The sequence below is a fragment of the Bacillus sp. CCNWLW194 genome, from assembly GCF_037120585.1.
Classification (GTDB): Bacteria; Bacillota; Bacilli; order Bacillales; family Bacillaceae_G; genus Bacillus_A; species Bacillus_A basilensis.
The window spans coordinates 57,672-115,342 of the sequence record NZ_JBBBBL010000012.1 but is presented as its reverse complement, the minus strand read 5'-3'; the positions used below and the strand labels follow the sequence as shown (position 1 = coordinate 115,342).

The following is a 57,671-nucleotide window of genomic DNA, read 5'->3' as shown; positions in this document are numbered from 1 at the left end:
TTCTTTCTTATCTTTTCCGTATTCATGCTCCCAGAAATCAGCATTTTTAATGCCTAATGGTCCTGGATCGAATACTGGATCTTTTCCTTCTTTTTTCTGCTTTTCATAATCCTTTAATGCGACTAATGCAGGTTTTTGTAATAGTAAAATCGCAATGATATTTACCCATGCCATAATTCCTACACCGATATCACCTAAAGCCCACGCCGTTGCTGCTGTTTTGATACAGCCGTAGAATACAGCTCCTAAAAAGACAAATTTTAGTACCATAGACAACCAAGGACGGTCTTTATCTCGATTTAAGTACGCGATATTCGTTTCTGCAATGTAGTAATATGCCATAATTGTTGTAAACGCGAAGAATAATAACGAGATTGCAACGAAACCGTTTCCAAATCCAGGGAAAACAGATTCTACCGCCGCCTGTGTATACCCTGGTCCTGGCTGAGCACCATTTAATTTATTAACGATAAAGTTTTTTCCGCTTGCATCAAATACGTTATACATGCCTGTAATAATCATCATAAATGCTGTTGCTGAACAAACAAATAATGTATCAATGTAAACGGAAAATGCTTGCACTAAACCTTGTTTAGCTGGATGTGATACTTCAGCTGCTGCTGCTGCATGTGGTCCAGTTCCTTGCCCTGCTTCATTGGAATAAATACCACGCTTTACTCCCCAAGAGATTGCCAAACCGATAATACCACCGAAAGCAGCTTCTAATGCAAACGCGCTTCTTATAATTAACATAAATGCTTCTGGTAATTTTTCAATATTCATAGCAACAATGACGCAAGCTACTAAAATATAGCCAACAGCCATAAACGGTACGACAACTTGCGCCACATTAACAATTCGCTTTACCCCACCAAAGATAATAAGAGCTAATACAACAACTAATAAAGCCCCTGATACAGTAGTGTTAATCCCAAAAGCCGTTTCTAAACTTACAGCAATACTATTAGCCTGCACACCTGGTAGTAAAAGCCCCGTTGCAAGAATTGTAGCTGCAACGAATACTAAAGCATACCATTTCACACCTAAACCTTTTTCAATGTAATAAGCAGGTCCACCGCGAAACTGTCCTTGGTGTTTCGTCTTATATATTTGCGCGAGTGTTGATTCTACATAAGCTGATCCTGCTCCTAAAAAGGCTACTGCCCACATCCAAAATACAGCTCCTGGTCCACCGAAGGCAACCGCTGTTGCTACCCCGGCGATATTCCCTGTCCCAACGCGCCCTGATAACGAAAGTGCTAACGCTTGGAATGAAGAAACACCAGCCTCTGATTTTTCTCCTTGAAATGTCAGCTTCACCATTTCTCCTACGTGCCTTACTTGTAAAAACCTCGTTCGAATAGAAAAATATAAACCTACTCCTAAACATAAATAAACAAGTGCTGGACTCCAAACAATATTATTTAACCAATTTACGAAAGCTTCCAATATTCCCCCTCCTTTTTATCAAGAATATTCAGAATATATAAAAATTATAAATGTATACCGAATCTATGACAATATTATTTTAATAAAACAAACATATTTTTGTATAAAAAAACAAAGTATACATTTATTTTGTATACTTTGTTTTGAACAAAATGTATTATATATTCACAATTGCTTCTTCGCTTATAATTCTTTCATATAACTCTTCAGATAATTTTCGGAAGTTATCTGGCATATCTTTCCCCTTGAACTTCTTTTGGAGTGTGCCGTATAGACCTATGTCACGCAAACGTAAAAATAGCGGTAATGATTCATACCAACTATCCGCCAGCCTGTGCTCATACTCATATCCTTTTCGTAAAACTTGTAATTGTTTACGAGCAAAATCTGTCTTCTCTTCCGCTGTCCACGGTGTAAATAGAACAGAGTAATAGAGAACCATCGCTAAATCATGTATAAAGTAATTATAAGCCGCATCATCAAAATCAAAGATTGTTAGCTCTTTTCCATCATAATGAAAATTACCGGGATGGATATCACCGTGCATAAGGCCGAATGTTTCTCTTTCAATTGGAAGAGCCTTTATTTCATCCATTAATACCGCAGCAATCTTTTTCACTTGATCATCTTCTAATTCATTAACAATCCCGCTCTCATCTTCTTCCCACGTATCACGATAATCTGTTTTAGGATAGTTCATTGTTAGGCGATGCAGTTGGCCAATCGCTTTTCCCCACGCTTCAAAGTAAGCATCTCCCCAATAATGCGATCCTTCTCCTTTTACTTGCTCACCTTTTGCATATGTAAATAAGGAAGCGAAAAAGAAAGTTCCATCCTCTGCTCTGATTTCTTCTACAAGGTTTTGAGACGTTGAATAAAGAGGTCCTGCTACCTTTGCTCCGTTCTCCGCAACATATCGTAAAAAATCTAGTTCAGCCTCGACTTCTTTTTTAGAGCGATGCGACGAATGCGTTAAACGTAATACATAGTCTTCGCCATTATCACCCTTCGCCTTAAAAATATAATTCTCAAAATCTCCAAGCGGCTTGTCTTCCACTGTTACATGAAATGCCTTTGCTGCGCTTGCTAAAATCTCTTTTGTAAAAACTCGTTCTACAGCTATTTCCATATGTATCCCTCCTATATATCTTCTTAATTCGACACAAATGTTAGAAGTACTGCTATGAAATTGAATAATGTACAAAAGACAATATAACGTAACTTTCAATCCTCTTTTTAAAAAAATAATTCAAGCATAAATTTCTCACAAACGACAAAAATTAACAGAAGTGACTTTATTCTAAAAGAGGTGGAAATTATGGAAAATTACAAGGACCAACAAGAAAGTAAGAATCAAAAGCATATGTTTCCATCCCTTCCGGAGAACATTAATTACATTGAAAATAAACTTTCCCATTCTGATGATATAAAAAAATTAGATCTCCCATTTCAAAACGGCAAAGGAACAATCTTATATATCGAATCTTTAGCAGATCCAAATCTAATTCATCAATTAGCTCTTGAGCCATTATTAACACGGTCGGATTTATCTTTAGATAAAGTTTTTTCTACGTTAAATATGAAAAAAGAAACGAATTTAAATTATGGGATACAACTTTTATTACAAGGTAAATCCTTATATTTTCATGAACAAGTCGACAGTTTTTGTATTTTTGAAACAGCTCTTTCTTTAAAGCGAGATATAACAGAACCTGATAATGAAGGGGTTGTCCGTGGACCGCATTCTGGTTTTGTAGAAGATTTAGCAACTAATTTAGCTTCGATTCGTAAACTCATAAAAAGTCCAAATGTCGTCGTTAAATATTTCACACTTGGTGAAGAAATGCATACAAAAGTGGCAATTGCTTATATGCAAAACATAGCGAATGACGATCTCGTTACAGAAGTGAAAAGAAGGTTAGAAACGATTAAAACGGACGCACTCATATCTCCAGGATACATACAAGAATTTATAGAAGATACGTCTTTCTCACCCTTCCCGCAGCAATTAAATACAGAGCGTCCAGATAGAGTCGCAGCAAATTTAATGGAAGGACGAGTTGCTATTTTATCTGACGGAGATCCAACAGCGCTCATCGTACCTGTTACGTTATTCGCTTTTTATCAATCACCAGATGATTATAATAACCGCTGGATCGTTGGATCTTTCGTCCGAATGATTCGCTTAGTTAGTTTCTTGATTGCTTTTCTCTTACCAGCTATATATATCGCAACCGTAGCCTTTCATCCTGATGTATTGCCGCTCGAACTTGTGTATACAATTAAAGCCTCATTAGAGAAAGTACCACTTCCTCCTATTTTCGAAGCTCTCTTAATGGAGCTAATTTTCGAGTTATTGCGGGAAGCTGGCATTCGCTTGCCGAGCCGAGTTGGACAAACAATCGGTATTGTAGGTGGTTTAGTAATTGGTGATGCAATTGTAAAAGCCGGACTCGTTTCTTACACAATGATTATCGTTGTAGCTTTAACTGCAATCTCATCTTTTCTTGTTCCATCGAACGATATGAGTTCAGCAGTTCGAATTCTTCGTTTTCCATTAATGCTCCTTGCTGCTATATTCGGATATGTAGGAATATCATTCGGTCTCATTATAACTTTTGTTCATTTATGCCAGTTACATTCATTTCATACACCATATCTTTCTCCTGTTGCTCCGATGCGGATTAAAGATATGAAAGATTCTTTTGTAAGACTACCAATTTGGTCTTTTTGGGAACGACCACATGATCCAAAACCGAAAAAAATGCAGCGCCAACATGTAACGAGAGAGGATGAGGACGGTGACAAACACGCAAAGTAAAATTTCGCTTGTTCAATTTACCTTTTTCGTTATTCAATGCCAAATTGGGGTCGGTATACTATCTCTACCTAACCGTCTTCATCCGATAGCAAAAGGTGGTGGATGGATTTCCGCTCTCATCGCTGGGCTTGCAATTCAACTTATTATTTTACTTATGTGGCTTTTCTTAAAACGATTTCCTGATGCAGATATGTATGAAAGTGTTTGTATGCTATTTGGTAATAAGTTTGGAAAACTATTAGGCTTTGCTTATGTTTTTTATTTTACTCTTATCGGTATGACAGTTATGTTAAATGCTTGTAATGTCATTAAAGTATGGGTTTTGCAAGCGACCCCATGGTACGCAATTCTCTTACTATTTACGATAGCTTGTTGCTATATAGCCTATAACACATTCAAAGTTATTGTACGATTTTATGTCATGGCTTCTATTCTCATTTTGCCCATGGCTCTTTTAATTGCACTAGGGTTTTCACGAGCTGATTTTTCTTATATTTTTCCAATTACAGAAGCCGGATGGTGGAATATTATTCAAGCATCAAAAGAAACAATTACAGCTATGTATGGTTTTGAAATTATTCTTATCGCTTTCCCAAAAGTAAACGGGAGTTCTGTAGCAAAACTAAAGGCAATTTCTATCGCTAATGGATTTGTAACCCTTTTTTATACTTTTACTGTTTGGATTTGCTTTATCGTATTTAGTCCCAAACAAATTGAGCTTATTCCAGAACCAGTTGCTTACTTATTACGCTCCTTGCATATCGGGATTATAGACCGAACTGATTTACTATTCATACCAATTTGGATGATAACAGTTGTAGCTTCTATCGCTAGTTATTACTGCGCTGCTTCTATAGGAATTGGACATATATTCAATCTTGCTAACCATAAAAAAGCTGTTCCAATCGTTGGTATTATTGCTTTTAGTGTAGCTTTATTTATCGATACACCTGAAGAATTAAAGGTAATTTCAACTTTCACTGATAAGTTCACCTATATTTTCATCGTTGTCCTCCCTCTTTTATTTCTACTTTATTCAGTAATAAGAAATAAGAAAGGAGAACAGTATGTTCAAAAAAAGAGTTAAATTACTTTTTGTATTATGTACTAGTGCATTCCTTTCTGGCTGCTGGGATCAAGAACCATTAAGGGAAGCAAGGTTAGCTTATAGTATTGGATCTGATATTACGGAAGAGAATAAACTCCAGCAAACAATTGAGCTCGTAAAAAGTTCAAGCGGAGAACAAGCTTCATTCGAGAATGAAATACATTCAGCAACTGGGCATAACATAAGAGATACAAGCGATGCACTGAAAAAAAATGTAACCGGAAATATTCGTTATTTCAAATATGGTGTTCAATTACTAGGAACCAAAATTCTAAAAAAAGGTGTACTACCTTATTTAGATGTCAGCTTTCGGGACCCAACAAACCCAACTGCTTTAGTAAAACTTATTGCAGTAGATGGTGAAACATCCGAGATACTAGAAAAAAAGAAAGTAGGAAATTTACTAATTGGAGATTTTCTAAAGAAAAAAGTGAAAAGCTTAGAAGATATGAGTGTATTTCCAAAAGAAACTTTAGAAACAGCTGCTACAAAAATGTTAGATCCCGGTAAAGACTTTACCCTCCCTTCTATAAAAATAAAAGGAAATGAAGTAATTACAAACGGATTAGCTTTATTTAACAATGATAAATTAACTGGGCATTTACCTTTGAAACAATCTGTTTTATTCGTATTATTAACCGGAAAAATGGGAACAAGTGCCCGTATAACCCAAAAACTTACTAGTGATGAATCTGAGAAGACATCTGATTATTTAACAATGGAAATTAGCAATCGAAAGTTAAAACGAGACTTAAAAATAACAACAGATAAAAAAGGAAATGTTTATGCTCACATTAAGCTTCAATTAAAAGTTATAGCACTTGAGGCTCCAAGAGATAATCTTTATAAAATGAGTGCAAGAAAAAAACTAAATAAAGAATTATCAAAGCAACTTACAAAAGAAGCAAAACAAATAACAAAAAAGCTACAAAAAGCAAACTGTGATGCTTTCGGTATCGGCAGACACCTTATCGCTTATCATCCTGATTTATGGAAGAAAAAAAATTGGAATAAAGATTATGCAAAGGTAAAATTCAAACCAGAGGTAGAAGTAAATATTTTATACAGCGGTGTCTTAAAATAAAAAGGTTGTATGCCATGCGGGCATACAACCTTTTTATTTCGTATATCGATACACAATTGATTCATATGGTCTTAAGTTAAGTTTTGTAATATCCTTGCTGGAATCTTTATAATTCGACAGTAGTACTTCTTGTTTCATTCCATCTACTTGAACATGGACTGGTACAGAATACGTTATTTCTTCTCCATAGAAGTTATTGATAACAAGTAATACCTCTTCATTTACAATACGTGTATATGCCCAAATCTTAGGGTGATTTTCATCTAAAATAGCATATTTTCCTTCTGTAATTACATCATATGTTTTTCTTAGTTCAATTAGTTTTTTGTAATGATAAAATACAGACTCTTTATCTTCTAGTGCCTTCTCTACATTTATCTCTTTAAAGTTTTCAGCAACTGTAATCCAAGGTGTATTTGTTGTAAATCCGCTATTCACCTCTTCATTCCACTGCATTGGAGTACGGGAGTTATCACGAGATTTTTGTTTTAAAATCCCGATAATCTCTTCTTTTGATAATCCTTCTTCTAGCTTTATATCATATATATTTAACGATTCCACATCGCGATATTGCTCGATAGACTCGAATTTAGGATTCGTCATACCGATTTCTTCGCCTTGATAAATGTAAGGTGTGCCTTGCAACATATGCATAGCTGTCGCTAACATTTTTGCAGATTCATTTCTATACTTCTCATCATTACCGAAGCGTGACACAATACGAGGTTGGTCATGATTACACCAGAATAACGCATTCCATCCTCCGCCCTTTTGCATTTCAATTTGCCAATTAGACATAATTTCTTTTAATTTAATGAAATCAAAATCAGCCTTCGTCCACTTATCACCATTCGGATAATCTACTTTTAAATGGTGGAAACTAAATGTCATGCTCAGTTCATTACGATCCGGATTCGAATATTTAATACAATTATCAATTGTCGTAGATGACATTTCTCCAACTGTAATGACATCTTTCCCTTCAAAAACATTTCGGTTCATCTCTTGTAAATATTCATGAACGCGCGGGCCATCTGTATAATATTTACGGCCATCGCTTGTCGCCGTACTTCCGTCATCATTTAAGAACTGTTGATTTTTTGAAATTAAATTAATAACATCTAATCGGAATCCAGTTACCCCTTTATCTAGCCAAAAACGCATCATATCATATACTTCTTCACGAAGCTTTTCATTTTCCCAATTTAAATCAGCTTGTGTCTCATCAAATAGATGTAAAAAATATTGCTCTGTCTTCTCATCGTATTTCCAAGCAGATCCGCCAAACTTAGATTGCCAATTATTTTTTTCATCACGCCAAATATAGTAATTACGATATGGACTATTTTTGTCTTCTTTCGCTTCCTTAAACCACTTATGCTCCGTCGAGCTATGATTTACAACGATATCTAGCATAATTTCAATGTTACGCGCTTTCGCTTCTTCTAAAAGCTCTTCAAACTCTTCCATCGTCCCGTAAGATGGATCAATGCTGTAATAATCACTTACATCGTATCCATTATCATTTTGTGGTGATTGGTATATCGGTGTTAACCAAATATAATCTACTCCGAGTTCTTTTAAGTAATCTAGTTTTTCTGTAACGCCTTTTATATCACCGGTTTCTTTATTGTAATAGCTATTAAAGCTCTTCGGATAAATTTGATAAACTACACTTTTATGCCAATCCTTCATGTTTAACTTCCTCCTACTTCTGTTTAACTCTTTTTGCAAATAACCACGTTAACGTAAACGGGATTACAACTGCGATAACCATTCCTACAATAAACATTGGAATCGATTTCGGAATGATAGAAATAAATGCTGGTAATCCGCCAATTCCAATAGCAGGTGCTAATACACCATTTAACGTAATGAATATCGCTGCCACAGCCGATCCTATAATTGCTGCATAGAACGGGAATTTATTTCGTAAGTTCACACCAAACATAGCTGGCTCTGTAATACCGAAATATGCTGAAATTGCTGATGTGGATGCCATACTTTTATCATTTTGATTTTTAGAAATCCAGAACATCGCAAGTGCTGCACTACCTTGTGCAATGTTAGAAAGAGCAATCATTGGCCAAATGAATGTACCACCGTGCTGTGCAATTAATTGTAAGTCAATTGCAATAAACATATGATGCATACCTGTAATTACGAGCGGTGCATATAATGCTCCAAACAATACTGCTCCAACTACTGGCACAGTTTCATATACACCTACTAATCCAGCTGTTAATAAATCTCCAATATGACGTGTAACTGGACCAATAATCCCTAACGCCAACACACCTGTTACGACAATCGTTGTAATTGGTACAACTAATAATTGTATTGCATTTGGTACATGTTTCTTTAAGAAGATTTCCACTTTACTTAATACAAATGCTGCTACTAAGACAGGTAAGATTTGACCTTGATACCCTACCTTTTCAATTTGAAATAATCCTAAAATATCGAAGTACTCAATCTTTTGTCCATCTAAACCAGTCGCTGCTTTTCCATAATCCCACGCATTTAATAAGGCAGGATGCACAAGCATTAACCCCATAACAATCCCTAATATCGGACTACCACCAAACCGCTTCGTTGCTGACCAACCGACAAGTGCTGGTAAGAATACGAATGCTGTATTCGCCATCATATTAATTAAATCCCAAAGTCCACTTAAGTTTGGATACACATCTAATAAATTTTTACCTTCAAAAAATAAGTCCTTTGCCCCTAATAGATTGTTAATTCCCATTAGTAAACCAGCTGTTACGATTGCTGGTAATATCGGCATAAATACATCTGAAAATACTTTTACAAACTTTTGAGCTGGATTTAACTTTTGGTTTCCGGAATCTTTTACGTCAGCTACTGTCGCTTCCTTCATACCTGCAAGCGTTATCAATTCGGCATATACTCGATCAACATCTCCTGGACCGATTACAATTTGAAATACCCCAGCATTATGAAACGCTCCCTTCACTAATGAAACAGACTGCAATTTATCGTTATCTATTTTACTTTCATCTTTTAAAGCGATACGGAGCCTCGTTACACAGTGCGCAGCTTGTTCAATATTGTCTTTCCCACCAATATACTGCAACACTTCCTCAGCTGTTTTACGATAGTCTTTCCCCATATTCCCGTCCCTCTTTTCTTTTTTTGATACCGTTTACACTTACATATTAACTCGTATATATAAGTTAGTCAACACTCGTATATACGAGTTTGTATTTTTTTTATAAAAAAAGAGATGAAACAATAGTTTGTTCCACCTCTTTACTTTCTCCGCGCCACATCCGAAAAATGAAAAATATCTAAACGGTGGCGGGATTCTGTATATTCGAACTGACTTCCATCATAAAAATGTGTAAAGTTTTTCACAACAACAACATAGTCTGTCCCATTTAAATCTAAATACTTTCTATCGTCTTCTGTACATGGTTGCACTTCAATTACCCTCTGTGAGTAACTAATATGAAGCCCTAGTTCTTTCTCAATGTATTTATAAATGGACTTCGCCGCAATTTCACTCGTTAATCCTGGAATATATTCCGACACAAAATGATTGATATCCAAAATTACTTTTTCTCCATCAATATTTCGTACGCGTTTAATATGATCTATTTCTGTTTTTTCTTTCACGTTTAATAGTTTTGCAACTTCTTTTGTCGCTTTTACTTTTTCTATTTCTACGACTTCTGTAATACAATGACGTCCTAAACGTTCATTTTCTTCTTGGAAACTTACAATACCACCAAAGTTGAATTCAATGTTTTTTCTCTTTAAAACAAAAACACCTTTTCCGTGTATTTTTTGAACATATCCACGCTCTTGCAATAAATCTACTGCTTTTCTTACAGTACCTCGACTTGCTTCATACTGCTTCATTAATTCAGTTTCTGATGGGATTTTGCATCCCTCTTTTAATTGTTTATTATCAATAGACTTACTGATTTCTGTATAAATTTGCTCATACTTACTCATCATCTACAATAGCCCCTTGTCACCTTCTAATTCTATATGTATTATACCATGCTATACTCTTCTGCCAATCTCTCACTTATTTTCCAGTATAGGAAAAATACAGGTAAATATTTAATCTCTAAAGCGTATTTTTATAAAAATTTTTATATTTTTCTTTTCATTCAAAAAAACATGTAGTATACTAACTTCAAAATCAGAGGAGAAAGGGAGCAAAGAACTATGCTTACTTATACAACAATTGTAGTTACATTTGCACAAAAACATCATCATCATACGTAACCCTTGAAACCTAGCGGAAAAATTACGCGTAGGTACAAGGGTTATTCCCGTTGTACCTACGTTAGGCGAAGAGCCATGTAGGTATTTTTTATCTACATGGCTCTTTTTTTATTGCCAAAAAGCTAGTAAAAAATGATGTTTAAGCAAATCTTACTACAAAGGAGTTAACAAAAATGGAAACGAAAAAATGGGGATTATGGATTTTAACAGCTTTTGTTATCGGGAATATGGTTGGCGGTGGCGTATTTATGCTTCCAGCAAATTTAGCACACGTATCAGGTCCAATGGGTTCTACACTTGCATGGAGTATTACAGGCCTTGGCGTATTTATGATTGCACTCGTATTTGGAAATTTAGCAATTCGCAAGCCAGAATTAAAAGCAGGACCACAAAGTTACGCGCAAGCGATGTTTCCTTCAAAAAAAGCGGGTAAAGTTGCTGGATATAGTATGGCATGGGGATATTGGGCTGCGAACTGGGCTGCAACAGCATCTGTTATTATTTCCTTTGCTGGATATTTATCAACATTCTTTCCAGTGTTACAAAGTAAGCAAATTCTCTTTTCAACGAACGGATTTTCACTAGAACTCGGAAAAGGATTAACTTTCCTCGTATGTAGCCTTATGTTATGGGGAATTCAATACATTCTTTCTCAAAATATTGACCGAGCTGGAAATATGAATCTTCTTGCTACCATTGCAAAAATTATCGGATTTACAATGTTTATTGTAATCACATTATTCATTTTCAATGCCTCTAATTTCGGAGACGGTCAAACATTTATGAATGAAGCAGGACAATCAATTTCGTTAGGTGGACAAATCAATTCAGCTGCTATTGCAACGCTTTGGGCATTTATCGGTATTGAATCTGCTGTAATGCTTTCTAACCGTGCAAAATCTCAGCGTGATGTAAAAAAAGCTACTATTTTCGGATTAATTATCGCTCTTCTTATTTACATGTCAATTACGCTACTTACAATGGGAGCTCTTCCACAAGATGCTTTAAAAGAATCTCAAAAACCATTAGTAGACGCATTAAATTTAGCAATTGGCAATAAAGGTGCATATATAATGGCTTTACTTGCACTTGTATCTTTATTTGGATCTACAGTTGGCTGGATCGTTGTTAGTTCAGAAGTACCTTATCAGGCAGCAAAGAATGGACTTTTCCCTAAGTTGTTCGCAAAAACAAATAAAAAAGGTAGTCCTTCAAAATCATTATTTATTACAAATGTGATGACACAAATTTTCTTATTCTCAACGATTTCTGGTACTGTATCAGAAGCTTATAATTTCGCTATCGTTGTAGCAACATTAGCTTATTTAATTCCATACCTTGTTTCGACGCTGTACCAATTTAAATTGGTTATTACAGGGGAAACTTATGATATAATGCCTGGCTCTCGAATAAAGGATGGAATCATTACTACATTAGCATTTGTATACTCTATTTGGGTTATCAAAACGGGAACTGCTGATTTAAAAACGTTCTTCTTAGGAATCGGATTGTTCGTATTAGGTCTTATTCTTTATCCTGTACTAATGAAAGACTCACAAAAAATGAATTAAAAAAGGAGAAGCTTCTGGCTTCTCTTTTTTATTAGAAATCTATAATTAACTTTTCTTTTAACTCTCCTACCGATAAAGGTTTCGCATAATAAAAACCTTGTACATAATCACAGCCCATAGATTGTAATAAGCTTTCTTGCTCTACTGTTTCTACCCCTTCAGCAACTACTGCTAAATTTAAGCTATGGGCAATTTCAATAACAGACTTTACAATCGTTCGCTCTGGCTGTGCGTGATCATAATGAAATTCACGAATAAAATTACGATCAATTTTCACTATATCCAGTGGCAGTTGTTTTAAATAGTATAAGGAAGAATAGCCCGTTCCGAAGTCATCTAAAGCAATTAAAACGCCCATACTTCTTAATTCTTGTAATGTAGCAATAATATAATCAAAATGACGAACAGCAGTGCTTTCCGTTATTTCTAAAATTAAACGATTTGGAGAAAAGCCAGTTCTCTTTAAAATACTACGTACAGATAAAATAAAATGCTTTTGCATTAATTGTTGTATAGATAAATTCACAGATAACTTTAGTCCTTCTTCGTACTCTGGCAATGTTTTAAATAAGCGACATGACTTTTCTAATACCCAGTCCCCTAATTTTATAATAAGTCCAGATTCTTCAGCTATAGGGATAAATTCGCTTGGGGAAATAGGCCCTTCTTCTGTCGTACAACGTACTAAAGCCTCGATACCAGTATATTTCTTCGTTTTCAAATCAATAATAGGCTGCAGTGCCACCTCTAACTCTTCATCACGAATTGCCTTTTGCAAAGTAAATTCAATTTTCATTCTACGATTTATTTTCGCACGTAATTCATCTGTAAAGAAACACGCTGCATTTCTGCCCTGTTCTTTTGCGCTATACATAGCTAAATCCGAATTCTTCAATAACGTTTCTACATCTTGTCCGTCTTGCGGATATGAACAAAGTCCTAGACTAGCTGAAATATATACTTCATGACCTTCAAGCATGAATGGTGCTTGAAAACACGACAACACAGATGTCGCTAGTTGCCTCATCTCATCTTGTGTATGATTTTTTGTTAACAGCACAAATTCGTCGCCACCCAGCCTAGCCAGAACGTCTTTCTCTCCTAGCACATAATGCAACCGTGAAGCAACTTCGCTTAAAAGTAAATCTCCTATCATATGACCTAGCGTATCGTTTACTAATTTAAAACGATCCAAATCAAAATAAATCATACCAAACTCTTTTTTATCTGCAATCAATTCGTTAACAGTCGTTATTAATTGTAAGCGGTTCGGTAAACTTGTTAAAGCATCATGATACGCAAGCTCTCTATAACGACTTTCGCTTAACCGCAACCTCTGTTCTGCTTCTTTCCTACTACTAATATCATTTCGGATCGCAATAAATTGATATGGCTCTCCTTTTTCATTTAAAAATGGAACAATTGTTGTTTTAACCCAATAATATGTACCATCTTTTGCTTGATTTCGAATCTCACCTCTCCATACTTTTCCGCTTAAAATACGCTTCCATAGCATTTGAAAAAATGTTTTTGGGTGATATCCTGAATTTAAAATACGATGATCTTTCCCTATTAACTCTTCTCGTGTATATTTGGAGATTTCACAAAACTTATCATTTACATATGTAATACGACCATTTCGGTCTGTAATCGCAACAATTGAAGACTCATCTAATGCTAACTTTAAATCTCGCAATGAAGAGTCATATAATGCATGACCTCTTTGTTCTAGCATGCGCATCTCTCCTTGCTTCCTATCTGACTAAAACACAACTTGTTTCTTTTCATAGAAATAGAGATATTTCATTTCCTAATAATCGTCCTTTACATAAATCACATTTTGAAATATGTCGATTAAAATAACATAATATTATTTGTAATAAAAAGCAATATAATACCGTTTCAATTATACATAGTAGCTTCTTATCGCTATAATTAGCTGACTTTATTATACCTTATTCATTCTCTTACATTCCTTTATAAAACTAGCTCTATACGACCTCTGTTTCCTACTAATTCTGCTCACATCTAACCTTTTACTAGCGAAATAGAAGTTCGAGCACACTATACAACTATTCACGAATAATAATATAAAATTAGTATATATGTCTTTGAATTACAATAACAAAATATTAACATATTCCCACCTTTATTTTGGAAGTATTTTAGAAATAAATGCTTCATTAAACTAAAAAAAGAGGAAAGCCTCTTTTTTTAGTTTAATAAGGATATGGTATTTGCTGATAACCCGGATATGGTGCTGGGTATGGCGCTGGGTAAGTTACTGGGTACGGCGCTGGATAGTAGCCTCCACTTGCTGCACCCGTTAATGCGCCAGCTGTAAGCCCACCTAACACGCCTCCAGCAAAACTTCCTGGGAAAAATCCACCGCCCCATGAGCCGCCACCCCAGCCCCATCCACCTCCGTGATGGTGATGATGATCATGGTGATTGTGCCCTCCATGGTGGTGATGTCCGCCGTTATGATGGTGCCCTCCATGATGATGATTACGATAATACAATCCGTTATTTTCTATATAATTCATGTTTCCCCGCTCCTTTTCCATTTTCTTATCTTAATAGATATTGTATGAATAGTACGGACCTTGTTGGCAACCTATATAATAGGAAGAATCCACGTAATATGGTTATCCCCTTTCCTATATAAGGGGCAAGGATTTTGTCCCCCTACACTGTTTATTAACCAGCAAATAGCGGGCTAATAACGTAACAATATACTGTATGTAGGACAAATGCGGAAAGCATGGAGAAAATGTCTATATTTTGTAAAAAAAACAAAACACTTTATAATAAGAATGTCGGATTGTACCTTTTTATATAAGAAGTCTATATTTAAGAAAGATTAGAGGAATTTTATAGCAATGAAGAAGCCTATCGTTCAATTATTATTGGTATTTATAATTGTATCTATCGTACTCTTACTTTTAGATACGTCTATCCTCTCACTATATACCTTTTTCGGTGTATTATGGTCTCTTACAATCATAGGAATATCTTTCGTTATTTTTATCGAAAATAGATCTCCACAAAGCACTTTAGCATGGTTTTTAGTATTAGCACTTCTTCCCGTTGTAGGTGTGCTTTTATACTCTATTTTCGGGCGTAGCCGTTGGAGAAGAAAAAAACATCTCCATCGTTCAGAAGAACAAAGAAAATTATTCCGTGAAATATTAGAAGGAAGACGAGTAGAATTATCACTCACAGTCCCCTTACATGAGCGTTCTACACATTTAACAAAAGTTATACAAAAATTTGGAGGCGGACCTGCCGCAGATAGAACAACTACAAAACTTTTAACAAACGGAGATCAAACATTCTCAGAAATTTTGCAAGCTATCGAGCAAGCAAAACATCACATACATATTCAATACTATATTTATAAATCTGATGAGATTGGTACAAAAGTTCGGGATGCGTTAATAAAAAAAGCAAAATCTGGTGTTATTGTACGCTTCCTTTATGATGGATTAGGAAGTAATACGTTAAGAAGACGCTTTTTAAAGCCTATGAAAGAAGCTGGGATTGAAATTGTTGAATTTGACCCTATTTTTTCAGCTTGGTTACTTGAAACAGTTAATTATCGTAACCACCGTAAAATCGTCATTGTAGATGGAGAAATCGGTTTTACTGGTGGACTCAACGTTGGTGATGAATATCTTGGCCGTTCAAAAAAATTTCCCGTTTGGCGTGATAGTCATTTAAAAATAGAAGGAAAAGCGCTATATAAATTACAAGCAATTTTTCTAGAGGATTGGCTCTATGCATCTAGTGGATTGAATACTTATTCTTGGGATCAATTTATGAATAGACAATACTTCCCAGGTAAAGAAATTTCAAGTGCAGAAGGTGCTGTGCAAATTGTAGCGAGCGGACCAAGCTCAGATGATAAAAGCATTCGCAATACATTATTAGCTGTTATGGGATCTGCAAAAAAGTCGATTTGGATTGCTACACCATACTTTATTCCAGATCAAGAAACTTTAACATTATTACGCTTAAGTGCGATTTCTGGCATAGATGTACGCATTTTATATCCCGGTAAAAGTGATAGTATTATTAGTGATCAAGCATCGCAGTCCTACTTCACTCCACTTTTAAAAGCTGGTGCCTCCATTTATAGTTATAAAGATGGTTTTATGCATGCAAAAATTGTACTCGTTGATGATAAAATCGCGACAATCGGAACAGCAAATATGGACGTACGTAGCTTTGAATTAAATTACGAACTTATTAGCGTACTATATGAATCAGAAACCGTTCATGATATTAAACGTGATTTTGAAGATGACTTTAAACATTCCACTGAAATTAAATGGAACGCATTCCAAAAAAGAAGTATCAAAAAACGAATACTAGAGTCTTTCATGCGACTCATTTCTCCTTTACTGTAAGCAATCAATGTAACTTTGATTGCTTTTTCTTTTCCATTACTCCCCTCTCCTTTTCTTTGCATACCATATTAAAACAAGTTATCATAAGATGTATTACTTTATGAAAATAATGTTAGGTGGGAAATACATGTTAGAACAATTTCATATACATGCTGATTTAAAACAGCAGCTTTCTACAATTCACGAAAAGAATAAGCAAGAAGCTGGTGAAAATGCACATTTAATTGGAAAGAAAATATATAAAGCATCTGATAACAGCATTATTGAAGATGCTATTACAGCACTTCTTCTTGGCAAAAACATTCTATTAAAAGGGCCGACTGGTAGTGGTAAAACAGTACTAGCTGAAACTCTTTCTTCTTTATTCCAAAAACCAATGCATAGCATTAACTGTTCTGTCGACCTAGATGTAGAAGGTATTTTAGGATACAACACACTACAAACGAGAGATGGCGCATCTGAAGTTACATTCGTTAACGGTCCTCTTATGAAAGCAATGAAGAACGGTCATTTCCTATATATTGATGAAATCAATATGGCAAAGCCTGAAACATTACCACTTCTTCACGGTGCATTAGATTACCGTAAAATGATTACAAATCCATTTACACAAGAAGTTGTATACGGTGATGACGAATATCGCGTAATTGCAGCAATTAATGAAGGTTACGTTGGAACAAGCGAACTAAACGAAGCGTTAAAAAACCGTTTCGTTATTATTGAAGTTCCTTACATTCAAGGTGATACATTAAAAGAACTATTATTAGCTGAATCAAAATTAAAAGATGTTGCAACAATTGAAAAGTTCGTTGCATTTGCAAGCGACCTTATGCCTTTAGCTCGTGATGGACGTGTAAGTGAAGAAGCAGCAAGTATTCGTGGTATTCTCGACGCATGTGATTTAGGTGTGTATATTCCTGTTATGCGCGCTATCGAACGAAGCATTATCGCAAAATTAAACGATGAAACAGAACAAATGACTGTCCGTGAATTAGCAGAAAGTTATTTCTTTGAGGGATAATTCATGAGACAAATTTTTAGTGACAAAAAAATTGATGCGTCGCTGTTTCTACAAATGGAAAACTTAATGTATGCTCTTCTAAAAGAAGACGATGCCTACCTTGAGTATGGCTATAAAGCATACTACGACGAAATTGAAAAAAAGGTTGTCATTAGTCACTTTTGGGATGATCGAAAAGAAGAGGATACAGTAATCGGATTAAAAAGCGAAGTGTTTTTAAAAGCACTTGGTAATAAACATTACTCGGACATGACTTTAATTCGTTCTTATGCGATTGAATTACAAGAATCACCCTTAAAAAAGTTTTTAACACAACTATTTGTTCTATTAGAAGATTTACGTGTTGAGGAAATCGTAAAAAACTTACGCCCTGGCACAAAGCATGTTTTTAAAAGAAGAAAAGAAATGTATCGCAACTACTTCGGCTCACAAAATGAAATCAATCGCGTTCGTAACTATCATGGTGATCGTCTATTTTGTCTATGTTATCTTTCGTTAACGAGCGATAAATATGAAATGTTTAATAATGAATATTTCGAGCAAATTGAAGCAATTTTGCATGAAACATTCCAAGCTCGTAATACGGAAGATATTATGTATATCGTTGAGAAAATTCGCTATCGCTTAGAGGAGCTTCTTGAAAGTGACATGCTGAACAATTATTTCGGACATGCTCCGCTCTACTTATCTGTTATTGCAGATGAGAAAGACAGTCGTCCTGAAAAATTAGCAAATGATGATACGCAGCTCATAGATAACGATGAAAATAAAAACAAAATGGATGAAAGTTTCTCCACATGGCATCGTGAAAATAAAAATAACGAAAACGAGAACTTTTTACGCTTTGAATTAGAAAGTGGAACAAAAACAAATATGATGGGTGATACTGCTCGTGAATCAGAGGATGGCGACCAAGCACTTGGTTCTGTACAGGGTACTTCTCAAAAAAGTACACAATCTAACTTTGATGGTGCTGATACAGAGGAAGCAAGAGCTTCCCATGCTTCTAGTCAAAACGACGGTGTATATGGCAAGTATAACGTTGGTGCCTCTCATACATTTAAAGAAGCTCGCAAATCAAACCCTGACGAGAAAAAAGATTACCAAGCTATCAAATCTGTCGTTAATAAAGATGTAAAAGAATTAAAGAAAATTATCGAAAAAACGATTGAAAATAAAACGAATGCAAATAGTGATAAATACTACGGAAGACTTCGTAAGAAATTCCTTCGTATTTATACTGAAAAGCAACCGCGCATGTTTTATAAAAAAGGACAAGAATCGCAAGAGCTCGATGTTGCATTCCAACTATTAGTGGACTGTTCTGGTTCTATGTATAACAAAATGGAAGAAACGAAGAAGAGTGTTGTCCTATTCCATGAAGCATTGAAATCTTTAAAAATCCCGCACGCTATTAGCGGATTTTGGGAAGATGCTTCTAGTGCTAAGCCTGAAGATAAACCGAACGTTATCCATGAAGTTGTGACATATAAAAACTCAACGTTACCAAACGTTGGTCCCGAAATTATGCAACTTCGCGAAGAAGAAGATAATCGCGACGGATATATTATTCGTATCGTTTCTGAAAAGCTTGCAAAAAGACCAGAAAAGCATAAATTCTTACTTGTCTTCACAGACGGTGAGCCTTCTGCACTAGACTATCAACAAGACGGTATTTTAGATACGCATGAAGCTGTCAAACTTGCTCGTAAAAGTGGCATGGAAGTAATTGGGATATTTATCGAAGAAGGCGAAGCGAAAGAAGCAACTTATCAATTAATGAAGAACATTTATAACCATCACTTCTTAGTTGCAAATCACGCTGAAGATTTACGTTTGAAGATTAAACCACTATTGAAAAAGTTATTACTGAAGACGATTGAATAGAAAAAACAGGAGCGTTGTCGCTCCTGTTTTTTTCTTTCAATCACTTTGTTTCTGGCTGAAACTTGTATGGAATGGCTACTTCTAATAATGACTCGAATCCTCCATCGTAGAATGGGAATCGTTCATTTGCGATTGTTCGATCTAACCACTCTATTGCGGAAATTTCCTCTTCATCTTCTGCCATAAGTTCACCTTTTACTACATTCGCTCGGAATGTAAATAATAGTGCATGATTCGTGGATTCTTCAAAGAATTTTTCATTGATCGCAACAAGTCCACCTGCCATAACCGTTAAACCTGTCTCTTCTTTTACTTCCCTTACTAAAGCTTCCTCTAACGTTTCGCCCTTTTCAACTGCCCCGCCTGGCAATGACCAAACATTTTGTTCTACATTATGTACCATTAATATTTTATCTGTTTCTTCGTCATGTATTAGTGCATATACGACATCAACTCTTTGCATGTTGCTTTTCTCCTTCAATTAACTCATCCATTGTAAATAAAGAATGTAGTTGTAAGCCATCTTCTAATAAGTTTTCTCTTCCCTCTTTTGTTCGTTCGATTACACCTAGAACATGATGTACTTTCGCACCTAGTTCTCTTAAATCTTTCGTGCTTAATAATATTTGACCACCTGTCGTAATAACATCTTCAACAACACAAATATTTTTCCCAGTAATATCAATACCTTCTGCTAACTTACATGTACCGTACTTCTTCGCTTCTTTTCTTACAAATACAACTGGTATACCCGTTTGTAAAGATAATGCTGTTGCTACTGGAATACCTCCCATTTCTAAACCTGCGAGTACTTCTGTTTCAGGAGGAATGAGCTCTTTCAATTGTTTAGCAACTTCTAATAATAATACTGGATTAGATTCAAATAAGTACTTATCAAAGTATTGATTTGATACTTGTCCCGATCGAAGCTTAAATGTTCCCGTTAAACGTGACGCATTGTAAATTCCCTTTGCTAACTCCCATTTATCCATTCTCTGTCGCCCCTTTATACACAAATTAACTCATTTTATCACGTTTGTAATTATTTGTATATTCTTAAAATAAAAACAAAAAAGGGTCAATTCCTAAGAATCGACCCTTCCTATTAATTCATCACTAACTCAGCTGCGAACTTTTTTTTTAACTTCGCCAGCATGTCCGTTGTCATTTTGTCTAAATCGTATTCTGCTTTAAAGCCCCACTCTTTCATTGCCGCTGTTGCGTCAATAGAGTTTGGCCAGCTATCAGCGATTGTTTGACGAGCTGGATCTACAGCGTAGTCCATTGTAAACGTCGGAATGTGTTTACGAATTGATGCTGCGATTTGCTCTGGCTCAAAGCTCATTGCTGTAATATTAAATGCATTTCTATGCACTAGCTTACTTGGATCAGCTTCCATTAATGAAATGATCGCTTGTAAAGCATCTGGCATGTACATCATATCCATGTATGTTCCTTCTGCAATGTATGAGGTGTATGTGCCTTTTTTAATTGCCTCATAATAAATTTCAACTGCATAATCAGTTGTTCCGCCTCCTGGAGGAGCTACGTAAGAAATTAAACCAGGGAAACGTACGCCGCGCGTATCAACGCCAAACTTTTGATGATAATAATCACATAGTAATTCTCCTGCTACTTTGTTTACCCCATACATCGTAGTAGGTCGCTGAATTGTATCTTGTGGCGTATTATCTTTCGGCGTTGATGGACCGAATGCACCGATAGAACTTGGCGTGAAGAACTTACAGTTTAATTCACGAGCTGCTTCTAATGCATTTACAAGTCCGCCCATATTTAAATTCCATGCAAATAACGGATTTTTTTCTGCTGTTGCCGAAAGTAAAGCTGCTAAATGAATAATTGTATCTACTTCATTACGCTTTGCGATATCATGTAGTTTTTGTCCATCTGTTACATCTAACGTTTCAAATGGACCAGACGTTACTACTTCACTATCTGTTTCACGAATATCTGTTGCAATAACATTTGATGCGCCGTATACATCACGAAGTTTCATTACTAGTTCAGAACCAATCTGCCCTAAAGAACCGGTTACTAGAATTTTTTTCATTTTCCCCACTCCTCATTTGCAAGCTATTCAAAAGATGTCGTTACTTAAATGATGCCCATTTCTTTCCCTACTTTTTCATACTTACGAATTGCTTCATCTAACATTTCTTTCGTATGAGCTGCTGTAGGCATATTACGAACGCGTCCGGTTCCTTTTGCTACAGTTGGGAACACGATAGATTTTGCGTATACACCTTCTTCATTTAGACGTTTACTAAATTCTTGTGTTAACACTTCATCCCCAATAATACAAGGTGTAATTGGCGTTTCACTTTCTCCGATGTTAAAGCCAAGTTCTTTTAATCCTTGTTTTAAATAGCGACCATTTTCCCACAGGCGATCATGTAACTCTGTGCTTTCCATTAAGATTTCAATTGATCTCATGCAAGCTGCTGCATCAGCTGGTGTTAATGCTGTAGAGAATAAGAATGGACGTGAACGAACTTTTAACCAGTCAATTAAGTTTTGTTTCCCAGCTACATATCCACCAATTACCCCAATTGCTTTTGATAATGTACCAATTTGGAAATCAACTTTATCCGACAGACCGAAGTGCTTTACAGTTCCTGCACCTTTTCCAAGTACACCTGAACCGTGTGCATCATCTACGTATGTCATTAAATCTAACTCTTCTGCAATTTCAACGATTTCTGGTAGTTTTGCAACATCTCCATCCATTGAAAAGACACCGTCTGTAATTACCATTAATTTATTGTAAAGACCTGATTCTTTCGCCGCGATTGCTTTTTGGCGTAAATCTTCCATATCAGAATGTTTATAAACGATAATTTTTGCTTTTGATAGACGACTACCATCGATAATAGAAGCATGGTTTAATTCGTCTGAAAGAATCGCATCATTTTTATCCATAACGGCTGAAATCGCTGCCATATTACAGTTAAATCCTGATTGGTAAGCAATTGCTGCTTCTGTATGTTTAAACTTTGCAATTGTTTCTTCTAATTTAATATGCAAATCTAAAGTACCGTTAATTGTACGAACAGCTCCTGCTCCAACGCCGTACTTATGAATAGCACCAATTGCTGCTTCTTGCAAACGGCTATCTGTTGCTAATCCAAGATAGTTGTTTGAAGATAAGTTAATATATTCTTTTCCGCCAATTGTAATGATCGGTCCATTTGAACTCTCAAGCGGATCAATTACGTTATAAAGCCCCTTTGATTTTAAATCCTCTAAATTTTCTTCTAAAAATTTTGCAAGTGTTTTACTAGACATCGTGAAGCCTCCCATCGTTCATGTAAGCGGATTATTATCTTAATAGTTCTAATAATCCCTCTACTAGCTTAACACGTTTTCAGAATTTATTATAGAAAAATAGCTTAAAGTAACCGCTTACAATTTTAGATTATATATGATTCATTACAAGAAATCTATCATTTACTTTTCATATTTGGTAGAATAAAAAAAATATTTAAGGGGGCTTCAATCATGGCATTTACTGAATCTGATGTATATAATAACGAAGCATTTTTTGAACAATATATGAAACGAAGGTACCGAGAAAATAGCCCAAATGAGTCACTTGAAAAACCAGCCTTCTTTCAACTCATTGGTGATGTTAAAGGAAAGCAAATCCTCGATTTAGGCTGTGGTGATGCTAAGTTTGGCGAGGAATTATTAGAAAACGGATGCTCCTCTTACACCGGTATTGAAGGCTCTCAGCTTATGTATGAAAAAGCTAAAAAACAACTAGAAAATAAAAATGGATTTGTTCATTTTATAAACCTCAAAGATTATACCTATCCCTCTTCCACTTTTGATTTAGTAACATCTAGACTCGCTTTACATTATATTGAACATCTTGATATCATTTTTCAAAATGTGTTTCAAACTTTAAAAACAAATGGAATCTTTACCTTTAGCGTTCAACATCCCGTTATTACCTCTTCATTTGAAAGCTTACAAATGAGTGGTAAAAGAACTAGCTGGCTCGTCGATGATTATTTTAAACTAGGCAAACGGGTTGAACCATGGATTGACCAGGTGGTTATTAAATATCATCGCACAACAGAAGAGTATTTCACATTGTTACAACAAGCCGGATTTACAATTACATCCTTAAAAGAAGCTACACCAAATCAGACTTACTTTCAAAATGATGAAGAATATGAACGTCGTTTACGAATTCCTCTCTTCCTCCTATTCTCTTGTACCAAATAAAAAAACGATGAATCACTCATCGTTTTTTTTATTATCTCATTGCCTGAACAACTTCTTTAACTAACCGTCTCCCTCTTCCGTGCGGGATACAAAGTGGCGTCCCAAATAACGGATCCGTACTAATTTGACATTCCATTCGGAATACATCACGTACTAGTTTCTCATCTACTACTTCTTCTGGCTTACCTTGTGCATATATTTGTTTATCTTGAATGGCTACAATATTATCTGCATAACGGCATGCTAAATTTAAATCGTGTAGTACCATAACAATTGTTCTTTTTTCTGTTTCATTTAATTCGAATAATAAATCTAGCACTTCAATTTGGTGAGTCATATCTAAATAGGTAGTAGGCTCATCCAATAAAATAATATCTGTATCTTGTGCAAGCGTCATTGCAATCCAAGCACGTTGACGTTGCCCACCTGAAAGAGCATGCACATCACGCTCAGCAAATTCTGTCATACCTGTTGCTTCAAGTGCTTTCTGTACCATTTCCTCATCTTTTTCTGACCATTGCTTCAGCCATGTTTGATACGGATAACGTCCTTGCTTTACAAGTTGCAATACTGTAAGCCCTTCTGGCGCTTGTGGTCCTTGCGGTAAAATTGCCATTTGACGAGCAATTTGCTTCGTTTGCATACTTTGAATGGCTTGATTATCTAACAAAATGTCACCAGTTGTTGGTTTTAATAATCTAGCTAGTGAACGCAATAAAGTTGATTTCCCGCAACCGTTAGAGCCGATGAAGATTGTAATTTCGCCTTTTGGAATTTCTAAATTCAACTCATCAATAATAATTGTTTCACCATAAGACAACGTCAAACGTTTCGTCTCCAATGCTTTTTGCATATTCATCTCCCTTTATGAATTCCGACTTTTATAAAGTAAATAAATAAAATAAGGTGCACCAATTGCTGATGTAAATACCCCTGCTGGAATTTCAAGTGGGGTGAAAACTGTACGCCCAATTAAATCTGCAGCAAGTACTAAAATTGCACCAACAATAGCCGCAACTGGGAGTAATGCACCGTATAAAGAACCAATTAGTCTTCGTGAAATATGAGGTGCCATTAAACCGACAAATCCAATTCCTCCAGCAAAAGCAACCGCACCGCCAATTAAAGCTGTACTAAGTAATAACATAAATATGCGTGACTTCGTTAAAGGAACACCAAGTCCTATCGCAATATCATCCCCTAGCTCTTGCGCATTTAAATGTCTAGCAGCTATAAATGATATTACCGTTAAAATGAGAACCCACGGCGCAAGCACCATAACGTTTTGCCATGAAGACCCGTAAACAGTGCCTGTAATCCATACATTCGCTTGACTCGCTTGGTAAATTGGCGCTAACAACATAAACAAAGTCGTTGCCGCTTTCGTTAATGCCCAAAAGCCAACACCAATTAAAACAAGACTAATCGGTGATAATCCGTCATTTCTCCATGCAAATAAATATACAAAAAGTGCTACAATCGTTGCCCCAGCAAAAGCTGCTAACGGCATATAATGAATGCTTACAGTTAGCGCATTATTTTTATCACTAAATATAGCTAAAAATAATACAACTGCAACACTTGCACCACCTGTAATCCCGATGATATCAGGAGAAGCCAGTGGATTTCGAACGAGACCTTGTAAAATACATCCTGCTACAGCAAGTGCGATTCCTACAAGGATGGCAATTAAAATACGCGGCATACGAAACTTATTTACAACCATATTGGACATCGCATCGCCATTTCCAGTGATTGCTTGCCATACATCATAAGGAGCAATTTTCATGTCTCCCATACCTGCACTCGCAAAAAATAATCCTATTAAAACAACTAGTAAACTGAATAAGACGAGACAAGCTCGTTTATACATTAAAAACGAGAGCCCGCCTTTTCCTATACGAAACGGAATATACTTCTTCATTTGCTAAGCCCTCTCTTACGTGCAATATAAATAAAGAACGGTGCACCAATAAATGCTGTCATAACTCCTACTGGTACTTCTTGTGGCATAATGACATATCTTGCTGCTATATCAGCCAAGATTAGTAGTATTGCTCCTAACAAGCCGCTATACGGTACTCTCCATCTGTGATCTACTCCAACAAGAAATCTGGCAAAATGCGGGATAATAATTCCAATAAATCCAATTGGACCAGCAACCGCAACTGAACCACCAGACAACAGGACAATAATAAGTAACACGAATGATTTCATTAAAATTGTTCGTTGTCCAAGCCCCTTCGCGACGTCTTCCCCCATCATCAATGTATTTACTTTCCCTGCCATCATAATAGATGCGATCCAGCCTATTAATAAATATGGGAATACAGATTGTAAAATTTCTAACTTTCTTCCTTGCACAGATCCGGCAAGCCAAAATAATACTTCTTCAAGCGCCTTTTCATTTAACACAAGTAATCCTTGTGTTAATGATGAAAATAACGCACTAATTGCGACCCCTGCTAATGTTAACTTAAGAGGCGTTGTCCCTTCTTTTCCTAAAGAACTAGAAGCAAATACAAGTACAGCTGCAACTGCTGCTCCTAAAAAGGCAATCCACGTGAAAGCTGATAATGATGTCACGGAAAAAATAACAATTGCTACAACTATGAAGAAGGCAGCACCTGAATTTAATCCAATAAAATCTGGAGAAGCAAGCGGATTCTTCGTTAAAGTTTGCATAAGACAACCCGCAATGGCTAAACTAGCACCAACACTAGCTGCAATTAATGCCCTTGGTAGACGTACATTTTGAATAATAATATGTTCATTGGAACCATTGAAATGAAAAAAAGCATCTAATGCTAATTTCCAGCTCGTATTTGTATATCCGAAAATAATACTTCCCCAAATACAAATAATGACTGCAATGATCCCAACAAATAATCCAATCCATTTTGCTTGATTTGTTTTTAATAACATGCAGCGTTTCCCCTTCAATGTATAATGATACGTTGTAAGTGTATTTCAACTTAATTCTCATTGTCAACGGAAATGAGAATTATTTTCAGCCGTATATATTGACAATCAAAAGATAAAGGCTTAATATCATGCTTGCTATTGAAAAAAATTCTCAGTATGTAGGGGGTACATAATGAAATTCATGCAAAAGAAATCGTTTACAGTATTTGTATTTTTACTAGCCTTTTCATTACTTTTAAGTGCTTGCGGAAAGTCAAATACGAAAGAAGAATCAAAAGAAGATACGAAAAAAGAAATGATAACTGTGGAACATGCAATGGGTAAAACAGAAGTTCCTGCTAATCCAAAACGTGTAGTTATTTTAACAAATGAAGGTACTGAAGCTTTACTTGAATTAGGTGTGAAACCAGTTGGAGCTGTAAAATCTTGGACTGGTGATCCATGGTATCCACATATTAAAGATAAAATGAAAGATGTAAAAGTTGTTGGTGATGAAGGACAAGTGAATGTGGAAACAATCGCTTCTTTAAAACCAGACTTAATTATCGGTAACAAAATGCGTCACGAGAAAGTGTATGAGCAACTAAAAGCAATTGCACCTACTGTGTTCTCTGAAACATTACGTGGTGAATGGAAAGATAACTTCAAGTTTTATACAAAAGCATTAAATAAAGAAAAAGAAGGTCAAAAGGTTTTAGCTGATTACGATAAACGTATGAAAGATTTAAAAGCCAAACTAGGTGATAAAGTAAATCAAGAAATCTCTATGGTTCGCTTCATGCCTGGTGATGTTCGTATTTATCATGGTGATACATTCTCTGGTGTTATTTTAAAAGAACTTGGATTTAAACGTCCTGGTGATCAAAATAAAGATGACTTCGCAGAGCGTAACGTATCTAAAGAACGTATTTCTGCAATGGATGGTGACGTATTATTCTACTTCACATTCGATAAAGGAAACGAGAAAAAAGGCTCTGAATTAGAAAAAGAATATATCAATGATCCTCTATTTAAAAATTTAAATGCAGTGAAAAATGGTAAAGCATACAAAGTTGACGACGTTATTTGGAATACAGCTGGTGGTGTAATGGCTGCTAACCTACTATTAGATGATATCGAAAAACGCTTTGTTAAATAATATTTCCCTAACCAGCTCCCCTTCTATGGAGCTGGTTTTTTTTCAATTCACTTAAATGTCACATTATTTCATTTTGTATTTTTATTCCCAATATGTTATATTATAAAAGTAAATAGAATATATTTTCTCTATATCAGAATAAATATTTTAATCTAAATTTTCTGATTAATCACTATTTTATTTTCTTTTAGAATTCAATTATTACATTTGAAAACGCTTATCATCTCGTTTTCAGGGTAAAATACAGTAACGGTCGAAGAAAAATAGAACTTTTTTAGAAATTTTCTTTCTATTTCCATATAATTCTATTGACTTCTAAATATTTTGTAAATTAAAATGATTACATAAATATCCGTTATACAGGATTAGGGGGAAACAAAAATGGATGCAGCTTTAAAATTAGAAAAAGCTGGAGAGCAACAATCACCAAAAAAACATCCACCAGGGTTATACTTGTTGTTCTTTACAGAAGCATGGGAAAGATTTAGTTATTACGGAATGCGCGGCTTATTAGTTCTTTATTTAACAACGAGCTTAGTAAGCGGCGGTTTAGGATTTGATAAAGCAGTTGCAGTTCAAATTTACGGTATTTTCACAATGTTAGTATACTTCACACCAATTATCGGTGGTTGGTTAACTGACCATTTCATTACGAAGCGACACGCCATTACTATTGGTGGTATCATCATGGCAATTGGTAACTTTGTACTATTTTCAATGAACACGAAAACTGGACTATTTTTAGGATTAGGATTATTAGTTATTGGTAACGGATTCTTCAAACCAAATATTTCGACTTTATTAGGTCAATTATATAGCGAAAACGATTCTCGTCGTGATAGTGCCTTCACTATCTTCTACATGGGAATTAACTTAGGAGCTCTTATCGCTCCATTCATTTGTGGTTATTTCGCAGATTATAGATACGGTTTCTTAACAGCTTGTATCGGTATGATTATTGGGCAGCTTGCCTTTAATTTCTTAGCACCTCGTTACTTAGGGTCTATCGGAACAACTGTTGTAGGTAAAAAGTCTAAAGAAAAAAATGCAAAAGCAATTGAGAAAAAACCTTTAACAACACAAGAGAAAAAGCGTACAACTGCAATTTTAATTTTAACTTGTTTCGTTGTATTCTTCTGGGCAGGATTTGAACAAGCTGGTAGTTCTTTAACACTTTACACGGATAAGTTCGTAGATCGTACAATTGGTGGATTTACAATCCCAACACCTTGGTTCCAATCTGTAAACCCACTATTCATTATCTTACTAGCATTACCGGTTTCAGCATTATGGATTAAACTTTCAAAAACGAAAAATGGTGACTTAAAAATCCCAACAAAAATGGCATTTGGTATGATCTTACTAGGGATTGGATATTTAGTTCTAACTTTAGCTGTATTAAAAACTGGTAGCGATGAAGGTAATATTACAATGAAAGCAAACTTACTATTCATTGTATTCACTTACATGTTCCATACAATTGGTGAATTATTCTTATCACCGATCGGATTATCTATGGTAAGTGCAATCGCTCCTGTTAAATTAGCATCATTATTAATGGGTGTATGGTTAGCTGGTACTGGCTTCGCAAACTTATTAGCAGGACAATTAGCTGCTTTCACTCAATCTTTAGGATATTTAGAAGTATTCGCAAGCATCGGTGTTATCGTAATCGTACTCGGATTAGTACTTCTTATGTTCTCTAAGAAAATTGCACATATGATGGAATAAATAAGAAGACGCTTCTAAAATTAGAAGCGTCTTTTCTATTACTTCTCCTCTAAAGCCGTCACGTTCACGTGAACGCTTTCTCCAGGATTAGATACATCATACACTTGAGCAACTCCACTCTGCTCGTCACAGCTCTCAATCCATACTGGTACGCCCTCATATGTAACGTCAACTCTACTTGAAGAAGATAAGATTTGTTTCACACGTTTTACATCCATACTACTATCCCTCCTTTTACTTACTACACTCCTTTCTATCTTTTCTTTTCCCTTTAGAATATATTCCATATAACAACATGTTAATTGATAGCCCTTTCTTCCTTACATGCTAACATCTACTCTCATATCACCTTTCCGACAAATAAAAAAAGACGTATATTCCACACGTCTTTTTCCATAATATTCAAATTTTAAGAAAATAATGTTTTTACAACTTCACTTACTTTATCATTATGAATTTGATAATACACTTCTAATCCTCGTCTTTCAAAGCGCACTACTTTATTTTGTTTTAATTTTGTTAAATGTTGCGAAACTGTTGATTGCGGAATTTCTAACACTTCCTGTAATTGTGTTACATTACAAGTTCCACGTTGCATTAGTTCCATTACTAGACGCAGACGCAATGGATGTGCCAACGCTCTTAGCATTTGTACATCTTCTTCTGAAATACGACATTCGAATTGATTTTGGCTCATAAAGTTCCCCTCATTTTCGTTTTTATTTTCTTTTTATTTATTTATATATCTGTTCTTATATTTCCTGTTACGACATAACTTTATCAACTTATAAAGCCGAAATTTTTTTCCATCTTAACCAGCAAAGAACTCAGGAAAAAATCCCTGCTGATTTTGAATATTATACTATATGATATAACGAAAAAGCAAAACAACGGACTGCAAATACTTTGCTTGCAAACGTTGTTTTATCAAGCTTTTTGTTATATTTTCACCTCATTGAAACGTACGGTAATGATATCGTAAAATATCATCTATAATTGATAACCTTTCGTAAAGTGGTTGGAGCATTTTTAACCTCTTTGTTACACTAAAAGGAATTTTCAGTAAAAAGAGCTAATGTAATATTAAAAATTGACTTATTGTTTTTTTAATTATTATCGTAATCACTTGGACTGTTATTCGAGACTTCTTATTAAAGATACATGATTTCCCTTTCCAACTAGATCAAATGGGATAAGCATGTCACACCTATCAAATCTTAAGTATTCCAACACCCTATATACTCGATACCAAGACATCAGCTAATAAAAAGAATATGTAAATAATTTATACAATGCACTCAAATAAACTTGAGTGCGCTTTTTGTCTACTTTATGAACAAAGTATTTCTTTTAATACTATTATGGAATAATTATACTTTTTTACGTTGACAATAGTGTTGAAGGAGAATATACTAAGCATGTAAGTTGATTGTGAATCATTTCACAAATAATGTGAATTTCTTCACATAAAATAGATAGGAGTTGTCATCATTATGAGTACTTGGACACAAATTTATGACCCCTTAAACAATATTTGGTTATCTGCTTTAATTGCAGCACTTCCAATTTTTTGCTTCATTATTTGTTTAGTGGGATTCAAAATGAAAGGTTACATGGCTGGTCTTTACAGTGTAATTGTTGCTATTATTCTTGCTATATTTGTTTATAAAATGCCTACAACTGCAGCAGTAGCATCTGCCGGATTTGGTGTTTTATCTGGATTTTATCCAATTTGTACTATCGTTATCGCAGCTATCTTCCTTTACAAATTAACTGTTAAAACAGAACAATTCAATGTCATTCGTGATAGCATTTCAAGTATTACAAATGATCAACGTTTACAAGTATTATTAATCGCTTATTCTTTCGGCGCTTTCTTAGAAGGCGCAGCTGGTTTCGGTGTTCCGGTTGCTATTACAGCTGCATTACTTGTAGGTATGGGCTTTAATCCATTAAAAGCAGCGGGTATTTGCTTAGTAGCTAATATCGCTGGTGGTGCTATGGGGGCTATGGGTATTCCAGTTACAGTACCTGCACAATTAACTGAGCTAGATGCATTAACTATCGGTCGTCAAACTGTTCTTATTTTACCATTCATTAGTATTGTATTACCTTTCTTACTTGTTTCAATGGTCGATGGAATTAAAGGTATTAAAGAAACTTGGCAAGGTATTCTTGTAAGTGGTGTTTCTTTCGCAATTACTCAGTTCGTTGTAACTTACTTCTTAGGCGCTGAACTTACTAATATTTTCGCAGCCGTTGTAAGTATGGTCGCTCTTGCATTATTCTTACGTGTTTGGCAACCAAAATCTTCTGCTAAAGAAGAAAAACAAGAAGAAAAAGAATCTCATACATTCAATCAAATTTTATATGCTTGGTCTCCATTCGTATTCTTAACTGCATTTGTAACAATCTTTAATTTAAAACCAATTAAAGCTTTATTTGCTCCGGATGGTCCATTAGCAAACTTAGTATTTAACATTCAATTCCCTGGTCTTCATAATCAAGTTATAAAAACTGCACCAATCACAAAAGCTGATACACCTTTCGCAGCGATTTTCAAACTAGATGTATTCTCTTCTACAACTACTGCGATTGTATTAGCAATTATCGTTTCACTTATCGTCTACCGTGTAAACGGCAAAATGATTAAAGAATTAATGATTGAAACAATAAAAGAATTAAAGGTTCCAGTATATACAATTTGTAGCGTTATCGCTTTAGCTTACGTAGAGAACTACTCTGGTATGTCATCTACACTTGGACTTGCATTCTCTTCTACTGGAAATGCATTCCCTATTCTTTCTCCAATCTTAGGATGGATTGGCGTATTCATTACTGGTTCAGTAGTATCTAGTGGTTCACTATTCGCACCACTTCAAGCAGTAACTGCCGATCAATTAAACATTGTCCCATCTACTCTCGTTTCATTAAACGTAGTTGGTGGCACAATAGCAAAAATGGTTTCACCACAATCTGTAGCAGTTGCTTGTGCGGCAGTTGGACTAGTTGGTAAAGAATCTGCTCTATTTAAAACAGTGATGAAATATAGTTTAATCTTCTTAGCTATTATTAGCTTACTTCAATTAAATGCTGTATTTAATATCTTTTAAAAATAAAACACCGATCCAAATGGATCGGTGTTTTTTCACATTACATCTTCTTATTCTTTAGTAAAGAAGCTCCAGCAATTTCAGGATGCGTCATTTCGAATGGATCTAAAATAATATCCAATTCTTCTTCTGTCAGTACACCATGCTCTAAACATAGCTCCCTAACAGATTTTCCTGTTTCAATCGCTTCACGTGCAATACGAGATGCTGCTTCATAACCAATATGAGGGTTAACTGCTGTAATAATTCCAACACTTTTCTCAACATATTGCTTCAGCAATTCTTCATTTGCTGTAATTCCTTTAATACAATATTCACGGAATACACGGAATCCGTTATTCATAATACTAATAGATTGAATTAAATTAAACACGAGTACAGGCTCCATTACGTTTAGCTCTAATTGTCCTGCTTCTGAAGCTAAGCAAATTGTATGATCATTACCAATTACTTGGAAAGCAACTTGATTAATTACTTCTGCCATAACAGGATTTACTTTACCTGGCATAATAGATGAACCTGGTTGACGAGCTGGTAATTGAATTTCCGCCAATCCAACACGTGGACCAGATGCCATAATACGAAGGTCATTCGCAATTTTAGACATATTCATCATACATACTTTTAATGCCGCAGATACTTCTGTGTATGCATCTGTGTTTTGCGTTGCATCAACTAAATGCTCTGCACCAACAAGTGGGAATCCGCTAAATGTACGCAAGTGTTTAACCACTTGTTCAATGTACGTAGGGTTTGCATTTAATCCCGTACCAACAGCTGTCGCCCCCATGTTCACTTCATATAAATGTTGGCGAGACTGTTTAATTCTTTTTATGTCACGCGCAAGCACTCGGCTATACGCTTCAAATTCTTGTCCAAGACGAATCGGAACAGCATCTTGTAAATGTGTACGCCCCATTTTAATGACGTGATCGAACTCTTTTGCTTTTGTACGGAAAGCAGAATGAAGTTCTTCCATTGTAATAAGAAGTTCTTCTAACATCATAAGAGTTGCAATATGAATTCCCGTTGGAAACGCATCATTCGTCGATTGAGCCATGTTCACATGCGTGTTCGGGCTAATTTTTGCATACTCGCCTTTTTCATATCCCATACGTTCTAATGCTCGATTAGCGATTACTTCATTTGTATTCATATTAATAGAAGTTCCAGCACCGCCTTGAATTGGATCCACAATAAATTGATCATGGAACTTTCCATCAACAATCTCTTGCGCTGCCTCTGCAATTTCATGTCCAATGTCTTTCGCTAAGTAACCAGTATCCATATTTGCAAGTGCTGCCGCTTTTTTCACAATTGCCATTGCCGTAATGAGTGACGGATGAATGCGATATCCTGTAATCGGGAAGTTTTCTACAGCACGTAATGTTTGTACACCGTAATAAGCTATACTTGGTACTTCTTTTTCGCCTAAAAAATCTTTTTCTATACGTATATCCTTCGTTGCTATCATTTTCATCACCTATACTTTTCATTCTAAATCCCTATCTAAAAAATTCGCCCTCTAAAAATACGAGTATCATCCAGAAGAATTTTTCAGTATCCACCTTCACTATATAGCACCTCTTTTGAAAGCGCAAACATTTAATTTTCTATATATAACTTTTATAGAAAATCATTCTTCTCCCTTCTTTATTTCTACTCGTTTAATTTGATGCATATCTTTTTCCAGAACTTTAAAAGAAAAGCCATGTTTCTCAATAATATCTCCTTCAGCAACGATTTGCTTTTGTACCATAATCCAGCCACCAATTGTATCTACATCATCAGCGATTAAGTGAATGCCAAATAAATCATTCACTTCACTAATAAGCACTTTTCCTTCTACAATTTTACACCCTTCACTTATATGCTCTATAGGCGGGTGTTCATCTTCATCGTATTCATCTCGGATTTCTCCAACAATTTCTTCTAAAATATCTTCTAATGTAACAATCCCTGCTGTACCTCCATATTCATCATACAACACAGCTAATGGAATGTGTTTTCTTTGCATTTGCAATAGCAAATCATGTATAGGAATATTTTCTAGCACTTCAATAACTGGTCTTGTATATGGCGTAATCGAGCATTCCTCCTCTCGATTACCATCCATATAACGAATAAATAAATCCTTTACATTAACCATCCCAATGATTTCATCTTTATCTTCACCGAATACAGGATACCTCGTATATTTTTCTTGTGCGATTATTTTAATATGTGTTTCAAATGGTTCGTCCTCATATAAACCTACAATTTCCGTACGCGGCACCATAATTTCCTTTGCTACTCTATTATCAAATTCAAAAATGTTATTTACATATTTAAATTCCCTTTGATTAATCTCTCCGCTCTCATAACTCTCAGATAAGATTAATCGTAATTCTTCTTCTGAATGAGCTACTTCATGTTCAGAAGCTGGATGTAAACCAAATAATCCGGTTACAAGCCTTGCCGAACCATTTAAAGCCCAAATAAACGGATACATTACACGGTAAAAGTAAATAAGTGGCTTCGATAATAATAAGCTAACTTGCTCCGCTCTTTGTATGGCGAACGTCTTTGGAGCAAGTTCACCAATAACAACATGTAAAAACGTAATAACTGCAAATGCAATAATAAATGAAACGGTACTTGCAATTGCAGGAGATAAGTGTAGTTTTAAAAACAACGGCTCAAGTAAATGTTTTATAGTCGGCTCGCCTAACCACCCAAGCCCTAAAGCAGTAATTGTAATACCTAACTGACATGCTGATAAATACTCATCTAAGTTCGAAGTTACTTTTTTCGCTGCCAATGCTCCTCGTCGTTTTTCACTAACGAGTTGATCAATACGACTGCTACGCACCTTAATAATTGCAAACTCAACAGCTACAAAAAAACCTGTTAATCCAATAAGGACGGCTACCATCAGTAATTTTAAAATATCCACATATACCCTTTAGCTTTCTTAGCTAAAGTTACACCTCCTTTTAAAAAGAAGTTTCACTTTAGTTTCTTCATTTACTCAAAAGCAACCCTATATAAAATTCACCAATTTCAAACCTCATACAATTCTAAAGGTAGACCGTCAGGGTCTTGGAAAAAAACAAATTTTTTTCCAGTTATCTCATCAATACGTATCGCCTCAGTTTCAATGCCACATTGACTTAAATGTTGCACAGCTTCTTCTATATTTGTAACAGCAAATGCTAAATGTCTAAGTCCAGCTGCCTCTGGGAAACTTGGCCGCTTCGGCGGATTTGGAAATGAAAATAATTCAATTTGATACTCTTGTCCTATACATAAATCTAACTTATAAGAATCTCTTTCCTTTCTATATACTTCATTTATCGCTTTAAAACCTAATATCCTAGTATAAAAATCCTTTGACACTTCATAATTCGAACAAATAATTGCAACGTGATGCACTTTACTTATATTCATGACTTCTCTATTCCTTTCTTTACCAAAGATGCATATTCTCCCTTGAAATGAAAAACATATATAGCAGAATATCTCTTTTAGGGGGCTTACTATGAAATTTATTACCTTTTTCGTGGGACTTATCGTTGTTTTCTTCCTTGCTTATATCGCTAGCAATAATAAGAAACATATTAAATTTAAACCAATTTTCATCATGCTTATTATACAGTTAATTTTAACTTATTTATTATTAAATACAGAAATCGGCCTCATACTTATTCGAGTCATTTCCAGTCTGTTTACAAAGCTACTTGAGTATGCTGCTGATGGTATAAACTTCGTATTTGGCGGTCTTGCCAATAAAGGTGAAATGCCATTTTTCCTTACTGTCTTATTACCAATTGTCTTCATTTCCGTCTTAATTGGTATACTACAACATTTCAAAATACTACCATTTTTCATTCGTTGGATCGGTTACTTCCTCAGTAAAATAAATGGTCTTGGGAAATTAGAATCTTATAATGCTATCGCATCTGCCATTGTCGGCCAATCAGAAGTTTTTATTACGGTAAAAAAACAATTAGCTCAAATTCCGAAACACCGTCTTTATACACTTTGTGCATCTGCCATGTCAACCGTATCTATGTCTATTGTAGGTGCCTATATGACAATGATTGAACCTAAATATGTAGTAACCGCACTCGTTCTCAATTTATTTAGTGGTTTTATTATCGTACTCATCATTAACCCTTACGACGTTAAAGATGACGAAGATATTTTAGAGATTAAAGGCGAAAAGCAAAGCTTTTTTGAAATGCTTGGAGAATACATTCTAGATGGCTTTCGCGTAGCCATCGTTGTCGGCGCTATGCTCATCGGATTCGTCGCATTAATTAGTTGCATTAATGACTTATTCCTCATTATATTCGATATTACTTTCCAACAATTAATCGGCTACGTATTTGCACCTATTGCATTCCTTATCGGTGTACCAAGTTCTGAAATTGTCGCGGCTGGTAGCATTATGGCAACGAAGCTTGTAACAAATGAATTCGTTGCCATGATGGATCTTAGCAAAATTTCCAGTACTCTCTCTACCCGTACGATTGGTATCATTTCTGTGTTCCTCGTTTCTTTTGCCAACTTTTCTTCCATTGGAATTATTTCAGGTGCGGTAAAAGGATTAAACGAAGAACAAGGCAATGTCGTTGCTCGCTTCGGCCTAAAATTACTGTATGGAGCCACTCTCGTTAGTATTTTATCTGCAATTATCGTAAGCATTATGTTGTAATTAGGTAAAATTTTATCATTTTCTTATCCCTATCTTTTGTATACAATAACGAATAGATGTCTTATAAAGTGAAACTTTAATCAGAGCGGGATTTCCCCTTCTGATTATTAGTTGAACCAATCGGGTATTAACGGGCAGTTATCTCCCGCCTAACTTCCTTGCATTCGCTGGACTTTGAGGTGGGAGTTTTACTGCCCGTTAATACGGGATAAATAATCAAGACATCTATTTTTTATACATGTACAATCGCTTTTATTTAGCGTACAATATTTTTTATGTGTTTGAATGCGCTTCTAAGATGTATACACTTTGATAGTTTTAAAGGAGAAAAAATGATGAAATCCGATATGAACAAAGATACTCGAGCCAAAAAAGGACACTCAAAGAAAAAACGCCTACTTTGGTTCCTTCTTATTCCATTACTGATTATAGCACTTGGAGCAGGAGGCTACTCCTTCCATATATACAGTAAAGCAAAATCAATTTTAAGTAATGCCTATTCTGAACTTGGTCGCGGAGATAAATCCAGCAAACGTGAAAAAGCCGTTAAACCTATGACTGATAACATTTCCGTACTTATTATGGGTGTTGATGAAAGTGATATTAGGGACAAGAATTATGGGAAAGCAACTCGTACAGATGCACTATTACTTGCAACAATTAATAAAAACGATAAATCTGTTAAGCTTGTCAGTATTCCACGTGACTCACGTGTCTATATTAAATCACGTGATAAATACGATAAAATTACACATGCGCACGTATTCGGTGGTGTAGACAGTACAATTGATACAGTTGAGAATTTTTTAGACGTTCCGGTTGATTACTATGTAAAATTCAACTTTAAATCCTTTATCAAAATTGTTGATTCCCTTGGTGGTATTACTGTAGATGTTCCAGTGGAGTTTACAGAACAAAATAGTAAAGATGAAGCAGAAGCAATTCACCTTAAAAAAGGACGTCAACATTTAAACGGAGAAGAAGCACTAGCACTAGCGAGAACTCGTCATATCGATAGTGATTATATGCGCGGTCAACGACAACAGCTTGTTTTAGAAGCTATTGCTGAAAAGGCATTATCGCTTAATTCCATTAATAAAATTGGTGGTCTATTAGACGCTGTTGATAAAGACTTAAAAACAAATTTAACTTTTGATGATATGATGACAATTGCCAAAAATTCAATGGGTTCAGACTTAAAAATGGACAAATTGCAAGTAGAAGGTATTGATAAATATATAGGCGGTATTTATTATTACGTTCCAAACGAAAAAAGCGTCAATAATATATCGACAACACTTCAAGAACATCTCGGTGTTACGAATAAAAATCAACATAAAAAATTATAATAAAAAGGCTGCTAGATCTTTCTAGACAGCCTTTTTATTATAATTTTCAACATATTTCTCATGCATATTGTGACAAAAAGAGACAATTATTACATCAGTGTAACAATTTTTATAAAAACATTACACGCGTAGTGAAAATAATAGTATACTAGTACGTACATAATGTTATTTTCATCATTTTTATACAAAAAATGTAATACATATATTTATACAAAAATTTCTGGGGGGAAATAAATGAAGCTAGGTAAAATACTGATCGGTTCTGCAATTGCTGGGGGCATATTACTTTGTGTAGGCGGTGTTAGTGGATATCAATATGTATCCAAACTAAATAATCAATTAGATACTACTGCATTACCAAATACTACATTTGAAGGTATTTCTCTCGATGGAAAAAATAAAAAAGATATTCAAGCAATTATTAATCAAAAGATAACTGAATTAGATCAAAAATCTCTTACCTACATATTCCAAAATGATAAACAAACTTACACATGGAAAGATTTAGGGATAAATTATAAAGAAAAAGATATTATCGACAAGATCTTTAAAGAACAAGAAGGAAACGCAATGAATCGTTACAAAATGCGGAAGCAGGCTGAAAACGGTGAATTGAAACGCGACTATAAATTAACACCTCAATTAAATACAACTACCTACGAAAGCTTTATGAAGGATAAATATAATGAAACATTAAAAAATCCTGTTAATGCAGAATTAAGTATTGAAGGCGCTACAGTAAATATTAGCCAAAGTCAAAATGGAGAAAAAATTGATAAAGGCAAGTTAACCGATTTAACGAAACAGGCCATTACTTCTGGTACATCTGACGTTACGTTGCCAGTTACACTATTAAAACCTGAACGTTCTACAGAAGATATACAGAAAATGGGGATTAAAGAAGTAATCGCTGAATATTCGACTCCAATGGCTGGTCGTAACGGGAATCAATCCTTCAACGTAAATAAGTCGGCTAATACTTTAAGTGGCGTTATTGTCGCACCTGATGAAACGTTTAGTTTTAATGGTCGCGTCGGCGTAACTGATGCTGCACATGGTTATAAATCCGCAGCTGTATATTCACAAGGTAAGGTTATACAAAGTGCTGGCGGAGGCGTTTGCCAAGTTAGTAGTACTTTATATAGCGCAGCTTTAAGGGCAGATCTAGGAATTGTTTCTCGAAGCAATCATTCTATGCCTGTAAATTATTTACCACTTGGGCAAGATGCAGCAGTAGCAGATTATGGTCCAGATTTAAAATTTAAAAACAATACAGGCAATCATATTTATATTCAAGCATTTTCAAATGGAGGTAGTATTACTACACGCATTTTCGGTACCAATACTGGTAAAAATGTTGAAGTTTCTTCTCAAGTAGTTAGTAGGACTGGTGATAAAATAACAGCCGTTACGTATAAAAAAGTAACACAAAACGGTGAAGTAGTATCTAATGGACAAATTTCAAAAAGCGTATATAAAAGCGCTCCAACACAATGAGGTACCATCAAACCAAAAAAAGGCGTGATCTACTCACGCCTTTTTCTTTTGCAATAATAATAAAAAGGTTGCAAGATGGTCTTTCGTTTCTTCTAAAGACCACATACGATTTCCTTGCTTCGCAACTAATACGCACGCCTCTTCCCAAGCGTTCTTTTTCTTCATATATAATAATTCATCGCGTAATTTCAAAACAATTTCTTCGTCTTCTTGCTCTATAAATTCTTCCATCACGCCTACTATTTCATCTTCATGGATACTTAACGTGCAGTACGATTTGAGAAAATATTGTAATGTCGTATACATATTTACTCCCCCTTCTATTTATCAGATGGATAAGAAGTAATAATCTTATATCCTAAATCTCCTGACTTATCTCTCGCTAAAACAGTAACAGTTTTTACTAACTTGTCTTTTACATTCATATTTTTCTTTATTACCGTTTTACCAACCGGGAATGAATGAGTTGTATTTAATACGAGACGAGCCTCTTTAGAATTTTTCAACCAATCTTGAATTTCCTTATCATGCTGCTTCAAACTATCTTTTACAGCTTTCGTCGCTGTTTCCTTATCATAGTATGTACTTGCCGCTGATACTTTATCTGTCTTCAAGCGATTCTTCAAATCCTCTTCTGATTTGCCTACATGTCTTTCAATTGTATGACCATTTTTAGGCAGCCCTTCCATTTCATCTAAAATATTATCACTAATTTTTTCTACTGATGTCGATTGATTCCCTGTTTGTTTCTCTGTTTTTTGTTCTTTTCCTGCACATCCACTTAAGATCAGCATTAATGCCAATAAACTACTCAAGAAAAGACTACTTATTCGTTTCATCATATCACCTCTTTCATGATTATTATCGTAACTTCACTAAAAGTCAATTTCACAACAAAAAAACAAACACATTTTTAAAATTCCTCATCTATTTGCCATATTACCACCCTAGTTTCATTAAATCGCTATTTTCGACCCCCTCCATAAATATACCCCTATATTTTTATGATTATTTCCCAAGTTAAACTACCCATAAAAAAACACCGAATAAACCCTTTAAATAAAGGATTTATTCGGTATTTTTTAATCTAGAAAAATATACCCCTACCTTCATATACCTAATACCCATATAAGGTATATGAAGGTAGTTTTATCAACGTTTTCTACATTATGTAAATTTCCACTTGCCTACACAACAGAAATATGGTGTAATGCAAAAAAAGATAAAGGATTTTAAACAATGGCTGAAACAATTCAAAACTTCTTAACAGACTATTATTCAATTGCAATTCCACTTAGTATCTTAATTAACATCATCATCAGTCTTTTAGGTTTTATCCCTAGTATTTTTTTGACTGCTATTAACATACAACTCTTCGGTGTAACAAACGGAACCATTATTTCGATCGCAGGTGAGGCATTAGGAGCTATTATCTCGTTTTATATTTATCGTATAGGCCTTCAGAAATTCACTCACAGTAAAGTAAATAAGTATCCAAGGGTAGAGCGCCTCCTTTATGTAAAAGGTAGAGAGGCCTTTCTACTTGTCCTATCGTTCCGATTGATACCTTTCATCCCATCCAGCATCGTTACTTTATTTGCAGCTCTAGGTAAAATGTCATTACTATCCTTCAGTATTGCCAGTACAATAGGTAAAATACCGGCTTTATTGATTGAAGTATATTCGGCATATCATGTTATCAATGGAACAAATGAAGCGAAGTGGATTGTAACCATTGCAGGCGCTATTGGGTTGTTTTATTTGTGGAAAAAATGGAGAAAAAAATAAAGAAGGAGCCTATGCTCCTTCTTTATTTTTGAGGTATTTTATTATAACTATCCCTTAAAGCCTTAGTTTACGCCAACAGCACTATATGATTGCTTAACTGCTGCTACTTCTGCAGAGCTAGCACCATATAAGTCAGCTGCAGCTTGTACTAATCCAGCACGAGCTTGACTAAAAGTAGTAGATTGCGTGAAATATTGCGTATTTGCACGGTAATAAATCGCTCCTACTTTATCTTTACCAATACCGTTTACAGTAACACCGTAATGCGTACCACCATTCGCTAATAAATAAGCTGCTTTGTTAATAATACCGCTATTTGTATGAACGCCACCGTTATCACCAGTGCCAGTGTAACGCTTAGAATAATGATCTGGATCACCATATTTCGTTGGATCACTCATAGAGCGAAGTGCATCTCCTGCTTTACCAGGCGTATAAATATCTTCACCAATTTCCCAATCCGGGTTACGGTTATCATAATACTCTACTAATGTACCAAAAACATCTGAAATAGCTTCATTTAATGCTCCTGATTCATTTTGATAAATTAAATCTGAGCTATACTCTGTAACAGCATGTGTTAATTCATGACCAATTACATCAATTCCACCAGACAATGAAGTGAATGTTACACCATCACCATCTCCGTATACCATTTGAGAGCCATTCCAGAATGCATTATTATATCTACTTCCATAATGAACTGTTGATTTTAATGGTGCTCCTGCATCATTAATAGAGTTTCTATTAAATGTAGCTTTATAGTAATCATATGTTTTACCCGCATAGTAATGAGCATCTACTGCTGCTGCATCATACGCTGCATTGAAAACATTATCTGCATCTACCCATAATGTTCCCGGTAATGTAGTACGGTTTTTCGCATCATATGTGAAAATCGTTGCTCCGCGCGTATTATCTTGTAAATAGTAAGATGATGCAGATAACGTTGTATTAAGTGACTTCGTATCTCCTAATACACCTTTACCAGTACCCACTGCATTTGTTCCTGTTACAGGCTTTACAACCGGTTTCGCTTCTTGTTTAGGTGCCTCTTGCTTAACTGGTGACTTATCTTCATTTGCTACATGATCCAATTTATTATATTTATTTAATACTTTACCGCTGTCTGCTTCAATGAAATAGTAGTAGTTTCCTGGGCTTGGCTCTAAGAAGTTTAGATTCACAACGTATGCATATGTTGTTTCCTCACCGTTTTGATATACATATAAGTCCGCTTTTGGTTCTACCTCATATTTAGGTGTTACACCTAAATCTTTTTGCGCAATTTCAATTGCTTTTGCGCCTTCAATCTTATTTTTATTTTTCAACTTTTCTTTTTTGTCTAAATCAGGTGCAACTGTTCCAGACAATACTTTCAAAGAACCATCTTTACTTACGTGAGCTACTTGCGTAGAACCCCATACAGGTACTCCTTCATATACTTGTTGCATACGTACTACTGTTGAATCAGTTACACCATCTTTTTTCACTTGTTTCACTTTGAAAGAATCTTGCGCACTCTTTTCCCCTAACTTGTAATCACCTTTTGCTGCGTTTAAGTAATCAAACACAACAGATTCTGCTTTCTTACCAGTTGCCCCAGTTAAATCACCAGAAATAAACTCAGGTGACTGTACCGTCTCATTGTACTTCTTCGTAGAGAGCACATTTTTAGAATCCGCAAATGCAGATCCTGCCCCTCCAAACGTTGTAACTGCCATTCCTGTCGCTAACACTAACGCTAAACTTTTCTTTTTCATGAATCTTCCCCCTAATAAATTATTTTTTTGAAAAAGAGTAGTTTCATATTAGCATTATGTTTTCACTATTAATATACTAAAAATTCAAATAATTATTTTCTCAAGTATTGTAGAATTTTGGAGAACAAATATTGAAAAAACCCCTTTCCTGTTGGAAAGGGGTTTTTATTACGATTCAATTGTTTCAACTACTTGTGTTCCTTGCGTTAAAACATCTGGCCTTGACGAATATTGTTCAATAAACTGTGTCAAAAACACAACTCCAATAACAAGTCCTAAAAACATCACTTTTTTCATATTATTTCTCCTCCCCTTTTTCTAGTAACGAAATAGTTTTTTTATAATAACGACTACTCTCTTCGAAATTACGGATCCCTTCGAAATAATTCGCAATTTCTAAATACACTTGCTTCAAATAGATTAAATTACCTTCACTTTTAAAAAATGGTATAGCCTCTAATTCTAGAAATTTCTTATATTCATCCGATGTACGGAAATATTTATATTGTAAAATAATTAATAAATATAATGCCCTTTTATACTTTTCTTGTCGCTGAGCAATAGAAATACCTTTTTCTATCCACTGGTTCGCCTCATCCATTTGTTTTAAGTGAATACACTGTAATGCTGTATGATATAAAGTATCTAAGTAATTATCATCTTCATGTTGATGATATTGCAAACTTTTCAAATAAAATTCCTTAGCCTTTTCGTATTGTTGTTGGTTACCGTAGACTTCTGCAATATTACTTAATGCGATACTCATAATTGCCTCATTTTCAGAAAATGAACTCGCTTCACGTAAAATGCTATTGTACATATCCAAAGCCTCTTTGTACTGTCCTTGCCTTACAAAACAAATCGCTATAATAAATTGACAGTTTATCACATTACGGAATTTATACTCATTACGGAATCCCTCTATTGCAATGTTAGCAAAATGCAGAGCTTTATACGGATTTTCTAAATGACTATATGCTAATGCTAAATTATAATAAATACCATTCTCATGATAATTTAGCCCTTTCGCCATTTTTTCCGTTTCAATTAAACTCTCTAATCCTATCTTCCATTTGTTTTGTAAACAATTCAATAACGCAACATTATATGTGAATAACATTTTTTGAAACTGAGATAATTTCTTATACCCTTTTTTTAATTTATTTAATCTTTCCGCTCCATTATCAATATCACGCTTAATCATAAGATAACGTACATATAATAGCTCATAATAATTCATAATTTCAAAATCAGTTACTTGCTCAATTTCTTCTTGTAAATCAACATATATTTGCTCAATTCGTTCTCTTTCTAAATGGACGATAGCTTTATGCCAATCCTCCAGCTTCCCCTTCACATCTTCCTCTACATCCCTCAAATCCGTCACGGCAATTTCTAATCTTGCGCAGAGCAATTGTAGAATTTCTTCTGATGCTTCGATCTTTCCATTTTCGATTTTACTTAAGTATGAGACAGAACAAATGCCCTGACATAATTCTTCTTGTGTCATTTTTTGCTGTAGCCGTTTGTAAAAGACTTGTTTGCCTATTTTTTCTAATGTTTGTTGCATTGTCCTCCTCCATTCTCATTACCCCCATTACTCTAATAATACATAAAATCTTGAGAAATATAAATTGATAAATGTTAATTTTCTAAAAAATATGCATTATTTCATTTTTTTCCCTCTTGACTCTACTTCCATATCCATTCTTTGCTACGAGCGGTGAAAAATTGGTATACTATAACCAAATTATGGAGGTGGTTTCGCGATGACTTATTATAAAGACGATAGCTATGCCTTACATACAGATTTATATCAAATTAATATGGCTTATACATATTGGAAAGATGGTATTCATAATCGCCGCTCGGTGTTTGATTTATACTTTCGAAAACTTCCATTTGAGAACGGTTATGCTGTTTTTGCTGGTCTTGAAAAGATTGTAGAGTACATAGAAAACTTCAGCTTTACCGAAAGCGATATCGCTTATTTAGCAGAATTACAATTTGAAGAAGAATTCCTTCATTATTTACAAAATATGAAATTTACTGGGACGGTTCGAGGTATGCAAGAAGGTGAAGTTGTATTTAATAACGAGCCTTTATTACGTGTTGATGCACCGCTTGGCGAAGCGCAAATTATTGAAACTGCCCTATTAAACATTGTGAATTACCAAACATTAATTGCAACAAAAGCAGCTCGTATGAAGCACGCTGCAAATAATGATGAACTTTTAGAGTTTGGCACAAGACGTGCCCATGAGTTCGATGCAGCCCTTTGGGGCACACGCGCTGCCTTTATTGGTGGTTTCTCCTCTACAAGCAACGTACGGGCTGGGAAACGCTTTGGAATACCTGTAGCCGGCACACATGCTCACTCTTTCGTTCAAGCGTATCGCGATGAATATGTTGCTTTCAAAAAATATGCTGAGACACATAATAAGTGTGTGTTTCTTGTCGATACATACGACACTTTGAAATCTGGTGTTCCAAATGCAATTCGCGTTGCGAAAGAGTTTGGAGATCGTATCGATTTTTACGGCATTCGCCTTGATAGTGGGGATATGGCTTATTTATCTAAAAAAGCAAGAAAATCACTAGATGAAGCTGGGTTTACAAATACAAAAATTATTGCTTCTAGCGATTTAGATGAATACACAATTATGCACTTGAAATCTCAAGGAGCAAAAATTGATGTATGGGGCGTTGGAACAAAATTAATTACGTCCTTTGAGCAACCAGCGTTAGGGGCTGTTTATAAACTAGTTGCGATTGAAGATACTGATGGAAAATTAAATGATACAATTAAAATTTCATCTAACCCTGAAAAAATTACCACTCCAGGACTTAAGCGTATTTATCGCATTATCAATCGAGTGAACAATCATGCAGAAGGCGATTATATTGCATTAGATTCTGAAGAGCCAGGAAAAGAAGAACGTTTAAAAATGTTTCATCCTGTTCACACGTATATAAGTAAATTTGTAACAAACTTTGAAGCACGCGAACTGCATAAAGATATTTTCGTTAACGGTGAAAGAACATATGAATTACCTGGCATATTAGATATTCAAAAATATAATGAACAGAGTCTCGCATTATTTTGGGAAGAATATATGCGAACTTTAAATCCCGAAGAGTACCCTGTCGATCTAAGTCAAGAATGTTGGGATCATAAAATGAATTACATTCAAACTGTTCGAGAACAAGTTGAAAAAAATATACAAAAATAAAACAGAGAAGCTTCTCCTTCTCTGTTTTTTCAATACTATATGTATCTTTGTGGAAAATATATTAAAATAATAAGACAAATATTTTTTATTTGTAAATTTTAATATTACGTTATTTATTTACAGAATAATATTTGTTATTATTTTATTGAGTCAATTTCAACAAAATAACCTAAAAAAGAGGACGCAACCTGCGTCCTCTTTTTTATAAATCTTTCACTCGTAATACACGCATTGCATTTAATACTGCCAGCAGTGTCACACCAACATCTGAGAAGACAGCTTCCCACATTGTTGCAATACCAAAAGCACCAAGTAATAAAACTAATCCTTTTACGCCTAATGCAAAGATGATATTTTGCCATACAATGCGTCGTGTACGTTTTGCAATGTTTACAGCTGTCGCAATTTTTGAAGGCTCATCAGTCATAATAACGATATCTGCCGCTTCAATTGCTGCATCTGATCCTAAACCACCCATTGCAATACCAACATCAGCTCTTGCTAATACCGGTGTATCATTAATACCATCACCAACGAAAGCAACTTTTTCTTTCCCATGCTTCGCTGCATCAATTTTTTCAATCTCTTCTACTTTTTGTTGCGGTAATAGTTCTGCATGAACTTCATCTAAACCTAACTCTTTACCAACAGCTTCACCAACTAGTTTTGCATCACCAGTTAACATGACTGCCTTCTTAATACCTAGTTCTTTTAACTTTTGAATTGCTTGTTTTGAATCTTCTTTTACCTCATCAGAGATAACAATATAACCTGCATATTTTCCATCTACAGCAACGTGAACTAATGTACCTACTGTTTCTGGTTGCTTAAATGTAATGTTTTCTTTTCTCATTAATTTCGCATTACCTGCAAAAATTTCTTTTCCTTGTACTTTTACGACTGTACCGTGACCAGAAATTTCGCTATAATCATCGATTATTTTTTCATCAATTGATTTTCCATATGCATTTCGAATCGACTGTGCAATTGGATGGTTAGAATACACTTCAGCAAATGCTGCATACTCTAATAATTCTTCATTTGTAATGCCTTTGCTTGGTTCCATTTTTGTAACTTTGAAGACACCTTTTGTTAATGTTCCTGTTTTATCAAAAACAATATATTTCACATCATTTAAAGCTTCTAAATAGTTACTTCCTTTTACTAACACACCACTTTTAGATGCACCACCGATACCTCCAAAGAACCCAAGAGGAATAGATACAACTAACGCACATGGACAAGAGATTACTAAGAACACTAAAGCTCTATAAATCCAATCAGCAAATGTAGCTCCTTCTAAAATAAGTGGTGGAATAAACGCCATAATCGCTGCTGTAATAACTACAACTGGAGTGTAATAACGTGCGAACTTCGTAATAAAGTTTTCTGTTGGCGCTTTTTTACTGCTTGCATTTTGAACTAAATCTAAAATTTTTGATACAGTTGATTCACCGAATTCTTTTGTAACTTCAATTGTTAATACACCATTTTGGTTCACAAAACCACTTAGTACATCATTTCCAACTTCAACTTCACGTGGTACAGATTCACCAGTCAACGCTGAAGTATCTACCATTGATGTTCCTTCAACCACTTTTCCGTCTAACGGTACTTTCTCACCAGGTTTCACGATAATATAATCGCCAATTTGTACATCTTCTGGTGATACTTGTTTCGTTTCATTTCCAACTTTTACATTCGCGTAATCAGGACGAATATCCATTAATGAAGTAATTGACTTTCGAGAACGGTTCACCGCAATACTTTGGAATAGTTCTCCTACTTGATAGAATAACATTACTGCAACTGCTTCTGGGTATTGCTGAATCGCAAAAGCTCCTAGTGTTGCAATTGCCATTAAGAAGTTCTCATCGAACACTTGGCCACGAGTTATGTTTCTTACCGCTCTCCAAACGATATCTCCACCTATTAATAAATACGCAAGGACGAATAACGGAATTGTTATCATTTGTGGTAAGCCAGCTAATGCAGCAATTGCTGTCAAAATTCCGCCGATCACTAATCGTCCTACCATCTTTTTCACATTTGCTTCACCATGGTCGTGACTATGCCCGTGGTCATGGCCACCCTTTTCTTCACGAACAACTTTCACATCTGGTTCTAACTTTTGAACGACATTTGTTATATTGGCTACAGTCGCTTCTAATTCTCTTTTATTCGCTACTTCAACTCGTAATTTCTTTGATACGAAATCAACAGTTGCTGCTGAAACAGTCGGCATTTCCTTAACCTTATTTTCAATCTTCATCGCACAGTTCGCGCAATCTAAACCTTCTAATATAAATACTTCTTTTGCCACTTTTGTATTTTTTTCTTCTTGCACTTTAATGTGCGGTTCTAATTTTGTAACGAGTTGTTTTGCTTCTGTAACAACTTCGCTTTCTTTATTTTGTGCTGTCTCTAAAACCATTGTTTTTGTCGCGAAATTTACAGAGCAAGAATTTACTCCTTCTATATTTCCAACACCTTTTTCAATTTTCATTGCACAGTTCGCACAATCTAAACCTTCTAACATCAGTTTCTTTTTCACTAATGCTTCAGCCATCGTTCTCCCTCCTCGCGTTCTTTTTTTATTCTTCCTCGTTTACATGTTCAAACGCTTGCTCGAAGATATGAATTACGTGCTGGTCAGCTAACGAATAATAAACGACCTTTCCTTCTTTACGATTCTTTACAAGTTTCGCTTGCTTTAACACACGAAGCTGATGTGAAATAGATGATTGTGTCATTCCTAATAAATAAGCTAAATCACAAACACACATTTCAGCTTCAAATAATGCATGTAATATTCTCGTACGTGTACGATCGCCTAATACTTTAAATAATTCTGCTACTTTACTTAAACTGTCATCAGTTGGAATTGTTTGTTTTACTTGATCCACAACTTCTTCATGGATTATCGTTTGAGAACATGTCTCTTGTGGTGTTTCTACTTTATTTCCAGCCATTATAGCTCACCTCTTCATTTGAACATATGAACAATTATTCATATGTCTTATACCTTTATTATATGAGCGTCCATTCATATGTGTCAATGAAATCTAATACATTTTTTTGAACATTTCGTTCACATTTTAAAAAGATCTACACATATTTTCCGCATCAATTACATTCTCATACAAAAAAGGATGTACACTTTGCACAAAAGAAAAAGCCTTGCGCGTTCCCTAGACGCACAAGGCTTACTATACTTATATCCCTTTTAATTAGCTTGTTCTAAATTATCCTGCGAACTTCCATCGTCTTTTAAATGACTATGCTTTTTCGAATATACAAAGTATACAACTACTCCAATTGCTAACCAAACACCGAAGTATATCCATGTTTTTAATGGTAAATTTACCATTAAGAATACACAACATGCAACTGAAATAATCGGTAAGATCGGTACAAGTGGTACCATAAATCCACGTTGTAATTTCGGATGCGTTTTACGAAGAATGATAACAGTTACACCAACCATGGCGAATGTTAATAACGCTCCAATATTCGCTAAATTCGACAATTCTTTTAAATCGATAAATCCAGCAATTAAAGCACTACCAATTCCTGTTAACCAAACTGAAAATGTTGGTGCTTCAGTCTTCTTGTTAATTTTCGCGAAAGATTTTGGCAATAAACCGTCACGGCTCATCGCGAAGAATACACGAGTTGTTGCATAAATGTAAGCGAAAATTACAGCCATAATACCGATTACAGCTCCAATAGCAATTACACCAGCCACTTTATCTTGTCCTACAACTTCTAACACATATGCCATAGCTTCAGGTACATCTAATTCCTTATAAGAAACCATACCTGTCATAACGAGACAAACTACAACATAAATGATTGTACAAATAACTAGCGAAGCAATAATACCAATTGGTAGATCACGTTGTGGATTTTTTACTTCTTCAGCAGAAGTTGCTAATGCATCAAATCCTAAGAAAGCAAAGAATACTGCTGCTCCCCCTGCGAACACTCCACTTAAACCGTAAGGTGCAAATGGTATCCAGTTTTCTGGTTTCACGTAGAATACACCAACTGCAATGAATAAAACAACAATACCAATTTTAATTAATACCATTATGTTATTCACACGTTTACTTTCTTTCGTACCTCGTGATAATAACCAAGTTATCACCAACGTAACAATAACTGCTGGTAGGTTTACCATACCACCTTGTGCTGGAATCGTTAGCAATTCTTTTGGAATTTCAAGTCCCAATCCACTCACTAAGTTATGGAAATAACCCGTCCATCCACCAGCTACTGCGGCAGTTGTTACAACATATACGGATAACAATGTCCATCCCATTAAATGGGCAACAAACTCACCAATTGTTGCATACGAATATGTGTACACACTACCTGAAACAGGAAGTGTAGATGCAACTTCTGCGTAACATAAAGCTGCAAATCCACAAACAATTGCTGCAATCATAAATGAAAAAATAACTGCTGGACCAGCATCTCTTGCGGCTACTAATCCAGTTAATACTAGAACTCCTGTACCAATTATCGCACCAATCCCTAGCATTGTTAGGTCAAATGCCCCTAGCGTTTTCGTTAAAGTTTTACTTTTACTTTCCCCTAACAATTGCGTAACGGATTTCTTTTTAAATAGGTTGGCCACGATGAATGCCCCCTTTTACCAAGAAGAGCTAAGAGGTATTATCTCTTAGCTCTTATCATGTTGTTTTATATAGTGTTCGATTTTGTTTTGTATAATGCTTCTATTAGCAAGATACTGTTTCTGCTTCTAGTAATTCTTTAGCACCTTTGTACTCTACACCGTGAGCTTCTGCAACTGCTTCGAATGTTACATAGCCATCTAATGTGTTAATACCTTTTAGTAATGCAGCGTTGCCTAGGCAAGCTTCTTTGTAGCCTTTGTTAGCAATTTGTACTGCATATGGTACTGTTACGTTTGTTAATGCAAGAGTTGATGTACGTGGAACCGCACCTGGCATGTTTGCAACTGCATAATGAACAACGCCGTGTTTTTCGTAAGTTGGGTTATCATGAGTTGTAATACGGTCAGTTGTTTCGAAAATACCACCTTGGTCAATTGCGATATCTACAACAACAGAACCTGGTTCCATTGATTGAATCATTTCTTCTGTTACAAGTTTTGGCGCTTTTGCACCTGGGATTAATACTGCACCGATTACAAGATCAGACTCTTTTACAGCTTCTGCAATATTGTAAGGATTAGACATTAAAGTTTTCACTTGATTTCCGAAAATGTCATCTAATTGACGAAGACGTTCTGCACTTAAGTCGATGATTGTTACATCCGCACCTAGTCCAACTGCAATTTTAGCAGCATTTGTACCAGCTTGTCCACCACCGATAATTGTTACTTTACCACGTTTAACCCCTGGAACACCTGCAAGTAAGATACCTTTACCACCTTTGTTCTTCTCAAGGAATTGTGCACCAATTTGTGCAGCCATACGACCAGCTACTTCACTCATAGGTGCAAGTAATGGTAGAGAACGGTTTTCTAATTGTACTGTTTCATATGCAATAGAAACAACTTTCTTTTCAATTAATGCTTTTGTTAATTCTGGTTCTGGAGCTAAGTGTAAGTATGTGAATAAGATCAAACCTTCGCTGAAGTGTTTGTATTCGCTTTCAATTGGTTCCTTAACTTTCATAACCATTTCCATGTTCCAAGCTTCTTCAGCTGTATCAACAATTTTCGCTCCTGCTTCAACATACTGAGCATCTGTGAAACCAGATCCTAAACCTGCACCCTTTTGAATGAATACTTCGTGATTGTTACGAATTAAATGTACAACACCTGCTGGTGTCATTGCTACACGGTTTTCGTTGTTTTTAATTTCTGCTGGTACCCCAATACGCATAATGAAATGCCCCCTTATAATTAACAGAAAAAAGAAAGTCTTTTTTCTTTTTGTAATAATTAATAACTTATGTCCTTATTCTAGCATAACTTAAAAGTTATGAAAACGCTAACATACTATTTTTTTAAAGTTTATATATTTAGAATAGTGTAAATATATAAAACATTGATTCTATTAAGTTTCTCATTTCATTTCATTATCTATCACTCTATTTTTATTATACTTCTTCAAAACAAACAGTAATCTTTTATTATTCGACAATAATGTAACAATGTAAGAAACCCTACTGATGCCGTATACATATACAGTCATTAATTTACACAATACTTTAGAGATATATTCTTTTCATAAAAAAACAGCTGCGGGCATTTAGCCAGCAGCTGGGTAACTTATAAATAACTTGGAAAATAAATCATCTGTTGTTTCAGTAATTTTATCAAACAAATCACTTTCTTCCGCCTCTTGCTCTTTTAACATCTTAATTGTTTCACGTGCATCTTCAGGATAATCGGTAATGATACCATCTACGTTTAGTTTATAATATCCCTTTAAACTTTCCATATCATTTACCGTCCATACGTAAATTGGCTTGTTTAACTTTCTTGCTTCTTTTACTAATTTCTTATTTAACATGTATTCTTCTGCTACATAAAAATCAGCTTTCACATTTTTTAAGTTAGCTCTACTCGCATACAGTATATATCCTACTTTTATATCTGGATTTGCCCGCTTAAACTCTTTAATAAGCGGATAGTGTAACGTTTGAATTACACATTGTTTCTCAAATTCATTATCTTTAATCGCTTTTAATACTTTGTTTACGAAATCTTTTTCGCCACCATGAAGCTTCACTTCAATATTGAGTTTGATTTTTCCCTTTGCCAGCTTAATGATCTCATCAAGTGTACTTATTTGTCCTGAAAACCCATCTTGACTAAGAGTAAGTTGTCTTAACTCGTCCATCGTTAAATCTGACACATGAACATTAGCATTAGCAAGGCGTTTCAACTTCAAATCATGTATAACTGCTAATTCACCGTCTTTTGTTTGCAGTACATCAATTTCAGCGTAGTCTGCTTTCGCATCAATAGCCCCTTGCAAAGCTTCTTTTGTATTCTCTACACCTTTTGAAATATAACCACGATGAGCCATAATAATTGGTTCTTTATATGTGTTTGTAATAAAGGTCACAATGAAGGCAACAACCATTCCCGCAGTAATAATTCCTACAATATATACGCCAATAAATTTCCAACGATGTTTTTGGAAGAAACATTTATCTGCTTTCGTTTTCGAATAATCCAATCCTTCTTCTAATAAAACGTCTTCAACTGGAACTTTTTGTAAATATAATCGCGTAATCGCCATAATATAAAATGGTGTCACGATAAAGCTAAATAAATACAATGTACTCGTTAAAAATACAGACATTGTTGATTCCGCTAATAATGCAAATGTCCCTGCTGGGTTTGTAAATTCATATACTCCCCACAGACAAAGTAAATAAATTCCTATAAATAAAAGAAAGACAATTCCTACAGATATGAAAAAACCTACTAAAAAGAATAATACTTTAAAAAAGCTTTCTTTTACTAAGTTTGCACTTTTTCGTGCTGCGGTGCGGAACGGCTTTTCCTCTAAAACGATAATAGGTAAAACAAAGATCCAACGAAGATTTAAATAGGCAACTACAGCAAAGAAAGCATAATATCCAACTTGACCCATTGTTGTCTTAAATAGTTCACCTGTAATAAAATTAGGAATTTGAATCTCAGGAATCAATGCAGATTTATACCCCGTACTTAATAGTGGTAATAACACAACTGCGTACAAAACAAATCCTGGTAAGCAATATGTAAAAAGGGAAGGTAAATACGTTACTGTTTTATACAAAATCGGACGTAATCTCACCTTTTGCCTTTTATGAGCAAAGTACGAAATAATAATAAGCACCGCAAATTCCGTAAAGATAAGAAACAGTGCTAACAATGATAAAATTACGATTGCCAATATGCCGTATGGCGTCTTTAAAAACGCTAATAATTCATCATTCGTCGCATTTGCATAACCACCAAAATACAATAACTTATTAAAAATGATCCCAAATAGCGGGACAAATACAATCGCTGCTAATAATTTATAAGCAAGTTGAAAGGTTAATACATTCCAAAAAGCAAATCTAACTGTTTGAAAGGAATGTCCAATTACTCCTGGTATAGATAGTCTTTTACGGTGTTGCATATATTCCTCCACATTCTAAAACGATATTTGAGATGGATTCCACATTTCCATTTCTAATCCATCTTTTTAATAATAATATATTCCGCTTAACATGAACACTCTTATACATACAATGAAAAAAGTGATGGTTACTCCCCATCACCTTTTTCATCTACTCTATTTTTTCTCTAACCCTTGTCCAAATGCTTTCAAGAAGCTAAAACCGAATGTAATGGCTCTATTGATATCTGGATCTTTTAACACTTTAAAGAAATCCATCACTTTTGTTTTTTTACCACTATTTAATTCATCTGTTGCAAATTGTAATCCAGTGACTAAACTCGATGTGATTTGTTTTGTTACTTCTGGGTCAACTGAGGATAGCGCTTCCCCTGCCCCCATCATATTATTGAGTGCATTTTTAACTGGTTCACGATTTAATTGCTCCACAGCGATTTTTGAAACATCTTCCTTCGCAGCAAGTAAACTAATCGCCGCATCTAATATACCAGCCTTTTGCAACTGTGCTAAAAGCTGCATTGTTTCTTCTACTGCTTCACGATTATTAGATAGCTCATTTAGAAGTTCATCTGCTACTTGCTGTTTCTGTTCTTCCTCTGTTATAACTTTCTTTTTAATTAAAGTAATTTCTTTCGCCACTATCTCCGCCCCCTAGTCCACAAGTGATACGTATTGCTTTCTTTGCCACTTTTGCTCGATTTCAACACCATTTTGCGGATTACGCTTTTTATCTCGCGGGTTCGAAGATGGTAACGGGCGGTTTCCTTTTTCACGTAATACACGCATTTTCACCATCGTTTGTTTATACGCCGGTGTACACGTATAAATGTCTGTTGCCGTCCCAGTTAAAATATTAATTGCTTCTTCATTTATCGTTGCATGCATCGGTAAATATAGCTCTTTCCCCGTTACACGATCAGTAATAAGCGCTTGTACTTTAATTTTCCCAAATGGTGACGCTAATTCCACAAGACCACCATCTTTCACATTGCGCTCTATAGCAAGTTCCGGTGAAATTTCAACGAATACTTCAGATACTTTAGATAAAATACCAGCCGACTTATTCGTCATATTCCCTTCATGGAAATGCTCGAGCATGCGTCCATTATTTAAAAGTAAATCATACTCATCTGGTGCTACAACCGGTGGTATCCATTCATCTAATGATAGACGAGCAAGTTTATCTGGGAAGTTAAATCCGTCTACATATAATAGCGGTGTATCGCTACCATCATGACTACCCCAACATAAACTATTCCATCCTTCTAGACGGTCGTACGTTGCTTGAGAATATAATGGTGCAAGTGATGCAATTTCATCCATAATTTCACTCGGACTTTCGTAATTCCAATCCCCACCAAGTGCACGAGCTACTTTTTGTAAAATCCACCAGTCTGGTTTTGACTCACCAAGCGGCTTTAATACTTCATACAACCTTTGGATACGGCGCTCTGTATTCGTAAAGGTTCCTTCTTTTTCTAAACTTGGTGCTGCTGGTAAAATAACATCAGCAAAACGAGCTGTTTTCGATAAGAACATATCTTGAACGATAAGAAAATCTAAATCCGCTAAAATATGTTGCACATGGTTCGCATTTGAATCGACTAAAGCCATTTCTTCACCCATGACATACATACCACGTAGTTTTCCTTCTTCTGCCGCAAGTAACATTGCAATATTATTTAATCCTGGCGCTTTCGGAATAGTTGTACCATATGCTTTTTCAAACTTAGCACGAAGCGTATCATCTGATACTGCTTGATAACCTGGAAGCCAGTTTGGCAATGTTGCCATATCACAAGCACCTTGTACGTTATTATGTCCTCGTAATGGATATGCACCTGCACCAGGACGACGGTAGTTACCCGTAACGAGTAGTAAATTTGAAATTGCAGCGGACGTCGTACTTCCTCCTGTATTTTGAGTTACGCCCATTCCCCAAAGTACACAAGTACCATCTGCTTCATATACCATACGAGCCATTTCTTTTAGATTTTCTTTCGAAATCCCTGTAATTTTCTCTGTATAGTCCAGCGTATATTTCTCTACCATTTTGCTATATTCATCAAAATTCTTTACGTTTTCAGCTATGAACTTTTTATCATGCCAATCTTGATCAATAATATATTTCGTAATACCAGCAAGCCATACGTAATCCGTTCCTTGGCTCGGATGAATAAATAAATCCGCACGCTCTGCCATTTCATGTTTACGAAGGTCTGCTACAATTAGTTTTTGCTCGTGTAATTTATGAGCACGTTTTACACGCGTCGCAAGTACAGGATGTCCTTCTGTTGGATTCGCACCAACAATAATGACAAGTCCTGCTTCAGCTATATCTTTCACTGTTCCAGCATCCCCGCCCATACCGACAGTTTTAAATAAACCATCTGTCGCTGGCGACTGACAGTAACGAGAACAGTTGTCTACATTATTCGTTCCATATAT

47 protein-coding genes (2 of these 47 cut by a window edge) are annotated in these 57,671 nt (G+C 35.2%); 16 read left to right on the top strand and 31 right to left on the bottom strand.

Annotation, left to right across the window (positions count from 1 at the left end; translation table 11 throughout):
• Positions 1 to 1,449 carry the 5' portion of an alanine/glycine:cation symporter family protein gene (locus tag V7S50_RS24345; protein WP_000387178.1) on the bottom strand. The gene continues 12 nt to the left of window position 1, outside the view, so only the first 1,449 of its 1,461 coding nucleotides appear in the window; it begins with the start codon at positions 1,447 to 1,449; its stop codon lies beyond the left edge, outside the window.
• A gap of 157 nt (positions 1,450 to 1,606) precedes the next feature.
• Complete coding sequence (locus V7S50_RS24340; protein WP_242255397.1) at positions 1,607 to 2,578, bottom strand: phosphotransferase enzyme family protein; 972 nt, start codon at positions 2,576 to 2,578, stop codon at positions 1,607 to 1,609.
• 189 nt (positions 2,579 to 2,767) lie between these two features.
• On the opposite strand from V7S50_RS24340, the gene gerKA reads away from it, so the two are divergent.
• Genes gerKA through gerKC form a run of 3 tightly spaced genes read left to right on the top strand, consistent with a single transcriptional unit; the run spans position 2,768 to position 6,462 of the window.
• Positions 2,768 to 4,270 (top strand): spore germination protein GerKA, encoded by a 1,503-nt coding sequence (gene gerKA / locus V7S50_RS24335; protein ID WP_242255399.1) that lies wholly within the window; start codon positions 2,768 to 2,770, stop codon positions 4,268 to 4,270.
• A complete protein-coding gene (locus V7S50_RS24330; protein WP_048525059.1) occupies positions 4,251 to 5,357 on the top strand; it encodes a GerAB/ArcD/ProY family transporter in 1,107 nt (368 codons plus the stop codon). Before gerKA ends, V7S50_RS24330 begins: the two co-directional genes overlap by 20 nt.
• The gene (gene gerKC, locus V7S50_RS24325; protein ID WP_242255400.1) at positions 5,338 to 6,462 is read left to right on the top strand and encodes a spore germination protein GerKC; all 1,125 of its coding nucleotides are present in this window, start codon (positions 5,338 to 5,340) and stop codon (positions 6,460 to 6,462) included. The genes V7S50_RS24330 and gerKC overlap by 20 nt, the downstream gene beginning before the upstream one ends.
• Before the next feature lie 33 nt (positions 6,463 to 6,495).
• Here gerKC and treC read toward each other — a convergent pair whose 3' ends face one another.
• The 3 genes from treC to treR form a co-directional block, all read right to left on the bottom strand.
• Positions 6,496 to 8,157, bottom strand: a complete 1,662-nt coding sequence (treC, locus tag V7S50_RS24320; protein WP_242255402.1) for an alpha,alpha-phosphotrehalase — start codon at positions 8,155 to 8,157, stop codon at positions 6,496 to 6,498.
• Positions 8,158 to 8,170: 13 nt separating this feature from the next.
• The gene (gene treP / locus V7S50_RS24315; RefSeq protein ID WP_000513953.1) at positions 8,171 to 9,598 is read right to left on the bottom strand and encodes a PTS system trehalose-specific EIIBC component; all 1,428 of its coding nucleotides are present in this window, start codon (positions 9,596 to 9,598) and stop codon (positions 8,171 to 8,173) included.
• Between the two features lie 140 nt (positions 9,599 to 9,738).
• Positions 9,739 to 10,449 (bottom strand): trehalose operon repressor, encoded by a 711-nt coding sequence (gene treR, locus V7S50_RS24310; protein WP_242255404.1) that lies wholly within the window; start codon positions 10,447 to 10,449, stop codon positions 9,739 to 9,741.
• Between the two features lie 449 nt (positions 10,450 to 10,898).
• On the opposite strand from treR, the gene V7S50_RS24305 reads away from it, so the two are divergent.
• Positions 10,899 to 12,296, top strand: coding sequence for an amino acid permease (locus tag V7S50_RS24305; RefSeq protein ID WP_242255406.1), 1,398 nt, complete (start codon positions 10,899 to 10,901; stop codon positions 12,294 to 12,296).
• Positions 12,297 to 12,327: 31 nt separating this feature from the next.
• Here the strand turns inward: V7S50_RS24305 and V7S50_RS24300 are convergent, their stop codons facing one another.
• A complete protein-coding gene (locus tag V7S50_RS24300) occupies positions 12,328 to 14,031 on the bottom strand; it encodes a putative bifunctional diguanylate cyclase/phosphodiesterase (protein ID WP_242255408.1) in 1,704 nt (567 codons plus the stop codon).
• A gap of 484 nt (positions 14,032 to 14,515) precedes the next feature.
• Complete coding sequence (locus V7S50_RS24295) at positions 14,516 to 14,842, bottom strand: cobalt transporter (protein WP_242255409.1); 327 nt, start codon at positions 14,840 to 14,842, stop codon at positions 14,516 to 14,518.
• Positions 14,843 to 15,178: 336 nt separating this feature from the next.
• Between V7S50_RS24295 and V7S50_RS24290 the strand changes: the two genes are divergently transcribed.
• The 3 genes from V7S50_RS24290 to V7S50_RS24280 all read left to right on the top strand — a co-directional run bounded on the left by V7S50_RS24290 (position 15,179) and on the right by V7S50_RS24280 (position 19,616).
• A complete protein-coding gene (locus V7S50_RS24290) occupies positions 15,179 to 16,708 on the top strand; it encodes a cardiolipin synthase (protein ID WP_242255412.1) in 1,530 nt (509 codons plus the stop codon).
• Between the two features lie 127 nt (positions 16,709 to 16,835).
• A complete protein-coding gene (locus V7S50_RS24285; RefSeq protein ID WP_063225149.1) occupies positions 16,836 to 17,729 on the top strand; it encodes an ATP-binding protein in 894 nt (297 codons plus the stop codon).
• A gap of 3 nt (positions 17,730 to 17,732) precedes the next feature.
• Positions 17,733 to 19,616, top strand: coding sequence for a vWA domain-containing protein (locus tag V7S50_RS24280; protein ID WP_242255414.1), 1,884 nt, complete (start codon positions 17,733 to 17,735; stop codon positions 19,614 to 19,616).
• A 40-nt stretch (positions 19,617 to 19,656) separates the two neighbouring features.
• On the opposite strand, the gene V7S50_RS24275 is transcribed toward V7S50_RS24280, so the two are convergent.
• From V7S50_RS24275 to V7S50_RS24260, 4 genes are all read right to left on the bottom strand, one after another.
• Entirely contained in the window at positions 19,657 to 20,079 is a 423-nt protein-coding gene (locus V7S50_RS24275; RefSeq protein ID WP_063225151.1) for an NUDIX hydrolase, read from the bottom strand.
• Complete coding sequence (gene pyrE / locus V7S50_RS24270) at positions 20,066 to 20,608, bottom strand: orotate phosphoribosyltransferase (protein ID WP_242255416.1); 543 nt, start codon at positions 20,606 to 20,608, stop codon at positions 20,066 to 20,068. Before pyrE ends, V7S50_RS24275 begins: the two co-directional genes overlap by 14 nt.
• Before the next feature lie 113 nt (positions 20,609 to 20,721).
• Complete coding sequence (locus V7S50_RS24265) at positions 20,722 to 21,687, bottom strand: L-threonine 3-dehydrogenase (RefSeq protein WP_242255418.1); 966 nt, start codon at positions 21,685 to 21,687, stop codon at positions 20,722 to 20,724.
• Positions 21,688 to 21,731: 44 nt separating this feature from the next.
• Positions 21,732 to 22,922 (bottom strand): glycine C-acetyltransferase, encoded by a 1,191-nt coding sequence (locus tag V7S50_RS24260; protein WP_000095906.1) that lies wholly within the window; start codon positions 22,920 to 22,922, stop codon positions 21,732 to 21,734.
• A 213-nt stretch (positions 22,923 to 23,135) separates the two neighbouring features.
• Here V7S50_RS24260 and V7S50_RS24255 point away from each other — a divergent pair, with 213 nt between their 5' ends.
• Positions 23,136 to 23,867 (top strand): class I SAM-dependent DNA methyltransferase, encoded by a 732-nt coding sequence (locus tag V7S50_RS24255; protein WP_242255420.1) that lies wholly within the window; start codon positions 23,136 to 23,138, stop codon positions 23,865 to 23,867.
• A gap of 31 nt (positions 23,868 to 23,898) precedes the next feature.
• Here V7S50_RS24255 and V7S50_RS24250 read toward each other — a convergent pair whose 3' ends face one another.
• Genes V7S50_RS24250 through V7S50_RS24240 form a run of 3 tightly spaced genes read right to left on the bottom strand, consistent with a single transcriptional unit; the run spans position 23,899 to position 26,792 of the window.
• The gene (locus V7S50_RS24250; protein ID WP_063225153.1) at positions 23,899 to 24,720 is read right to left on the bottom strand and encodes an ABC transporter ATP-binding protein; all 822 of its coding nucleotides are present in this window, start codon (positions 24,718 to 24,720) and stop codon (positions 23,899 to 23,901) included.
• 12 nt (positions 24,721 to 24,732) lie between these two features.
• Entirely contained in the window at positions 24,733 to 25,791 is a 1,059-nt protein-coding gene (locus tag V7S50_RS24245) for a FecCD family ABC transporter permease (protein ID WP_242255422.1), read from the bottom strand.
• Positions 25,788 to 26,792 carry a FecCD family ABC transporter permease gene (locus V7S50_RS24240; protein ID WP_017560400.1) on the bottom strand — a complete coding sequence of 335 codons (1,005 nt, stop codon included), beginning with the start codon at positions 26,790 to 26,792 and terminating at the stop codon, positions 25,788 to 25,790. Before V7S50_RS24240 ends, V7S50_RS24245 begins: the two co-directional genes overlap by 4 nt.
• A gap of 172 nt (positions 26,793 to 26,964) precedes the next feature.
• Between V7S50_RS24240 and V7S50_RS24235 the strand changes: the two genes are divergently transcribed.
• Together V7S50_RS24235 and V7S50_RS24230 are read left to right on the top strand one after the other, a co-directional pair.
• On the top strand, positions 26,965 to 27,930 hold the full coding sequence (locus V7S50_RS24235) for an ABC transporter substrate-binding protein (protein WP_242255424.1): 966 nt from the start codon (positions 26,965 to 26,967) through the stop codon (positions 27,928 to 27,930).
• Between the two features lie 381 nt (positions 27,931 to 28,311).
• Complete coding sequence (locus V7S50_RS24230) at positions 28,312 to 29,661, top strand: peptide MFS transporter (protein WP_242255426.1); 1,350 nt, start codon at positions 28,312 to 28,314, stop codon at positions 29,659 to 29,661.
• Between the two features lie 38 nt (positions 29,662 to 29,699).
• Here the strand turns inward: V7S50_RS24230 and V7S50_RS24225 are convergent, their stop codons facing one another.
• Together V7S50_RS24225 and V7S50_RS24220 are read right to left on the bottom strand one after the other, a co-directional pair.
• Positions 29,700 to 29,879, bottom strand: a complete 180-nt coding sequence (locus tag V7S50_RS24225) for an acid-soluble spore protein H (RefSeq protein ID WP_060629508.1) — start codon at positions 29,877 to 29,879, stop codon at positions 29,700 to 29,702.
• Positions 29,880 to 30,070: 191 nt separating this feature from the next.
• Positions 30,071 to 30,358 (bottom strand): ArsR/SmtB family transcription factor, encoded by a 288-nt coding sequence (locus tag V7S50_RS24220; RefSeq protein ID WP_000081429.1) that lies wholly within the window; start codon positions 30,356 to 30,358, stop codon positions 30,071 to 30,073.
• Between the two features lie 796 nt (positions 30,359 to 31,154).
• Here V7S50_RS24220 and V7S50_RS24215 point away from each other — a divergent pair.
• Positions 31,155 to 32,774 (top strand): L-lactate permease, encoded by a 1,620-nt coding sequence (locus tag V7S50_RS24215; protein ID WP_242255428.1) that lies wholly within the window; start codon positions 31,155 to 31,157, stop codon positions 32,772 to 32,774.
• A 40-nt stretch (positions 32,775 to 32,814) separates the two neighbouring features.
• Here V7S50_RS24215 and aspA read toward each other — a convergent pair whose 3' ends face one another.
• The 3 genes from aspA to gloA2 all read right to left on the bottom strand — a co-directional run bounded on the left by aspA (position 32,815) and on the right by gloA2 (position 36,203).
• Positions 32,815 to 34,248 (bottom strand): aspartate ammonia-lyase, encoded by a 1,434-nt coding sequence (gene aspA / locus V7S50_RS24210; RefSeq protein ID WP_242255429.1) that lies wholly within the window; start codon positions 34,246 to 34,248, stop codon positions 32,815 to 32,817.
• Between the two features lie 162 nt (positions 34,249 to 34,410).
• The gene (locus tag V7S50_RS24205; RefSeq protein WP_242255431.1) at positions 34,411 to 35,709 is read right to left on the bottom strand and encodes a hemolysin family protein; all 1,299 of its coding nucleotides are present in this window, start codon (positions 35,707 to 35,709) and stop codon (positions 34,411 to 34,413) included.
• Positions 35,710 to 35,816: 107 nt separating this feature from the next.
• A complete protein-coding gene (gene gloA2 / locus V7S50_RS24200; protein ID WP_242255433.1) occupies positions 35,817 to 36,203 on the bottom strand; it encodes an SMU1112c/YaeR family gloxylase I-like metalloprotein in 387 nt (128 codons plus the stop codon).
• A gap of 91 nt (positions 36,204 to 36,294) precedes the next feature.
• On the opposite strand from gloA2, the gene V7S50_RS24195 reads away from it, so the two are divergent.
• The 3 genes from V7S50_RS24195 (at position 36,295) to V7S50_RS24185 (ending at position 40,319) form a co-directional block, all read left to right on the top strand.
• Positions 36,295 to 37,473: a NupC/NupG family nucleoside CNT transporter gene (locus V7S50_RS24195; protein ID WP_242255435.1), complete on the top strand. Its 1,179-nt coding sequence runs from the start codon at positions 36,295 to 36,297 to the stop codon at positions 37,471 to 37,473.
• Positions 37,474 to 37,805: 332 nt separating this feature from the next.
• Positions 37,806 to 38,822 (top strand): LCP family protein, encoded by a 1,017-nt coding sequence (locus V7S50_RS24190; RefSeq protein ID WP_063225163.1) that lies wholly within the window; start codon positions 37,806 to 37,808, stop codon positions 38,820 to 38,822.
• A gap of 234 nt (positions 38,823 to 39,056) precedes the next feature.
• Positions 39,057 to 40,319 (top strand): VanW family protein, encoded by a 1,263-nt coding sequence (locus tag V7S50_RS24185; RefSeq protein WP_063225164.1) that lies wholly within the window; start codon positions 39,057 to 39,059, stop codon positions 40,317 to 40,319.
• Between the two features lie 33 nt (positions 40,320 to 40,352).
• On the opposite strand, the gene V7S50_RS24180 is transcribed toward V7S50_RS24185, so the two are convergent.
• Together V7S50_RS24180 and V7S50_RS24175 are read right to left on the bottom strand one after the other, a co-directional pair.
• On the bottom strand, positions 40,353 to 40,625 hold the full coding sequence (locus V7S50_RS24180) for a hypothetical protein (RefSeq protein WP_063225165.1): 273 nt from the start codon (positions 40,623 to 40,625) through the stop codon (positions 40,353 to 40,355).
• Positions 40,626 to 40,639: 14 nt separating this feature from the next.
• Positions 40,640 to 41,158, bottom strand: a complete 519-nt coding sequence (locus V7S50_RS24175; protein ID WP_242255437.1) for an RNase A-like domain-containing lipoprotein — start codon at positions 41,156 to 41,158, stop codon at positions 40,640 to 40,642.
• 400 nt (positions 41,159 to 41,558) lie between these two features.
• Between V7S50_RS24175 and V7S50_RS24170 the strand changes: the two genes are divergently transcribed.
• Positions 41,559 to 42,107: a TVP38/TMEM64 family protein gene (locus tag V7S50_RS24170; RefSeq protein ID WP_063225167.1), complete on the top strand. Its 549-nt coding sequence runs from the start codon at positions 41,559 to 41,561 to the stop codon at positions 42,105 to 42,107.
• 62 nt (positions 42,108 to 42,169) lie between these two features.
• Here the strand turns inward: V7S50_RS24170 and V7S50_RS24165 are convergent, their stop codons facing one another.
• The 3 genes from V7S50_RS24165 to V7S50_RS24155 form a co-directional block, all read right to left on the bottom strand.
• Entirely contained in the window at positions 42,170 to 43,870 is a 1,701-nt protein-coding gene (locus tag V7S50_RS24165) for a M4 family metallopeptidase (protein WP_242255439.1), read from the bottom strand.
• Between the two features lie 168 nt (positions 43,871 to 44,038).
• Positions 44,039 to 44,167: an NprX family peptide pheromone gene (locus V7S50_RS24160; RefSeq protein ID WP_141439183.1), complete on the bottom strand. Its 129-nt coding sequence runs from the start codon at positions 44,165 to 44,167 to the stop codon at positions 44,039 to 44,041.
• A 1-nt stretch (position 44,168) separates the two neighbouring features.
• Positions 44,169 to 45,440, bottom strand: a complete 1,272-nt coding sequence (locus V7S50_RS24155; RefSeq protein WP_242255441.1) for a tetratricopeptide repeat protein — start codon at positions 45,438 to 45,440, stop codon at positions 44,169 to 44,171.
• 199 nt (positions 45,441 to 45,639) lie between these two features.
• On the opposite strand from V7S50_RS24155, the gene V7S50_RS24150 reads away from it, so the two are divergent.
• A complete protein-coding gene (locus V7S50_RS24150; RefSeq protein ID WP_242255443.1) occupies positions 45,640 to 47,103 on the top strand; it encodes a nicotinate phosphoribosyltransferase in 1,464 nt (487 codons plus the stop codon).
• 202 nt (positions 47,104 to 47,305) lie between these two features.
• Here the strand turns inward: V7S50_RS24150 and V7S50_RS24145 are convergent, their stop codons facing one another.
• The 7 genes from V7S50_RS24145 to fdhF all read right to left on the bottom strand — a co-directional run.
• Entirely contained in the window at positions 47,306 to 49,672 is a 2,367-nt protein-coding gene (locus V7S50_RS24145; RefSeq protein ID WP_242255452.1) for a heavy metal translocating P-type ATPase, read from the bottom strand.
• A 25-nt stretch (positions 49,673 to 49,697) separates the two neighbouring features.
• The gene (locus V7S50_RS24140; RefSeq protein WP_063225173.1) at positions 49,698 to 50,075 is read right to left on the bottom strand and encodes an ArsR/SmtB family transcription factor; all 378 of its coding nucleotides are present in this window, start codon (positions 50,073 to 50,075) and stop codon (positions 49,698 to 49,700) included.
• Between the two features lie 254 nt (positions 50,076 to 50,329).
• The gene (locus V7S50_RS24135) at positions 50,330 to 51,745 is read right to left on the bottom strand and encodes an amino acid permease (RefSeq protein WP_242255454.1); all 1,416 of its coding nucleotides are present in this window, start codon (positions 51,743 to 51,745) and stop codon (positions 50,330 to 50,332) included.
• A gap of 103 nt (positions 51,746 to 51,848) precedes the next feature.
• A complete protein-coding gene (gene ald, locus V7S50_RS24130) occupies positions 51,849 to 52,982 on the bottom strand; it encodes an alanine dehydrogenase (protein ID WP_060629494.1) in 1,134 nt (377 codons plus the stop codon).
• A 369-nt stretch (positions 52,983 to 53,351) separates the two neighbouring features.
• Positions 53,352 to 55,223, bottom strand: a complete 1,872-nt coding sequence (locus tag V7S50_RS24125) for a glycerophosphoryl diester phosphodiesterase membrane domain-containing protein (protein WP_242255456.1) — start codon at positions 55,221 to 55,223, stop codon at positions 53,352 to 53,354.
• Positions 55,224 to 55,379: 156 nt separating this feature from the next.
• On the bottom strand, positions 55,380 to 55,862 hold the full coding sequence (locus V7S50_RS24120) for a DUF1641 domain-containing protein (protein ID WP_063225177.1): 483 nt from the start codon (positions 55,860 to 55,862) through the stop codon (positions 55,380 to 55,382).
• A gap of 12 nt (positions 55,863 to 55,874) precedes the next feature.
• A protein-coding gene (gene fdhF, locus V7S50_RS24115; protein WP_242255458.1) for a formate dehydrogenase subunit alpha crosses the window boundary here: on the bottom strand, positions 55,875 to 57,671 show its 3' portion. Its footprint extends 1,140 nt past the window's final position; the window shows 1,797 of its 2,937 coding nt (coding positions 1,141-2,937); its start codon lies beyond the right edge, outside the window — the gene reads right to left on this strand; it ends in the stop codon at positions 55,875 to 55,877.

Excerpts from the sequence above, each read along its gene's own strand:
- V7S50_RS24180 (WP_063225165.1), bottom strand. The coding sequence starts at position 40,625 with ATGTATACGACATTACAATATTTTCTCAAATCGTACTGCACGTTAAGT.
- V7S50_RS24230 (WP_242255426.1), top strand. The coding sequence starts at position 28,312 with ATGGATGCAGCTTTAAAATTAGAAAAAGCTGGAGAGCAACAATCACCA.
- treC (WP_242255402.1), bottom strand. The coding sequence starts at position 8,157 with ATGAAGGATTGGCATAAAAGTGTAGTTTATCAAATTTATCCGAAGAGC.
- V7S50_RS24340 (WP_242255397.1), bottom strand. The coding sequence starts at position 2,578 with ATGGAAATAGCTGTAGAACGAGTTTTTACAAAAGAGATTTTAGCAAGC.
- V7S50_RS24285 (WP_063225149.1), top strand. The coding sequence starts at position 16,836 with ATGTTAGAACAATTTCATATACATGCTGATTTAAAACAGCAGCTTTCT.
- treR (WP_242255404.1), bottom strand. The coding sequence starts at position 10,449 with ATGATGAGTAAGTATGAGCAAATTTATACAGAAATCAGTAAGTCTATT.
- gloA2 (WP_242255433.1), bottom strand. The coding sequence starts at position 36,203 with ATGAATATAAGTAAAGTGCATCACGTTGCAATTATTTGTTCGAATTAT.
- V7S50_RS24220 (WP_000081429.1), bottom strand. The coding sequence starts at position 30,358 with ATGAGCCAAAATCAATTCGAATGTCGTATTTCAGAAGAAGATGTACAA.
- V7S50_RS24225 (WP_060629508.1), bottom strand. The coding sequence starts at position 29,879 with ATGGATGTAAAACGTGTGAAACAAATCTTATCTTCTTCAAGTAGAGTT.
- V7S50_RS24305 (WP_242255406.1), top strand. The coding sequence starts at position 10,899 with ATGGAAACGAAAAAATGGGGATTATGGATTTTAACAGCTTTTGTTATC.
- V7S50_RS24290 (WP_242255412.1), top strand. The coding sequence starts at position 15,179 with ATGAAGAAGCCTATCGTTCAATTATTATTGGTATTTATAATTGTATCT.
- V7S50_RS24190 (WP_063225163.1), top strand. The coding sequence starts at position 37,806 with ATGATGAAATCCGATATGAACAAAGATACTCGAGCCAAAAAAGGACAC.
- V7S50_RS24170 (WP_063225167.1), top strand. The coding sequence starts at position 41,559 with ATGGCTGAAACAATTCAAAACTTCTTAACAGACTATTATTCAATTGCA.
- V7S50_RS24250 (WP_063225153.1), bottom strand. The coding sequence starts at position 24,720 with ATGCAAAAAGCATTGGAGACGAAACGTTTGACGTTGTCTTATGGTGAA.
- gerKA (WP_242255399.1), top strand. The coding sequence starts at position 2,768 with ATGGAAAATTACAAGGACCAACAAGAAAGTAAGAATCAAAAGCATATG.
- V7S50_RS24140 (WP_063225173.1), bottom strand. The coding sequence starts at position 50,075 with ATGGCTGGAAATAAAGTAGAAACACCACAAGAGACATGTTCTCAAACG.
- V7S50_RS24265 (WP_242255418.1), bottom strand. The coding sequence starts at position 21,687 with ATGAAAAAAATTCTAGTAACCGGTTCTTTAGGGCAGATTGGTTCTGAA.
- V7S50_RS24145 (WP_242255452.1), bottom strand. The coding sequence starts at position 49,672 with ATGGCTGAAGCATTAGTGAAAAAGAAACTGATGTTAGAAGGTTTAGAT.
- V7S50_RS24260 (WP_000095906.1), bottom strand. The coding sequence starts at position 22,922 with ATGTCTAGTAAAACACTTGCAAAATTTTTAGAAGAAAATTTAGAGGAT.
- V7S50_RS24160 (WP_141439183.1), bottom strand. The coding sequence starts at position 44,167 with ATGAAAAAAGTGATGTTTTTAGGACTTGTTATTGGAGTTGTGTTTTTG.
- treP (WP_000513953.1), bottom strand. The coding sequence starts at position 9,598 with ATGGGGAAAGACTATCGTAAAACAGCTGAGGAAGTGTTGCAGTATATT.
- V7S50_RS24240 (WP_017560400.1), bottom strand. The coding sequence starts at position 26,792 with ATGTTATTAAAAACAAATCAAGCAAAATGGATTGGATTATTTGTTGGG.
- V7S50_RS24175 (WP_242255437.1), bottom strand. The coding sequence starts at position 41,158 with ATGAAACGAATAAGTAGTCTTTTCTTGAGTAGTTTATTGGCATTAATG.
- V7S50_RS24150 (WP_242255443.1), top strand. The coding sequence starts at position 45,640 with ATGACTTATTATAAAGACGATAGCTATGCCTTACATACAGATTTATAT.
- V7S50_RS24165 (WP_242255439.1), bottom strand. The coding sequence starts at position 43,870 with ATGAAAAAGAAAAGTTTAGCGTTAGTGTTAGCGACAGGAATGGCAGTT.
- pyrE (WP_242255416.1), bottom strand. The coding sequence starts at position 20,608 with ATGGATAAATGGGAGTTAGCAAAGGGAATTTACAATGCGTCACGTTTA.
- V7S50_RS24255 (WP_242255420.1), top strand. The coding sequence starts at position 23,136 with ATGGCATTTACTGAATCTGATGTATATAATAACGAAGCATTTTTTGAA.
- aspA (WP_242255429.1), bottom strand. The coding sequence starts at position 34,248 with ATGATAGCAACGAAGGATATACGTATAGAAAAAGATTTTTTAGGCGAA.
- V7S50_RS24245 (WP_242255422.1), bottom strand. The coding sequence starts at position 25,791 with ATGAAGAAGTATATTCCGTTTCGTATAGGAAAAGGCGGGCTCTCGTTT.
- V7S50_RS24155 (WP_242255441.1), bottom strand. The coding sequence starts at position 45,440 with ATGCAACAAACATTAGAAAAAATAGGCAAACAAGTCTTTTACAAACGG.
- gerKC (WP_242255400.1), top strand. The coding sequence starts at position 5,338 with ATGTTCAAAAAAAGAGTTAAATTACTTTTTGTATTATGTACTAGTGCA.
- ald (WP_060629494.1), bottom strand. The coding sequence starts at position 52,982 with ATGCGTATTGGGGTACCAGCAGAAATTAAAAACAACGAAAACCGTGTA.
- V7S50_RS24275 (WP_063225151.1), bottom strand. The coding sequence starts at position 20,079 with ATGCAAAGAGTTGATGTCGTATATGCACTAATACATGACGAAGAAACA.
- V7S50_RS24280 (WP_242255414.1), top strand. The coding sequence starts at position 17,733 with ATGAGACAAATTTTTAGTGACAAAAAAATTGATGCGTCGCTGTTTCTA.
- V7S50_RS24185 (WP_063225164.1), top strand. The coding sequence starts at position 39,057 with ATGAAGCTAGGTAAAATACTGATCGGTTCTGCAATTGCTGGGGGCATA.
- V7S50_RS24125 (WP_242255456.1), bottom strand. The coding sequence starts at position 55,223 with ATGCAACACCGTAAAAGACTATCTATACCAGGAGTAATTGGACATTCC.
- V7S50_RS24215 (WP_242255428.1), top strand. The coding sequence starts at position 31,155 with ATGAGTACTTGGACACAAATTTATGACCCCTTAAACAATATTTGGTTA.
- V7S50_RS24295 (WP_242255409.1), bottom strand. The coding sequence starts at position 14,842 with ATGAATTATATAGAAAATAACGGATTGTATTATCGTAATCATCATCAT.
- V7S50_RS24235 (WP_242255424.1), top strand. The coding sequence starts at position 26,965 with ATGAAATTCATGCAAAAGAAATCGTTTACAGTATTTGTATTTTTACTA.
- V7S50_RS24195 (WP_242255435.1), top strand. The coding sequence starts at position 36,295 with ATGAAATTTATTACCTTTTTCGTGGGACTTATCGTTGTTTTCTTCCTT.
- V7S50_RS24300 (WP_242255408.1), bottom strand. The coding sequence starts at position 14,031 with ATGCTAGAACAAAGAGGTCATGCATTATATGACTCTTCATTGCGAGAT.